The organism is Curtobacterium sp. MCLR17_040 (assembly GCF_003234735.1).
Lineage (GTDB): Bacteria > Actinomycetota > Actinomycetes > Actinomycetales > Microbacteriaceae > Curtobacterium > Curtobacterium flaccumfaciens.
Map to the genome: position 1 here is coordinate 11,996 of NZ_QKTE01000011.1, position 57,108 is coordinate 69,103.

50 protein-coding genes and 1 pseudogene (1 of these 51 running past the window's edge) are annotated in these 57,108 nt (G+C 72.0%); 13 read left to right on the forward strand and 38 right to left on the reverse strand.

Translation table 11 applies throughout. The features are described 5' to 3' along the window. Positions 1-596: pseudogene (locus tag DEJ01_RS18570) on the reverse strand (MazG family protein); the annotation flags it as partial. A 90-nt stretch (positions 597-686) separates the two neighbouring features. Here DEJ01_RS18570 and nhaA point away from each other — a divergent pair. Continuing rightward, positions 687-1,865: a Na+/H+ antiporter NhaA gene (gene nhaA / locus DEJ01_RS10960; RefSeq protein WP_111033598.1), complete on the forward strand. Its 1,179-nt coding sequence runs from the start codon at positions 687-689 to the stop codon at positions 1,863-1,865. Positions 1,866-2,024: 159 nt separating this feature from the next. On the opposite strand, the gene mfd is transcribed toward nhaA, so the two are convergent. The 15 genes from mfd to DEJ01_RS11035 form a co-directional block, all read right to left on the reverse strand. After that, a complete protein-coding gene (gene mfd, locus DEJ01_RS10965; RefSeq protein ID WP_111092989.1) occupies positions 2,025-5,633 on the reverse strand; it encodes a transcription-repair coupling factor in 3,609 nt (1,202 codons plus the stop codon). Positions 5,634-5,715: 82 nt separating this feature from the next. After that, positions 5,716-6,300, reverse strand: a complete 585-nt coding sequence (gene pth, locus DEJ01_RS10970) for an aminoacyl-tRNA hydrolase (protein WP_111054896.1) — start codon at positions 6,298-6,300, stop codon at positions 5,716-5,718. Positions 6,301-6,329: 29 nt separating this feature from the next. Further along, positions 6,330-6,953, reverse strand: a complete 624-nt coding sequence (locus tag DEJ01_RS10975; protein ID WP_071405234.1) for a 50S ribosomal protein L25/general stress protein Ctc — start codon at positions 6,951-6,953, stop codon at positions 6,330-6,332. A 328-nt stretch (positions 6,954-7,281) separates the two neighbouring features. Then, positions 7,282-8,256, reverse strand: a complete 975-nt coding sequence (locus DEJ01_RS10980; protein ID WP_111092990.1) for a hypothetical protein — start codon at positions 8,254-8,256, stop codon at positions 7,282-7,284. Between the two features lie 8 nt (positions 8,257-8,264). Continuing rightward, positions 8,265-8,921, reverse strand: coding sequence for a response regulator transcription factor (locus DEJ01_RS10985; protein WP_111092991.1), 657 nt, complete (start codon positions 8,919-8,921; stop codon positions 8,265-8,267). Further along, entirely contained in the window at positions 8,918-10,195 is a 1,278-nt protein-coding gene (locus DEJ01_RS10990; RefSeq protein WP_111092992.1) for a sensor histidine kinase, read from the reverse strand. The genes DEJ01_RS10985 and DEJ01_RS10990 overlap by 4 nt, the downstream gene beginning before the upstream one ends. 84 nt (positions 10,196-10,279) lie before the next feature. Next, positions 10,280-11,188: a hypothetical protein gene (locus DEJ01_RS10995; RefSeq protein ID WP_111092993.1), complete on the reverse strand. Its 909-nt coding sequence runs from the start codon at positions 11,186-11,188 to the stop codon at positions 10,280-10,282. Between the two features lie 31 nt (positions 11,189-11,219). Beyond that, on the reverse strand, positions 11,220-12,572 hold the full coding sequence (manD, locus tag DEJ01_RS11000; RefSeq protein WP_241660452.1) for a D-mannonate dehydratase ManD: 1,353 nt from the start codon (positions 12,570-12,572) through the stop codon (positions 11,220-11,222). Further along, positions 12,569-13,852: a mannitol dehydrogenase family protein gene (locus tag DEJ01_RS11005; RefSeq protein ID WP_111092994.1), complete on the reverse strand. Its 1,284-nt coding sequence runs from the start codon at positions 13,850-13,852 to the stop codon at positions 12,569-12,571. The genes manD and DEJ01_RS11005 overlap by 4 nt, the downstream gene beginning before the upstream one ends. Further along, positions 13,849-14,736 (reverse strand): sugar phosphate isomerase/epimerase, encoded by an 888-nt coding sequence (locus DEJ01_RS11010; RefSeq protein WP_111092995.1) that lies wholly within the window; start codon positions 14,734-14,736, stop codon positions 13,849-13,851. The genes DEJ01_RS11005 and DEJ01_RS11010 overlap by 4 nt, the downstream gene beginning before the upstream one ends. Next, the gene (locus tag DEJ01_RS11015) at positions 14,733-15,944 is read right to left on the reverse strand and encodes a Gfo/Idh/MocA family protein (protein ID WP_111092996.1); all 1,212 of its coding nucleotides are present in this window, start codon (positions 15,942-15,944) and stop codon (positions 14,733-14,735) included. Before DEJ01_RS11015 ends, DEJ01_RS11010 begins: the two co-directional genes overlap by 4 nt. Next, positions 15,941-16,777: a sugar phosphate isomerase/epimerase gene (locus DEJ01_RS11020; RefSeq protein WP_111092997.1), complete on the reverse strand. Its 837-nt coding sequence runs from the start codon at positions 16,775-16,777 to the stop codon at positions 15,941-15,943. The genes DEJ01_RS11015 and DEJ01_RS11020 overlap by 4 nt, the downstream gene beginning before the upstream one ends. A 93-nt stretch (positions 16,778-16,870) precedes the next feature. Continuing rightward, positions 16,871-17,830, reverse strand: a complete 960-nt coding sequence (locus DEJ01_RS11025) for a carbohydrate ABC transporter permease (protein WP_220038682.1) — start codon at positions 17,828-17,830, stop codon at positions 16,871-16,873. Beyond that, a complete protein-coding gene (locus tag DEJ01_RS11030) occupies positions 17,827-18,849 on the reverse strand; it encodes a carbohydrate ABC transporter permease (RefSeq protein ID WP_027464479.1) in 1,023 nt (340 codons plus the stop codon). Before DEJ01_RS11030 ends, DEJ01_RS11025 begins: the two co-directional genes overlap by 4 nt. Further along, on the reverse strand, positions 18,846-20,204 hold the full coding sequence (locus DEJ01_RS11035) for an ABC transporter substrate-binding protein (RefSeq protein WP_181438429.1): 1,359 nt from the start codon (positions 20,202-20,204) through the stop codon (positions 18,846-18,848). The genes DEJ01_RS11030 and DEJ01_RS11035 overlap by 4 nt, the downstream gene beginning before the upstream one ends. 120 nt (positions 20,205-20,324) lie before the next feature. Here DEJ01_RS11035 and DEJ01_RS11040 point away from each other — a divergent pair, with 120 nt between their 5' ends. The 3 genes from DEJ01_RS11040 to DEJ01_RS11050 all read left to right on the forward strand — a co-directional run bounded on the left by DEJ01_RS11040 (position 20,325) and on the right by DEJ01_RS11050 (position 23,697). Beyond that, positions 20,325-21,410, forward strand: a complete 1,086-nt coding sequence (locus DEJ01_RS11040; protein WP_181438430.1) for a LacI family DNA-binding transcriptional regulator — start codon at positions 20,325-20,327, stop codon at positions 21,408-21,410. Positions 21,411-21,473: 63 nt separating this feature from the next. Beyond that, on the forward strand, positions 21,474-22,970 hold the full coding sequence (uxaC, locus tag DEJ01_RS11045; protein ID WP_111092998.1) for a glucuronate isomerase: 1,497 nt from the start codon (positions 21,474-21,476) through the stop codon (positions 22,968-22,970). 118 nt (positions 22,971-23,088) lie between these two features. Beyond that, entirely contained in the window at positions 23,089-23,697 is a 609-nt protein-coding gene (locus DEJ01_RS11050) for a class I SAM-dependent methyltransferase (protein WP_111092999.1), read from the forward strand. A gap of 30 nt (positions 23,698-23,727) precedes the next feature. Here the strand turns inward: DEJ01_RS11050 and DEJ01_RS11055 are convergent, their stop codons facing one another. The 3 genes from DEJ01_RS11055 to DEJ01_RS11065 all read right to left on the reverse strand — a co-directional run bounded on the left by DEJ01_RS11055 (position 23,728) and on the right by DEJ01_RS11065 (position 25,021). Further along, the gene (locus DEJ01_RS11055; protein WP_111029614.1) at positions 23,728-24,105 is read right to left on the reverse strand and encodes a type II toxin-antitoxin system death-on-curing family toxin; all 378 of its coding nucleotides are present in this window, start codon (positions 24,103-24,105) and stop codon (positions 23,728-23,730) included. Further along, entirely contained in the window at positions 24,102-24,305 is a 204-nt protein-coding gene (locus DEJ01_RS11060) for a ribbon-helix-helix protein, CopG family (protein WP_017886769.1), read from the reverse strand. Before DEJ01_RS11060 ends, DEJ01_RS11055 begins: the two co-directional genes overlap by 4 nt. Positions 24,306-24,481: 176 nt before the next feature. Then, positions 24,482-25,021, reverse strand: a complete 540-nt coding sequence (locus DEJ01_RS11065) for a gluconokinase (RefSeq protein ID WP_111054909.1) — start codon at positions 25,019-25,021, stop codon at positions 24,482-24,484. Positions 25,022-25,133: 112 nt separating this feature from the next. Here DEJ01_RS11065 and gndA point away from each other — a divergent pair, with 112 nt between their 5' ends. Further along, positions 25,134-26,591, forward strand: a complete 1,458-nt coding sequence (gene gndA / locus DEJ01_RS11070) for an NADP-dependent phosphogluconate dehydrogenase (RefSeq protein ID WP_027464472.1) — start codon at positions 25,134-25,136, stop codon at positions 26,589-26,591. A gap of 81 nt (positions 26,592-26,672) precedes the next feature. On the opposite strand, the gene DEJ01_RS11075 is transcribed toward gndA, so the two are convergent. Then, complete coding sequence (locus tag DEJ01_RS11075) at positions 26,673-27,365, reverse strand: hypothetical protein (protein ID WP_146247597.1); 693 nt, start codon at positions 27,363-27,365, stop codon at positions 26,673-26,675. A 172-nt stretch (positions 27,366-27,537) separates the two neighbouring features. Between DEJ01_RS11075 and DEJ01_RS11080 the strand changes: the two genes are divergently transcribed. Continuing rightward, a complete protein-coding gene (locus DEJ01_RS11080) occupies positions 27,538-29,172 on the forward strand; it encodes a molybdopterin-dependent oxidoreductase (RefSeq protein ID WP_111093001.1) in 1,635 nt (544 codons plus the stop codon). A gap of 538 nt (positions 29,173-29,710) precedes the next feature. Here the strand turns inward: DEJ01_RS11080 and DEJ01_RS11085 are convergent. From DEJ01_RS11085 to DEJ01_RS11130, 10 genes are all read right to left on the reverse strand, one after another. Next, positions 29,711-30,490, reverse strand: coding sequence for a putative protein N(5)-glutamine methyltransferase (locus tag DEJ01_RS11085; protein WP_111093002.1), 780 nt, complete (start codon positions 30,488-30,490; stop codon positions 29,711-29,713). Then, positions 30,487-31,464, reverse strand: coding sequence for a ribose-phosphate diphosphokinase (locus DEJ01_RS11090; protein ID WP_027464468.1), 978 nt, complete (start codon positions 31,462-31,464; stop codon positions 30,487-30,489). Before DEJ01_RS11090 ends, DEJ01_RS11085 begins: the two co-directional genes overlap by 4 nt. 61 nt (positions 31,465-31,525) lie before the next feature. Further along, positions 31,526-32,953, reverse strand: a complete 1,428-nt coding sequence (gene glmU, locus DEJ01_RS11095) for a bifunctional UDP-N-acetylglucosamine diphosphorylase/glucosamine-1-phosphate N-acetyltransferase GlmU (RefSeq protein ID WP_071405222.1) — start codon at positions 32,951-32,953, stop codon at positions 31,526-31,528. Positions 32,954-33,103: 150 nt separating this feature from the next. Further along, a complete protein-coding gene (locus DEJ01_RS11100) occupies positions 33,104-34,486 on the reverse strand; it encodes an MFS transporter (RefSeq protein WP_111093003.1) in 1,383 nt (460 codons plus the stop codon). An 835-nt stretch (positions 34,487-35,321) separates the two neighbouring features. Continuing rightward, positions 35,322-36,353 (reverse strand): NAD(P)-dependent alcohol dehydrogenase, encoded by a 1,032-nt coding sequence (locus DEJ01_RS11105; protein ID WP_111093004.1) that lies wholly within the window; start codon positions 36,351-36,353, stop codon positions 35,322-35,324. Beyond that, the gene (locus DEJ01_RS11110) at positions 36,350-37,615 is read right to left on the reverse strand and encodes an ROK family transcriptional regulator (RefSeq protein WP_111093005.1); all 1,266 of its coding nucleotides are present in this window, start codon (positions 37,613-37,615) and stop codon (positions 36,350-36,352) included. Before DEJ01_RS11110 ends, DEJ01_RS11105 begins: the two co-directional genes overlap by 4 nt. Positions 37,616-37,662: 47 nt before the next feature. Beyond that, positions 37,663-38,712 carry a sugar phosphate isomerase/epimerase gene (locus DEJ01_RS11115; RefSeq protein ID WP_111047434.1) on the reverse strand — a complete coding sequence of 350 codons (1,050 nt, stop codon included), beginning with the start codon at positions 38,710-38,712 and terminating at the stop codon, positions 37,663-37,665. A 34-nt stretch (positions 38,713-38,746) separates the two neighbouring features. Next, a complete protein-coding gene (locus DEJ01_RS11120; RefSeq protein WP_258375690.1) occupies positions 38,747-39,847 on the reverse strand; it encodes a Gfo/Idh/MocA family protein in 1,101 nt (366 codons plus the stop codon). Then, positions 39,844-40,551: a ThuA domain-containing protein gene (locus tag DEJ01_RS11125; RefSeq protein WP_111093006.1), complete on the reverse strand. Its 708-nt coding sequence runs from the start codon at positions 40,549-40,551 to the stop codon at positions 39,844-39,846. Before DEJ01_RS11125 ends, DEJ01_RS11120 begins: the two co-directional genes overlap by 4 nt. After that, the gene (locus DEJ01_RS11130) at positions 40,548-41,744 is read right to left on the reverse strand and encodes a Gfo/Idh/MocA family protein (protein ID WP_246521439.1); all 1,197 of its coding nucleotides are present in this window, start codon (positions 41,742-41,744) and stop codon (positions 40,548-40,550) included. Before DEJ01_RS11130 ends, DEJ01_RS11125 begins: the two co-directional genes overlap by 4 nt. Positions 41,745-41,841: 97 nt before the next feature. On the opposite strand from DEJ01_RS11130, the gene xylA reads away from it, so the two are divergent. From xylA to DEJ01_RS11145, 3 genes are all read left to right on the forward strand, one after another. Continuing rightward, a complete protein-coding gene (xylA, locus tag DEJ01_RS11135) occupies positions 41,842-43,035 on the forward strand; it encodes a xylose isomerase (RefSeq protein WP_111033642.1) in 1,194 nt (397 codons plus the stop codon). 53 nt (positions 43,036-43,088) lie between these two features. Continuing rightward, a complete protein-coding gene (gene xylB, locus DEJ01_RS11140; protein ID WP_111093007.1) occupies positions 43,089-44,573 on the forward strand; it encodes a xylulokinase in 1,485 nt (494 codons plus the stop codon). A gap of 82 nt (positions 44,574-44,655) precedes the next feature. Continuing rightward, complete coding sequence (locus DEJ01_RS11145; protein WP_111047431.1) at positions 44,656-45,657, forward strand: acetylxylan esterase; 1,002 nt, start codon at positions 44,656-44,658, stop codon at positions 45,655-45,657. Here DEJ01_RS11145 and DEJ01_RS11150 read toward each other — a convergent pair. From DEJ01_RS11150 to DEJ01_RS18175, 3 genes are read right to left on the reverse strand one after another with little or no spacing between them, the layout of a single operon-like run. After that, complete coding sequence (locus DEJ01_RS11150) at positions 45,650-45,844, reverse strand: hypothetical protein (RefSeq protein ID WP_111047430.1); 195 nt, start codon at positions 45,842-45,844, stop codon at positions 45,650-45,652. The genes DEJ01_RS11145 and DEJ01_RS11150 overlap by 8 nt on opposite strands. 10 nt (positions 45,845-45,854) lie before the next feature. Further along, complete coding sequence (locus DEJ01_RS17925) at positions 45,855-46,817, reverse strand: helix-turn-helix transcriptional regulator (protein WP_146247598.1); 963 nt, start codon at positions 46,815-46,817, stop codon at positions 45,855-45,857. Beyond that, positions 46,814-46,981: a hypothetical protein gene (locus DEJ01_RS18175; protein ID WP_163343324.1), complete on the reverse strand. Its 168-nt coding sequence runs from the start codon at positions 46,979-46,981 to the stop codon at positions 46,814-46,816. The genes DEJ01_RS17925 and DEJ01_RS18175 overlap by 4 nt, the downstream gene beginning before the upstream one ends. 196 nt (positions 46,982-47,177) lie before the next feature. On the opposite strand from DEJ01_RS18175, the gene DEJ01_RS11160 reads away from it, so the two are divergent. The 3 genes from DEJ01_RS11160 (at position 47,178) to DEJ01_RS11170 (ending at position 49,501) form a co-directional block, all read left to right on the forward strand. After that, positions 47,178-47,936: a helix-turn-helix transcriptional regulator gene (locus DEJ01_RS11160; RefSeq protein WP_111047429.1), complete on the forward strand. Its 759-nt coding sequence runs from the start codon at positions 47,178-47,180 to the stop codon at positions 47,934-47,936. Positions 47,937-48,042: 106 nt separating this feature from the next. Further along, positions 48,043-48,420 (forward strand): ATP-dependent DNA ligase, encoded by a 378-nt coding sequence (locus DEJ01_RS11165; RefSeq protein ID WP_071245963.1) that lies wholly within the window; start codon positions 48,043-48,045, stop codon positions 48,418-48,420. 55 nt (positions 48,421-48,475) lie between these two features. Then, positions 48,476-49,501 (forward strand): glycosyl hydrolase family 18 protein, encoded by a 1,026-nt coding sequence (locus DEJ01_RS11170; protein ID WP_181437828.1) that lies wholly within the window; start codon positions 48,476-48,478, stop codon positions 49,499-49,501. A gap of 97 nt (positions 49,502-49,598) precedes the next feature. Here DEJ01_RS11170 and DEJ01_RS11175 read toward each other — a convergent pair whose 3' ends face one another. The 4 genes from DEJ01_RS11175 to DEJ01_RS11190 form a co-directional block, all read right to left on the reverse strand. Beyond that, a complete protein-coding gene (locus DEJ01_RS11175) occupies positions 49,599-51,968 on the reverse strand; it encodes a glycoside hydrolase family 3 N-terminal domain-containing protein (protein WP_375342383.1) in 2,370 nt (789 codons plus the stop codon). A gap of 119 nt (positions 51,969-52,087) precedes the next feature. Next, on the reverse strand, positions 52,088-52,969 hold the full coding sequence (locus DEJ01_RS11180; protein WP_017886791.1) for a carbohydrate ABC transporter permease: 882 nt from the start codon (positions 52,967-52,969) through the stop codon (positions 52,088-52,090). Beyond that, complete coding sequence (locus DEJ01_RS11185; RefSeq protein WP_027464452.1) at positions 52,969-53,991, reverse strand: carbohydrate ABC transporter permease; 1,023 nt, start codon at positions 53,989-53,991, stop codon at positions 52,969-52,971. Before DEJ01_RS11185 ends, DEJ01_RS11180 begins: the two co-directional genes overlap by 1 nt. Positions 53,992-53,993: 2 nt before the next feature. Then, complete coding sequence (locus tag DEJ01_RS11190) at positions 53,994-55,289, reverse strand: ABC transporter substrate-binding protein (protein ID WP_111093008.1); 1,296 nt, start codon at positions 55,287-55,289, stop codon at positions 53,994-53,996. Between the two features lie 146 nt (positions 55,290-55,435). Here DEJ01_RS11190 and DEJ01_RS11195 point away from each other — a divergent pair, with 146 nt between their 5' ends. After that, on the forward strand, positions 55,436-56,479 hold the full coding sequence (locus DEJ01_RS11195; RefSeq protein ID WP_181433144.1) for a LacI family DNA-binding transcriptional regulator: 1,044 nt from the start codon (positions 55,436-55,438) through the stop codon (positions 56,477-56,479). Positions 56,480-56,492: 13 nt separating this feature from the next. Here the strand turns inward: DEJ01_RS11195 and DEJ01_RS11200 are convergent, their stop codons facing one another. Continuing rightward, positions 56,493-57,108 carry the 3' portion of a helix-turn-helix domain-containing protein gene (locus tag DEJ01_RS11200; protein WP_111039977.1) on the reverse strand. Its footprint extends 368 nt past the window's final position, so 616 of the gene's 984 nt are visible here — the last part of the coding sequence; its start codon lies beyond the right edge, outside the window; its stop codon occupies positions 56,493-56,495.

Genomic DNA, 57,108 nt, shown 5'->3' on the forward strand with positions numbered 1-57,108 from the left:
TAGGTGTGTGAAAGAGACAGGGCGTCGACCGTGCCCACCCCGTCGTCCGCAGCGGGCAGGGCGGACGCACCAAGGGCCTCCGGGCCGACGCCGGAACCGGCCCCGACGACGGACGCGACGACCGCGTCGGCGTCTCCACGTTCCTCCAGGCGTTCCAGCAGCTTCACCGCGCGCTCCAGCGGCGGCATCGCCCGCGGCACCCCGTCGAACGCACTCCGCCGACTCGCCTTCTCGGCCGCCTTGGCCGCACGCCAGACCCGCACGACGTCCTCGACGGTGTCCGCCGTCTCGTCGCCGAACACGTGCGGGTGACGCCTGGTCATCTTGTCCCGGACCCCGGCGGCGACGTCCTCGAGGGTGAAGTCCCCCGCGCGGGCAGCGATCCCCGCGTGCAGGACCACCTGGTAGAGCAGGTCGCCGAGTTCCTCGCGGACGTCGTCCGGGTCGCCGTCGTCGATGGCGTCGACGAGTTCGTACGACTCCTCGACGGCGTAGCGGGCGAGCGAGGCGTGGGTCTGCGCCCGGTTCCAGACGCACCCGCCGTCCTCGGCGAGCAGGCGGTCGACGACGGTCACGAGGTCCGGTACGGCGGTCATCACGTCATCGTGCCACCCGCGTAGACTGGTCGTGGTGTGTCGGGAAGTCTGGTCGACGGACACTCACCCGACCCCTCGAGACGGAGATCCATGTCGTCCCTCGTCCGCTCCCCCCGCTTCAGCGCCATCGCGCTCCTCACCGCCGCCGTGCTCGGCCTGGTCGTGGCGAACTCCCCGATCGGCCCCGGCCTCGAACGGCTGCTCGACGCGCACCTGCCGCTCGGTGCCCTGGGCCTCGACCTGTCGATCGCGCACTGGATCAGCGACGGCCTGCTCGCGGTCTTCTTCCTGCTCGTCGCGATCGAGCTGAAGCAGGAACTCGTCGACGGCGAGCTGTCGAACCCCAAGACCGCGATCATCCCCGCCATCGCCGCGGTCGGCGGCGTGCTCGTCCCGGCCGGCATCTTCCTGCTCGTCACCGCGGGCACGCAGTACACGCACGGTTGGCCGATCCCGACGGCGACGGACATCGCGTTCGCGCTCGGGGTGCTCGCCATGTTCGGTCGCGGGCTGCCGAGCGGCATCCGGGTGTTCCTGCTCGCGCTGGCCGTGCTCGACGACCTCATCGCGATCATCATCATCGCCGTGGTGTTCGCCCACGACACCGACTTCCTGGCCCTCGCGGGCGCTGTCGTCACCCTCGCGGCGTTCTGGCTGCTCGGCCGGATGCTCCGTCCGGGGCGCAGCGGGCAGACACTCGTCATCGTGGCGATGGTCGTCGTCGGGCTCCTGACCTGGTGGCTCGTCTACCACTCCGGTGTGCACGCCACCATCGCCGGCGTCGCGCTCGGGCTCGTGCTGCCCCGCCGCCCGGGCCACACCCTGCACGAGAACGTCGAGCCGTGGTCGAACGCCATCGTCCTGCCGGTGTTCGCGTTCGCGTCGGCCGCCGTCATCATCCCCTCGGTCGGCATCAGCGAGCTCTCCCCCACGTTCTGGGCGGTCGTCCTCGCGCTGCCGGTCGGCAAGGTGATCGGCATCACGCTGTTCGGCACGATCGCCACGCGGATCTTCCGCTCGCCCGGCCGCTCGTCGCTGTCGTTCTTCTCGATCATCACCGTCGGCGTGCTCGGCGGCATCGGGTTCACGGTGTCGCTGCTCATGAACGAGCTGGCGTTCGCCCGCAACGAGGAGATCCTCGACGAGGGCGTCCTCGCCGTGCTCGTCGGCTCGGGCATCGCCATCGTCGCGTCGGCGGTCGTCGTCACCCTGCGGGCGCGGGCGTACCGCGCTCGCCGCGAGCTGTCCGAGGCCGAGGACACCGAGTAGCGGCTCGCGGGCCGGGGTTCACACCCGTTCCGCGACAGGGCACGCGTCGTTCGACGCGTGGATCGTCGCGAAGGGCGTGCGCGCTGTGGACGTGGCCACGGACGGCCTGGAGGCACGGTGCGGGCCCGCACCGTGCCTCCAGGCCGTCTCCGCTCGCGTCTACGCGGCCGGCGCCTCGGCCGGGGTCGTCGCCCCGTACACGGCGGTGAGGATGCTCTCCACCCACTGGATGAGGGCGTCGTCCGGCAGCGCCTGGTCGTGCGGACGCGGCATCGGGATGCTCGTCGCGTTCTGCTGCGGGAACCAGCGCGCACCCGGGAACATGCGCTTCAGGCGCACCTGCGACGAGTCGGCGAGCTCCTTGCCGGCGACCCGCAGGTTCGAGCCCATGACTACGACGTCGGACAGGCCGACCTGCTGCGCCATGCGACGGAGGCGGGAGACCTCGACCAGGGTCTGCACGGCCTGCGGCGGCTGCCCGTAGCGGTCGGTGAGCTCGTCGAGCACCATGTCGATCGCGTTCGGCTGGGCCGTCGGGGCCGAGGCCGCCGAGAGCTTCTGGTACGCCTCGAGCCGGAGTCGCTCGGACTCGACGTAGTCCTCGGGGATGTGCGCATCGACGGGGATCTCGAGCCGGAGCTCGGTCTGCCCCTCGGCGACGTCCCCACGGAACTGCGACACCGCCTCGCCGATCATCCGCAGGTACAGGTCGAAGCCGACGCCCGCGATGTGGCCGGACTGCTCCCCGCCGAGCAGGTTGCCGGCCCCGCGGATCTCGAGGTCCTTCATGGCGACCTGCATGCCCGCGCCGAGCTCGTTGTTCGCGGCGATCGTCTCGAGGCGGTCCTGTGCGGTCTCGGACAGCGGCTTCTCGGAGTCGTACAGGAAGTACGCGTACCCGCGCTCCCGCCCACGGCCGACACGTCCGCGCAGCTGGTGCAGCTGCGACAGGCCGTACTTGTCCGCCTTGTCGATGATGAGCGTGTTCGCGTTCGCGATGTCCAGACCGGTCTCGATGATCGTCGTCGAGACGAGGACGTCGAAGCGGCGCTCCCAGAAGTCGACCATGACCTGCTCGAGGGCGGTCTCCGACATCTGCCCGTGCGCCACGGCGATGCGCGCGTCCGGCACGATCTCGGCCAGGTGCGCGGCGACCGACTGGATGTCCTTCACGCGGTTGTGCACGTAGAACACCTGGCCCTCGCGCAGCAGCTCGCGGCGGATCGCCGCCGCCACCTGCAGGTCGGACTGCGGGCCGACGAAGGTCAGGATCGGGTGGCGGTCCTCGGGCGGGGTGGCGAGGGTCGACATCTCGCGGATGCCCGTGACCGCCATCTCGAGCGAGCGCGGGATCGGGGTCGCCGACATCGCCAGGACGTCGACGTTCGTCTTGAACTTCTTGAGCTGGTCCTTGTGCTCGACGCCGAACCGCTGTTCCTCGTCGATGATGACGAGCCCGACGTCCTTGAAGGTGATGCCCTGCGACAGGATCCGGTGGGTCGCGATGACGATGTCGACCGTGCCGTCGGCGAGCCCGGCGACGGTCTCCTTCGACTCCTTCTCGGTCTGGAACCGGCTCAGGGCGCGCAGGTGGACGGGGAACCCGGCGAAGCGCTCCTGGAACGTCTCCATGTGCTGGCGGACGAGCAGGGTCGTCGGGACGAGCATGACGACCTGCTTGCCGTCCTGCACGGCCTTGAACGCGGCACGGATCGCGACCTCGGTCTTGCCGTAGCCGACATCGCCGGACAGCAGGCGGTCCATCGGGATCGGGCGTTCCATGTCGCGCTTGATCTCGTCGATCGTGGTGAGCTGGTCGGCGGTCTCGGCGAACGGGAACGCCTCTTCCAGCTCGCGCTGCCACGGGGTGTCCGGACCGAACGCGTGCCCCTTCGACGCCATCCGCGCCGAGTACAGCTTGACCAGGTCGACGGCGATGTCGCGGACGGCCTTGCGGGCCTTCGACTTGGCGGCGGACCAGTCCGAGCCGCCCATCTTCGACAGGGTCGGGGACTCGCCACCGACGTAGCGCGACAGCTGGTCGAGCTGGTCGGTCGGCACGAAGAGCTTGTCGCCCGGGTAGTTGCGCTTCGACGGCGCGTACTCGAGCACGAGGTACTCGCGCTGCGTCTTCACGGCGTTCCGGCCACCGCTGGAGACCTCGCGGCTGACGAGCTCGACGAACTTGCCGATGCCGTGGGTCGCGTGCACGACGACGTCGCCCGGCTTGAGCTGCAGCGGGTCGACGACGTTCTTGCGTCGGCTCGCGAGCTTCTTGACGGTGCGGGCACCCTGCTGGACACTGCGGCCGTAGAACTCCGCCTCGCTCAGGACCGCGATGCGGGGGTCGGGGATGGCGAAGCCGTGCTCGACGGTCGCGGTCGTCACGACGGCGAACCCCGGCTCCGGCGGCGCGTCGACTACTGCGGCACGGGCGGCGACCCCGGCGTCAGCGAGCACCTGCACCGCCCGCTCGACGAGGCCCTGGCCCTGCGCGGTCACCACGACGGCCCACCCGTCGTCGGTCAGCGACTTGACGTGCGCGATCGCCCCGTCGGCGCTGCCGGCGAAGCTCGGGACCGCCTCGGCCCGGACGCGGATGTACTCGCCGGCCTCGGCAGCGGCCTCGGCGTCGGTGAGGACGCGCTCGGTGTCCCCTTCGTCGAGGCCGGAGTCGAACGGCGACACCGTCCACCAGGTGCGCTGCCCCCGAGTGTTCTTGAGCTGCTGCACGGTCAGGAAGTTGCCGGCGTCGAGGTCGATCGGGGCCTGGGCTCCGGCGACCGCTGCACTCCAGGCCGCCTGCAGGAACTCGGTGTTCGTCTCGGCGAGGCTGTTCGCGCGGCCGTTCACCCGCTCGGGCGAGAACACCGCGATGGTGGCGTCGTCCGGCAGGTAGGAGGTCATCGGCACGAGGTCCTGCACGAGCGCCGGGGCGAGGGACTCCATGCCCTCGACCGGGATGCCCTCGGCGATCTTCGCGAGCATCTGGGACAGGTTCGGGAACTCGTGCAGCATCTCGCGCGCCCGCTGCCGGACGTCGTCGCTGAGCAGGAGTTCGCGCGAGGCGGTCAGCTCGACCGAACCGAGGTCGTCCTCGGTCGTGCGCTGGTCGGCGACGGAGAACGCCTTGATCGCCTCGATCTCGTCGCCGAAGAAGTCGACGCGTGCCGGGTGGTCGGCCGTCGGCGGGAAGACGTCGAGGATGCCACCGCGCACCGCGAACTCACCACGGCGGGTGACGAGGTCGACACGCGAGTAGGCGAGGTCCACCAGCTGGGACGCGATCGCCGCCAGGTCGTTGCCCCGCGAGTCGGTCCGCAGCACCACGGGCGCCAGGGACGTCAGGTTGCTCGCGATCGGCTGCAGCGCGGCTCGGACGCTCGCGACCACGATGGTCTGGCGACGCTCGGCCGGGTCCGCCGCCTGCCACGCCGCGAGCTTCCGGAGCGTCGCGATGCGCGTGCCGACGGTCTGGGCACTCGGGCTGAGGCGTTCGTGCGGCAGGGTCTCCCACGCCGGGAACTCGAGCACGTCGGCATCGGGGACGTAGCTGCCGAACGCTTCGCGGACCGCCTCGGCCTCACGCCCGGTCGCCGTGATGACGAGGACGCACTGCGGGCCGTTGCGCTCGGCGAGCAGCGCGCCGAGCAGCGGCACGCGCAGGCCGTCCACGACGGAGAAGTCGGCGTCGCGCGGTGCGGCGCGCAGCACGCGATCGAAGGCGGAGGCGCGCGAGAGCGCAGGGATGATGCCCGAGATCGTCACTCAGGAGATGGTACCGGCCGCCACCGACACCGGCCGCGACGTGCGCGACGGGCGAACAGCGCCGACGCCCGGCACGGAGCGCTCAGGACGGAGCGTGCACGCGCTGCTGTGCGGCGAGCAGCCCGACCTCGGCGATCGCTTCTACCGCGTCGGCCGCGTCGGCCAGCAGGATCGGCAGCGTCTTCTTCTCGGCTGCGGAGAAGTCACGCAGCACGTAGTCGGCCGGGTCCTGCCGACCGGGCGGACGCCCGATGCCGACCCGGACGCGCATGAACTCGTTCGTGCCGGTGGCCTTGATGATGTCGCGCAGCCCGTTGTGCCCGCCGTGCCCGCCACTGCCCTTCAGGCGGACGGTGTCGAACGGCAGGTCGAGCTCGTCGTGCACGACGACGAGGTCGGCCGGGGTGGCGCTGTAGAACCCGAGCACCGAGGAGACCGGTCCGCCCGAGGTGTTCATGAACGACCCGGGCTTCGCCAGCACGAGTCGTGTGCCGCCGGGCACCAGGCGCCCCTCGGCGACCTGGTTCGGCGTCTTGTGCTTCTTGAACGTCGCTCCCATGCGGGACGCGAGTTCGTCGAGGACCATCTGGCCGACGTTGTGGCGGTTGCCGGCGTAGTCGGGCCCGGGGTTCCCGAGCCCGACCACCACGAGGATTCGATCCGTCACAGCGTCGACCAGATGTCTTCGAAGGGGTGTTACTCGGAGTCCGCGGCGCCCTCGGCACCCGACTCGGCGCCGGCCTCGGCCGAGGCCTCGTCCGCAGCGTCGTCGTCAGCGGTGCCACGCGGGGTGACGATCGCGACGACCAGCGCCTCGGGGTCGGTCTCGAGCTCGGCGCCCTCGGGGAGCTCGAGCTGCGCGGCGTGGATCTGCACGCCGTCCTCGAGGCCCTCGACGTTCACGGAGACGTGCTCCGGGATGTCGGTGGCGAGCACGAGCAGCGAGATCGTGTTGAGGTCCTGCACGTGGATGGTGCCGGAGAAGGACTCGCCCTCGATGACGACGGGCACGTCGACCGTGACCTTCTCGCCGCGGCGGAGGACCACGAGGTCGATGTGCTCGATGATCTGGCGCACCGGGTCACGCTGGACGTCCTTGACGAGGGCGAGCTGCGCAGCACCCTCGATGTCGAGGTCGACGACCGCGTTGGCCGTACGGACGAGCAGCATGGTCTCGTGACCGGGCAGCGAGATGTGCTTCGGCTCGGTGCCGTGGCCGTAGACGACCGCGGGGATCTTGTCGGCCGCGCGGAGCTTGCGAGCAGCGCCCTTGCCGAACTTGGTGCGGACTTCCGCTGCGAGCTTGGTGTAGTCGGCCATGGTGCCTCCTGGTGTCGGGGACGACGCCGGGGTGCCGGCATCGTGGGGGTCTGTGGTGTTGCAACTCGAACGCGTGCACGCGTGAGGAACGATCCCAGGGTCTTGCCGGGTATCCCACCGCGTCGATCACGGCCGCGCGTACGCAGCCCTCGCCGAAGTCAGGGACTGAGTCTAGCAGGGCTGTCCGGGCGTGTCGCGCGTCACGATCCGGACGCACACCGGGACGGACGGGAGGCCCGTGGCGGTCCTGCCACGGGCCTCCCGTCCGTCGTCCCCACGCGGCGGGCGCGGGGCGCTCCCCCCAGGACCGCTCCCCGCGACCGCCGCGTCAGTCGACGTCCGTCGGTGCCGCCGGCGCGAGCCGCGCGATCACCCGGTCGAGGCGGGCGTCCACCTGCGGCTGCCGCGTCGAACCCTTCCGGAGCACGGCCGCGTCGGTCGCGGTGACGTGCAGCAGCCGTTCCCACTCCGCCGCGTACAGCGCGCTGCGGTAGCCGGATGACTCCTGGCACGCGACGTCCCGTTCGGCGACGGCGACCTCGGCCTTCCCCGGATCGTCCGAGAACAGGACGACCTGGTCGCCGTCACGGGCGCTGACGTGCATCGAGGGGGTCGGCATGCCCTCCGGACCCTCCGGCAGGTCCGGCACACCGGACGGCGCCATGCAGGTGCGCCACCCGGCCGCGGCCGTGCGGACCGGGTCGTCCTGGCGTGCGTCCAGCGCCGCCAGGTACGTCAGGCGCTGGGCCAGTTCGGACGCGGTCTGCTCGATGCCGCGCAGTGTGGTGCCGAGCGTCTTCCGGGCTGCCTTCCAGCAGCGGGCGGCCACGTCGTCCGGGAGCGCGGCGAACGCGGCCTGGCGGTCCGGGTCGTACCCCCACTTCCGCAGGCCCTCCTGGTTCGCACCGGCGGCGGACGGCCCGTGGTAGCCGCGGGCCTCGGCGAGCACCGTGGTGAGGGGCCGGGTGGTCGCGAGTGCGGGTGAGGGGTTCGCCCGGGCGGCGGTGTCGGCCGCGTCGTCGTCGGCCTGCAGCCCGGCCGCGGTCGCCCAGGGAGCCGGGTCGTCGATGCCGGCCTTCCGCAGGCAGGGCTCGGCCACGAGGTCCTCCGCGTACGTGGTCTTCGACGAGGCCGGTGCGACGAAGGCGTCGAGCGGCATCGCCCACGCCGTGCTGTCCTGTTCGACGGTGGGTGCGACCGCGACGTCGGCGCGTTCGGGCAGCCCGTGGACGACGGCGGTGGCCAGTCCGGCGAGGACGACGACGAGGGTGCCGGTCTTCGCGACGCGGTTCGTGATCTGCATGGTTCCCCCTAGGCGCGGACGAGGCCGCGTTCGTGTGCGGTGATGACGACCTGGATCCGGTTCCGGAGTCCGAGCTTCGTCAGGACGGCGCGGACGTGGGTCTTCACGGTGGCGTCGCTCAGGAAGACCGACTCGGCGATCTCGGCGTTGCTGAGCCCCTTCGCGACGAGCAGGAAGACCTCGCGCTCGCGAGCCGTCAGCGCGTCGAGCACCTCGTCGCGCCGATCGGTCACGGCCGGGGTGCCCTGCGCGCGCAGCAGGTCCAGCGCCTCCGCTTCCGTCGGTGCAGGTCGGCCCGCGTGCACGTCGCGGATGGTCGCGGTGACGACCTCGGGCAGCGCGTCCTTCGTCAGGAACGCGGCGGCTCCGGCACGGAGTGCGGCGAGGACGGCGTCGTCGCGGCGGATGGTCGTGAGCGCGACGACCCGCGGGCGGTCCTGGGTCGAGGCGGCGAGCCGCGTCAGGGTCTCGATGCCGTTCATGACCGGCATCCGCAGGTCGAGCAGCAGCACGTCGGGGTGTTCGGCGGCGCAGAGCTCGAGGGCGGCGGCACCGTCGCCGGCGGTCCCGACGCAGGTCATGTCGTCCTGGGCGTCGACGAGCATCTGCATCCCGGTGGCGAACAGCCGCTGGTCGTCGACGACGGCGACGCGGACGGCGCTCATCGGACGTGCTCCGGCAGGACGGCCTTGGTATCGGCCTCGGAGTGGGTGCCGGTGTCGGTGTCCGCCGTCGCCGTGGTCGGCACGGCGGCGGTCGTCGGCAGCCACGCGGTGACGACCCACTCGTCCGGGGTGTCGCCGACACCGGCACGCAGCCAGCCGCCGGCCAGTCGGGCACGCTCCTGCATCCCGCTGACACCGGACCCGACACCGTCGAGCTCGACGAGGGGTTCGGTTCCCCGTGACGTCACGACGACGCCGAGCCCCGGGCCGCGCCAATCGAGCGCCACCCGGGCCGTCGCGGTCCGTCCCTGGTGCTTCAGCACGTTCGTCAGGCTCTCCTGCACGATCCGGTGCACCGCGCTGGCACTGCCCGCGGGCAGGAGTCCGGCGCCGTGCTCCTCGAACGTCGCGGTCATCCCGAGCTCCCGCATGTCCTCGACCAGGTCGGGGACGTCGAACAGCCCGTGGCGGTCGGCGTCGTCGCTCGCCTGGATGCGTTCCACCAGGGACCGGACGTCACCCAGTGCCGAGCGGCTCACGTCGGCGATGTCCTGCAGCGCCCGGGCGGCGTGTTCGTCCCGCACGGCGATGGCCGCGGCACCCTGGGCCTGGGACACGACGACGGCCAGTGAGTGGGCGAGCGAGTCGTGCACGTCGCGGGCGATCCGCGCGCGGTCCTGCTCGGCCCGGAGTTCGGTGGTGGTCACCTCGGTGCGGCGTTGCGCCTCGACCACCCGGACCCGCGCGAGGCCGATCCGCCACGCGGCACCGATGGCCACGCCGACCGCCCAGGCGACACCGCTGACCCCGACGAACGCGAAGGTGATCGTGACGAGGTCGGACCGGGTCCCGCCGGAGTTCCCCACCCAGCTGCCCCAGACGTCCTGGTCGGCAGCGGTCGGGACCGCCATCGCCCAGGCGGCTGCCGCACTCGCGAGCAGGAGCACGGGGACCGCCACGTAGCGGAGCAGGTCGGACCGACCGGCGCCGACGATGCCGACGACGATCGCGATCGCCAGGTACTCCGGCCAGGTCGTGTCGGTCGGCCGGGTGAGCAGCCGGGCCGCCTGCAGGAGCGGGATGCCGACGACCAGTCCGAGCGCAGTCGCGGGCATCCACGCGGCGAGGCCGATGGCGACGGCGAAGGCCGACACCACGACGACGTGGTCGGCGAGCCCCGCGCGTCCGGCTTCGGCGACGATCCAGAGCACGAGGTACACGGCGCCGGCGGCGGGGGCCAGCAGGTGCCGGTACCGGCGGAGGAGGGAGGTCATGACGCGAGCGTATGGGCCTCGCCGGACGGGGACCGAGCCGTGCGGCCGCTTTTCATCCGAGGTGATGAGGTCGCGCCGGACGGCTCAGCGGCCGACCTCCCGCCGGTGCTCCTGCGCGGCGTGGAGGACGTCGCGCGCCCGGTCGCTCGCTGCCTCGGCCTCGTCGCGGGCTGCCTCGAGCCGGGTGATCTCGGCCTCGGCCTGCTCGAGGGCACGCTGGAGCTCCGCGCGGCGCTCCTCCGCCTGTTCGAGATCGGCCTCGGCGGTGTCGAGTGCTGCGTCGGCGTCGCGGGACTCCGTGCGCGCGGCGGTCTCGGCCTGGCGCGCGGCCTTCCGGTCCGCGGCCGGGTCGCGCTTCGGCTCGGGTTCGGCGTCCGGCTCCGACTCCGGGGCGTCGCGCTGCGCGGGCCTGGAGGCACGGCTCGCCTTCCGCGCACCCCTCGCCTGGGAGATGGGGATGGGTGGGGCATCGCTGCCGGACCAGGCATCGGGCACCGCGTCCGGATCCGCGAGCGCCCCGTCGAGGTCGACCGCGTCGAACCCCACGCTCTCGAGCGCCGTCACGAGCAGCCCCGACCGGACGGCCGCGCCGGCGTGCGGGTCCGCCATCGCCGCCTCGATCGTCGACCGGACCTGCTCGAGCACCGCCGGGGTGACGGGGTGCCCGGCGTCGGACGCCAGGTCCGCACCGGCCTGCGCGAGGGCGTCGACGACCTCGGCGCGCTGCCGACGGAGCGTCCGGATCGCGTCGGGGTCGGCGTCGGCCTGCGCCTTGCGGAGCGCCGGTCCGAGGTCGACGGCGTCGTCGAGGGCACCGTCGTGGGCGAGCAGGTCGATCACCCATGCGGCCGGGGCGGGCTTCCGGAGCTTCCCGACCGCCGTGGCGAGGGCACGGTCGTCCTTCCGCACCGCGCGCTGCCGTGCGGTGCGCTCGGCGACGAAGTCCTGCGGCGCGACGAGCAACAGCTCCCTGGCGACGTCGGCGAACTCCATGCGACCACTGTGCCAGCCAGGATGCCAGGGACTACCAGTCGTGGACGGTGCCGTCGGCCAGGCGGTTGAACGGCAGGTACGCCTGCTCGTAGGGGTACTTGCCGGCTTCGTCGACGTCGAGGCTGACCCCGAGGCCCGGCTCGTCCCCCGGGTGCAGGTAGCCGTCGGTGAACGTGAACGTCTGGTGGAACACCTGGTTGGTCTGCGGTCCGTGCTGCATGTACTCCTGGATGCCGAAGTTGTGGATCGCGAGACCGAGGTGCATCTGCGCGGCAAGGCCCACCGGGGAGATGTCGGTCGGCCCGTGGAAGCCGGACTTGACCTGGTACAGCGCCGCGTACTCCATCGTCTTCTTGAGCGGCGTGACGCCGCCCATGTGCGTGACGGCACCGCGGACGTAGTCGATGAGCTGGTCGCGGATGATGTCCTTGAAGTCCCAGATGGTGTTGAAGACCTCGCCGATCGCCAGCGGCGTCGTGGTGTGCTGCCGGACGAGCTTCAGGGCCTCCTGGTTCTCGGCGGGGGTGCAGTCCTCGAGCCAGAACAGGTCGTAGGGCTCGAGCGACTTGCCGAGCTTGGCGGCCTGCAGCGGGGTCATCCGGTGGTGGCCGTCGTGCAGCAGCGGCAGTTCGGGGCCGAACTCGTTGCGGACGGCCTCGAACACGGTGGGCACGTGGCGCAGGTAGGCGCGGGTGTCCCAGTCCTCCATCGCCGGGTACGCACCGCGCTGGGCGGGCTCGAAGTCGTAGCGGACGCCGGCGTTGCCCTCGGTGGTCCTGTTCGAGGCGATGCCGTAGATGGACTCGAGGCCGGGGACACCGGTCTGCACCCGGATGGAGCGGTAGCCCTCTTCCTGGTGCTCGCGGATGGAGTCGAACAGCTCGGGCAGCTCCTTGCCCGAGGCGTGGCCGTACGCCATGAGCCCGGTGCGCGATGCCCCGCCGAGCAGCTGGTACAGCGGCATCCCGGCGACCTTCGCCTTGATGTCCCAGAGGGCCATGTCGACGGCCGCGATCGCGGCCATGGTGACCGGACCACGGCGCCAGTACGACGACCGGTAGAGGAACTGCCAGGCGTCCTCGATGCGGCTGGCGTCACGGCCGACGAGCAGCGGGACGACGTGCTCGGACAGGTACGCGGAGACCGCGAGCTCGCGGCCGTTCAGGGTGGCGTCGCCGAGCCCGGTGACGCCGTCGGCCGTGGTGAGCTTGAGCGTCACGAAGTTCCGGTTCGGGCTGGTCACGATGACCTCGGCCCGCTCGATCAGTTGGCCGCGGTCCGCCGAGGCCCAGGTGTCCGGACGGCCGGCGGTGGTCTCGGCCGGCCCGCTGTCGGTGGCGCCGGGGACCGGGGCCGCGGGGTTCGTGGTGGTCGTGTCGGTCATGCGTGGACTCCTCCGTTGGAGCGTTCGCGGGCGCGTGCCGCGGCGGTGCGGATGCGGTCGGCCGCCGCCGTCACGGCGGCGACCACGGGGGTGGTGTCGAGTTCGGGCGCGACGACGGCCAGGACGTCGTGCACGTCCGAGTCTGGCCCGGGGGCACCGGGGTCGTCCACCAGGTCAGATTGCTCGGTGACGTGCAACCACCATGCGGCGAGGGCGGTGGCCGCTCCGGTGCCGATGCCGGCCGAGGGGTCGCGGGCGAGCCGGTGCCGCACGACGTCGACGACACGGACGGGCAGCTTCTGCGAGCCGCCGGACGCGATCTGCCGCAGGGTGTGCCGGATGCGCGGGTTGGCGAACCGTTCGACCAGGGCCGTACGGGCGTCTTTGACCTCGGCCTCGGGCAGCGGGAGTTCGAGCGCGGCTTCGTCCCAGAGCTGCTCGACGGCGGTGCGGCAGACCGGGTCGTCCATCGCCTCGGCCACGGTGTCGTGGCCGAGCTGCAGCCCCAGGTAGGCGAGGAGCGAGTGCGAGCCGTTCAGCAGCCAGAGCTTCCGCTGCTCGTACGGGGTGACGTCGTCGACGATCCGGACGCCGGCCGTCTGCCAGGCGGGCCGGTCGGTGCCCGCGAAGGCGTCCTCGAGCACCCACTCGGCGAACGGCTCGGTGACGACGGGGACCCGGTCTCCGGCGAGCGCACCCGGCAGTTCCGACAGGCGCGCGACGTCGTCGTCGGTGGTGGCCGGGGTGATCCGGTCGACCATCGAGCTCGGGAACGTGACGTACGCCTCGATCCAGTCGCGCAGGGCGTCGTCGGTGACGGCGTCGAGCACGGCGTCCCGCAGGACCGCCCCGTTGTGCGTCAGGTTGTCGAGACTGACCAGCGCGATGCGCCCGGAGCCGGCGGCACGGCGGGCGTCGAGCCCCGTGACCAGCCGCGCCGGCACGTCGGAACCGGACCGGTAGCCCTGCTCGGTGACCGTCAGCGTGACGATGGTCGTCTCCGGGGACGCGACCACGTGCCTCCAGGCCGTGTCGTCGCTGCCCGGGTGGGCGGCCACGATCGTGTCGACCACCTCGGCTCCGTCGCCGGACGCGGCTCGGGTGACGAGCGTGTACCGGCAGTCCTGCGCGGTCAACGCGTCCGCGGCGGCGGGCGAGCGGCCGGTGAAGGCGGTGATCCCCCACGGCTCCCCCGTGGTGTGGGCGGTGTACCAGGCGAGGTGGGCACGAGCAAAGGCCCCCACCCCCAGGTGGACGATGCCCGGACGCCGATCGGTCATGCCGACACCGGTACGAGGGAGCGGAGGTACGCCAGGTTGTCGGCGGTGCGGGCCTCGAGCGGGAGGTCGGTGGAGAAGTCCTCGATGGTGACCCATCCGTCGTACCCGACCTGGCGGAGCGCGTCGAGGTACTCGGACACCGACGCCTGGCCGGTGCGCAGGGGTGCCCACTCGTGCTGCCAGATCGAGCTGCCGTCGGCACGGGTGTCGCCGGTGTCGACCCAGCGGGCGTTCTTCACGTGGGCGTGCGCCAGGTACGGCCCGAGCAGTTCGAACGCGGCGAGGTGGTCCTCGTACCCCTCGATCACGAGGTTGCCGAGGTCGTGGATGACGCCGACGTGTGCGGGGTCGAGACCGTCGATCAGTCGCAGTGCCGCGGAGGCCGACGGCGTGATCGTCATGTGGTGCAGCTCGACGAGTGCCTTCACGCCGAGCTCCGACGCACGCGACGCGACCCACTCGAGGTCGGCGCGGGTGCGGTCGAAGAGCTGCGGGTAGGTCTCGCCGGTGCGTTCCTGCTCGGCACGGTAGTGCGGCATCGTGACGCGGACCTGCCGGGCGCCGAGTTCGCTGGTCACGCGCAGCATCGTCTCGACGCCGTCGTGGTCGGCGGCCGGCTGGTAGCCGCCGATGCCCGAGTACTCGAGCCCGGCGGCGTCGGTGACCCGGGCGATCTCGCCGACCCGGTCGCGGATGCCGGTGTACTGCCAGGTCGAGTTGTTGCCCGCCCAGAACGACCGCTCGGCGGGGACCTCGGTGCCGTCGGCCGGGCGGTCGTCGACGATGCGCCACTCGATGCCGTCCCAGCCCTGTGCGGCCAGGGTCTCGGCGGCTTCGGACGGGGTCCAGTCGGGGGTGGAGGCGGTGAACACGGAGAACTTCATCGGGTGGCTCCTTCGGTCGCGCTGGCGGTGGCGGGTGTGCCGACGACGGGCACCACATCGTCGTACTTCCCCTCGATCACGTCGTCGATGCGCACGGGGTGTCCGAGCGTCGCGCTGACGTAGAGCCCGCGGACGGTGGCGAGCGACACGAGGGCCGCATCGACGGTGACACCCGGTTCGCGGCCCTGCCGGATCGCGTCGACGATGTCCGTGTACTGCCGAGCGTGGCCCGCGGCGAAGTGGTCGGGTTCGACCGGGCCGCCGATGACGTGCTCGGGCGGGACCACCTGGTCCTTCTGGTCGACCGCTCCGGCGACCGCGGTGGCGTTCGACGTGGTGGACGCGGACTCGAGCGTGGCGGTGTCCGGGGCGATGTGGAAGTACGCGAGCCGGTCGTCGTCGACGATGGCGGAGCCGTGCGTGCCGTACACGGCGTAGCGGGCGGAGAGCCCCGGGTACGCGGCGGTCGTGCAGTGGACGACCCCGAGCGCCCCGCCGGCGAACCGGACGGTGGCGACGGCGGTGTCCTCGACCTCGATCCGGTCGTGCGCGAGCAGGCCGGTCTGCGCGGAGATCTCGACCGGACGACCGAGCGCCCAGACGAGCAGGTCGACGGTGTGCACGCCCTGGTTCATCACCGCGCCGCCGCCGTCGAGCGCCCAGGTGCCGCGCCAGTCACCGGAGTCGTAGTACCCCTGCGACCGGTACCACGCGACGCTCGCGAGCCCCGAGGTCACGGTGCCGAACCCGCCGTCGTGCGCGGCCCGGGCGACGGCTGCCGACGCCGGGTCGAAGCGGTGCTGGCTGATGACGCTCGTGACGAGCCCGCGGTCACGAGCGGCTGCGGCGAGCGCCGCGATCTGCCGGGCCCGGGGCATCGTGGTGTCGAGCGGCTTCTCGATGACGACGTGCTTGCCGGCGGCCAGGGCGGCCTCGGCGAGCTGCACGTGCATGCCGGACGGCGAGCAGATCGCGACGACGTCGATGTCGGTCTGGTCGATCGCCTCCTCGATGGTGGACGTCGTGATCGGGCGGGCGACGCCCATCGCCTCGATTGCGTCGGCTGCGCTCGTGGCGGCTTCCGGCACGGCGTCGACGAGGGCGACGACCTGCAGGTCGGGGTGGTGGACGGCGACGGTGGCGTGGTGGCGTCCGATGACACCGGCGCCGACGACGGCCAGGCGGAGCGGGTTGGTGGGTTCGGTCATCGCAGGGTGACTCCGATCTGGTCGGTGAGGGTGCGGAAGGCCCGGCCGGCACGACCGAAGGCCGCGGGACCGGAGAACCCGCCGAGGGAGGTGAAGTCGCTGAGGTGCGGCTCGAGCGAGGCGTACCCGGAGTAGCCGGCGTCGCGGAGCGCGGTGAGGGTCTGGAGCAGTTCGCCGTCACCCTCGCCCGCGGGGACCACCGACGAGTCGGCGGCGAGGGCGTCCTTGACCTGCAGGTAGTCGACGTACGGGGCGAGCTGCTCCCAGCCGTCGGTGAAGGGCCGGACGCCGCACTGCACGTAGTTCGCGTTGTCCCAGGCAAGCCGGAGCGCCGGGGACCCGACGCTCTCGACGATGTCGAGCACCCGCGCGGGGACGTCGCCGTAGATGTCCTTCTCGTTCTCGTGCAGCAGCGTCACGCCTTCGCGCTCGGCGAGGTCGGCCAGCGCCCGCATCCGGACGAGGACGTCGTCGCGGACGTCGTCGGGGCTGCGGCCCTCGAAGTAGAACGAGAAGATCCGGATGTTCGTGGTGCCGAGGGCGTGCGCGGCACGGATCGCACGGGCGAGCCGTGACACCTCGTGCTCGACGGGTTCGTAGACGGGCACCTTGCCGATCGGGGAGGCGATCGCGGACACGGTCTGCCCGCGCTCGTCGAGCAGCCGGTGGAGTCCGGCGAGCTGGTCCTCGTCGAGGTCGACGACGTTGACGCCCCAGGCGCTGCGGACCTCGATGGCGCTCGCGCCGAGCGCCTGGAGGACCGCGACCTGGACGACCGGATCGGCGTCGATCTCGTCGCCGAAACCGGAGAGTTCCCAACTGGGCTGGGTCATTGCATTCCCTTCATGCGACCAGACTGGAGGCGCGGGGCGGGCTGGCACCGCGCCTCCAGGCAGTCTGTGGACAAGTCGGCAGACTGCACAGCGCTACTTGACGGAGCCGGCGGTGAGCCCGCCGACCAGGTAGCGCTGGAAGATCAGGTACAGGGCGACGACGGGGACGGCGCAGACGATCGAGGCGGCCATCATCTGGCCGTAGATCGGGACGGCGCCGCCCTCCTGGGTGGTGCCGAGCACCTGCAGGACCACGGCGACCGTCCGGGTGTTCGGGGTCGTCATGATCGTGGAGAACAGGACGTCGTTCCAGCCGAGCAGGAAGGCGAAGATCGCGGACACGACGATGCCGGGCCACGACAGCGGGAGGACGATCTTCGTCAGGATCTTCGTCGAGCTGGCGCCGTCGATGCGCGCCGCTTCCTCGAGTTCCTTCGGCAGGCCGCGCAGGTACGTGACCATCACCCACGTCGAGAACGGCAGGGCGAAGGTCAGGTAGGTGACGAACAGGCCCCACCGGGTGCCGATGATCTGCACGCCGGTGGCGCTGGCGATGTTCGAGAACACCACGAAGACCGGCAGGAGCAGGAGCGTGCCGGGGATCGACTGCAGGGCGAGGAGCCCACGCAGGATCGTCAGCCGCCCGAGGAACCGGAACCGGACGAGCACGTAGGCCGTGGACACGGCGAGCGCGGCACTCGCGACGGCGACGGCACCGGCGGTGAGCATCGAGTTCACCAGTCCCTCACCGAGGGCGACCGTCGACCAGATCTCGACGTAGCTCGACAGGGTGAACTCGGACGGGAAGTACTCGCCGCGAGCGACCGCGACGTCGGAGTTGACCGAGCCGAACAGGATGTAGAGCACCGGGACGGCGATGAACGCGATGATCACCGCGATGACGGTGACGAGCAGCCAGCGCGGCAGCAACCGGGTGACGTCGGTGTCGTAGGGACGCTTGCTCCGTCGGCCGCCGCTGCCGGTCGTGATGCTCTCGGTGAGCGTCGCGGTGGGGCGGGTGCGGGTACTGAAGGACGTGCTCGGGGTGGTCATGCGCGTGCTCCGTCGATGTCGGCGGCGGTCGGGGCGGCGGCGAGCGTGGCGCGGTCGGCGCGACGCTGCTTCCGGTTGGGGCCGGCGTCGTCGCCGGTGTCGAGCTTGACCGCCCGCAGGTAGACGAACAGCGGGATCGCCACGATCACGAGCGAGCAGATCGCCATCGCCGCGGACAGACCGAAGCGGAACGACTGGAAGCTCGCGATGTACGTCAGGACGGGCATCACCTCGACGCTGGACGGCAGCGGGATCCCGAACAGCACGAACGGCAGCGTGAAGTTGTTGATGTTGTGCAGGATCGAGATGATCACCGCGAGGCTGAGGGGTCCGCGCAGGTACGGGAAGATGATGTACCGCAGCTTCGCCCACCAGGTCACCCCGTCGAGCGCTGCGGCCTCGTGCACCTCGTTGTCCACGGCCTGCAGTCCGGCCAGGGACAGCAGGTAGACGAAGGGCCAGCTCGTCCAGATCATCACGCCGGCGAGCGCCCAGTACGACGCCGAGCCGTTCAGCCACAGCACGTCGGTGTGCAGGATCGAGTTCACGACCCCCTGCGGCTGGAGCATCGTGCGGAAGAACGTGCCGACGACGAACGCGGGGAGCACGTACGGGATCAGGTAGATCGATCGGACGAGCCCGCGACCGGGGAACCGGTTCTGGGTCGAGATCGCGGCGGCGACCCCGATCGGCACGGTCACGGCCGTGACGAGCACCGACAGCGACACCGAGATCCAGATGGAGTGCAGCAGCGGCGAGTTCGTGAACGCCTCGGTGAAGTTCGCGAACCCGACGAACGGGGCGCTGAACCACTGGCGGAGCGTGTACTGGTCGAGGTCGAGCATCGCGATCCAGAAGCCCACCAGGAGCGGCACCACGATCACGGCGAGCATGAGGACCCCGCCGGGCAGGAGCATCCACAGCGGGCGCTCGCGTTTGTAGAGGGGCGTCTTGCCGGCCGGGCGGACCGGCCGGGGCGGCGCCGCGTCGGTGCGGGGCCTGGTCTGCGTGCTGGTCATCCCAGACCTCCGTTCTTCTGACGGTCGAGGGTGGCCTGGGCGTCCTTCTGGGCGTCCTGCAGTCGCTTGCGGAGCTGGTCGTCGGTGACCTCGCCGGACTTCAGCGACGGGATCGACTGCACGACCACGTCGACCAGGGCGAGCTGGATGTCGGACCAGGCGCCGGTGAACGCGGTCGGCTTGGACAGGCGGCCGGCGTCGATGATCGGCTTGAGCTGCGGGTTGTCGGCTGCAAGGTCGGCGGCGGCCGAGGCGTTGGTCGGCAGGTTGCCGAACAGGTCGTAGTACTCGAGCTGGGCCTTCGGGGCGCTGAGCTGCTTGACGAACGCGAACGACAGCTCCTGCTTGCTGCCGTAGTCGGCGACGACCCAGTTGTCGCCGGACAGGATGCTGGCGGCCTCGATCCCGTCGGACGGCCGCTCGGACGCCCCCGGCGGGACGGTCGGCAGCAGGGCGAACTCGTACTTGCCGTCGACCTTGGTGTCCTTGAAGGAGTTGATGGCGGTGGTGGTCGTCATCGGGAAGAACGCGGCCTTGCCCTCGGTGAACTGCGCGAGGGCCTGGGCGTTGTTCCAACCGATCGCGGCCGGGTCGACGACGCCGTCCTTCGTGACCCAGTCGAAGTAGGTGCGGTAGGCGTTCTCGACGGCCTCGCTGTCGATCTCGGCCTTCGAACCGTCGACGATCGTGTTGCCGGCGTTCTGGGCCATCCCCCACACGAACTTCCAGGGGTCGAAGCCGTCGGCGTAGGCGATCGCCATCCCGTGGCGTCCGTCACCCGTGGTGGCCTTCGCGTCGGCGGTGAGCTCGTCCCACGTGGTCGGCATGTCGGTGATCCCCGCCTTGGCGAGCAGGTCCTTGTTCACCGCCATCACGAACGGACGGCTGGCGAACGGGATCCCGATCTGCTTCGACGCACTCGGACCGGAGATGCCGAACGACGCGGGGTCGAACTGGTCCTTGCCGCCGATCGCGTCCCACTCCTTCGTGCCCATCTCGACGAAGGCACCGGTGGCGTACGCGGTCGGGGTGAAGGTGGTGCCGATCGCGTAGACGTCGGGGCCCTGCCCGGAGATGACGCTCGTCTGGATCGCGGTCAGTTCCTCCTGCGCGGACGAGTAGGTCTCCCACTGGATGTCCGCACCGGTCGTGCGCTTGAACTCGGCGGCGGTCTCCCGCTGCCACTGCTTGCGTTCCTTGGGGTAGGTGGTGTCCGCGCCCATCATCACGCGGAGGGTGTTCGGGTCGTCGCCGCTGCCGTTCACCACGGCGCATCCCTGCAGGGACAGTGCGGTGAGGGCGACCACGGCGACGGCACCGACGAGGGTGCGGACTTGCAGTCTTCGCGTCTTCACGGGGGTTTCCTCCTCGAGACCTCCTCCGAGCGGCGCTGCTCGGTGGCACCACTGTTCCGCCGTTGGCAACATGCGGCAACCGGTTGCCACTTGTTGCCAGACGCGAATACGTTCGGCCTCGTGAAGGACCTCTCGACGGACGGCGGCGGGCGCACGGGCGGTGCCGCGGGCACCGCCGCTGGTGCCGCGCGTCGCGTCACCATCCGCGACATCGCTGACGCCACCGGGGTCGCCGCGTCCACCGTCTCCCGCGCCCTGTCCCTGCCCGACCGGGTCAACCCCCTCACCCAGGAGCGCATCCAGCGGGCGGCCCGCGAGCTCGGCTACGTCGCCAACTCGCAGGCCCGGGCGCTGACCTCCGGCCGCACCCGCGCCGTCGCGGTGCTCGTGTCCGACATCACGAACCCGTTCTACTTCGACGTCATCCGGGGCACGCAGCACCAGCTCGCCGGGGCCGGCTGGACGCAGCTGCTCGTCGACACCGAGGAGTCCGCCGACGCCGAGATGGCCGCACTCACCGCCGTGGGGGCGAAGGCCGACGGGGTCGTGCTCACGGCGTCACGACTGTCCGACGCGCAGATCGCACGGTTCGCCGAACGGATCCCCCTGGTCGTCGTGAACCGTCGGCCCACCGGCGTGCCCTCGGTGCTCATCGACACCCCCGGCGGGGTGGAGCAGGCGGTGCAGCACCTGGTGTCACTGGGACACCGGGAGATCCTGTACGTCGCCGGGCCGGACAGCTCGTGGTCGAACGAGCGTCGGTGGCGCGCGCTCGTGCAGGTCGCCAAGCGCCTGGGGATCCGCGTCGCCCGAGTGGGGCCGCACGCACCCTTCGTCGACTCCGGCGCCGCGGCCGCCGACGCCGCCGTGCACGCCGGTGCGACCGCGTGCATCGCCTTCAACGACCTGATCGCCATCGGGATGCTCGCCCGGCTGCGGGAGCGCGGGGTCCGCGTCCCCGAGGACATGAGCATCGTGGGCTGCGACGACATCTTCGGCGCCGACTTCTGCAACCCGCCGCTCACCACGATGACCTCGCCGATCGAGCGGGCCGGCCGGGTCGCGATCCGGATGCTGCTCGGACGGCTCGGCGCCCTGCCCGCCGACGAGCTGCCCGGGGAGCACATGTCCGGCGCAGTCGCCCTGCCCACCCACCTGACCGTGCGCGAGTCGACCGGACCGGCGCCCCGTGCCGGAACCGCCTGATCCGGAAATCCCGCCGCCCCACACTCGCACCACCCGAACTCGCCGTCCCCGAAGGAGTCGATGATGACCCGCACCAGCACCCCCACCCGGCTCGCACCGCACCCCGACCGGCTGTTCCCCGCCGACCCCGGAGCGCGAGCCGTGGCACGCACCGTGTACGAGGCGGTCAAGGACGCCCCGATCATCTCGCCGCACGGGCACGTCGACGCGGCGCTGATCGCCTCGGACCAGCCGTTCAGCGACCCCGCCTCGCTGCTCATCACGCCCGACCACTACGTGCTCCGCCTGCTGCACGCGAACGGGGTGGACCTGGCCGCGCTGGGACGCGCGGACCTGTCGGGGCCCCGCCCGGGCTCGCAGGCTCGCCCGGCGGCGTCGGCGCATCGCTGGCGCGATGCCGCTGAGCCGACGCCGCCAGGCCGTGCCATCTGGCGGCAGCTGGCGGAGCACTGGGACGACTTCCTCGGAACCCCTGTGCGCTACTGGTTCGAGACGGAGCTGCACGACGTGTTCGGGCTCGACCAGGCGCCGTCCGCGGCGAACGCGGACGACCAGTACGACCACATCGCCGGCCTGCTGGCGTCGCCCGCCTTCCGGCCACGCGCGCTCTTCGACGCCTTCGGCATCGAGGTCCTCGCCACCACGGACGGCCCGGCGGACGACCTCGCTGCGCACGCGCAGCTCGCGGCGGACCCCGGCTTCACCGGCCGGGTGCTCCCCACGTTCCGCGCGGACGCCGTGTTCGACCCGACGCGGTCGGACTGGAGGCCCGTGGTCGCGTCGATCGGCGAGGCCGCCGGCATCGACACGGGCACCCACGCAGGGCTGTTGGCGGCTCTCCGCGCACGTCGCCACTACTTCATCGAGCACGGTGCGACCGCCACGGACACCGGGGTGCTCGACGCGGGCTCCGCTCCCCTGCCGTCGAGCGAGCGGGAACGCATCCACGCCGCGGCGCTGCGCGACGCGTCGTCGGTCACCGAGGCCGAGGCGACGGCGTACCGGCACGACATGCTCTACCGCTGGGCGGAGATGAGCGTGGAGGACGGCCTCGTCATGCAGCTGCACCCCGGGGTGATCCGGAACCACCACACCCCGACGCTCGAGCGCTTCGGGCCGGACACCGGGCACGACCTGCCGGCCGTCGGGTCCTTCACCGAGCCGCTCCGGCCGCTGCTCGAGTCCTTCGGCACCGTTCCCGGGTTCCATCTGGTGCTGTTCACCGTCGACGAGACCGTCTTCTCGCGCGAGATCGGGCCGCTGGCGGGCTTCTACCCCGCCGTGTACGCGGGCGCACCGTGGTGGTTCATCGACACCCCGGCGGCCATCGGGCGCTACCGGTCGGCCGTCACCGACTCGGCGTCGTTCACCAAGACCTCCGGGTTCATCGACGACACCCGCGCGTACTGCTCCATCCCCGCGAGGCACGACATGGCGCGGCGGGCAGACGCGGCGTACCTGGCGTCGCTCGTGGTCACGCACCAGGTCTCCGAGGAGGACGCCGTCCGCACCGCCCGCCGCATCGTGTCCGACATCCCTCGGGCGACGTTCAAGCTCTGACGCTGGCGGCGCCGCACTGCCGCGTGGTGCGAGGTTCCGTGCCTGGTGCGAGGGGTGCCGGGTCGCACGGAACACGGAACCTCGCACGGTTCGGCGCTGCGGCGGTACGGTCGGGCGCATGACGGAGCGGGTGACGGCGGCGTACGGCGCTCGGGCCGACGAGTACGCGGCACTGCTCGGGTCGATGGACACCGTCCACCCCGACGACCGAGCCCTCGTCGACGCCTGGGCAGCCGGTCGAAGCGGTCCCCTGGTCGACGCCGGGTGCGGCCCCGGTCACTGGACGGCGCACCTCGCACGGCAGGGGCACCGTGTCAGCGGCATCGACGCGGCGCCTGAGTTCGTCGAGCACGCACGACGGACGCACGGCGCCGTGGACGCGGACATCGACTTCCGGGTCGCGTCGCTCGACGCGCTCCCGCTCGTGGACGGCAGCGTCGACGGGGTCCTGGCCTGGTACTCGGTGATCCACCACGAACCGTCGCAGATCGGTGGGGCACTCGCCGAGTTCCGTCGGGTGCTCGCCCCCTGCGGTGGGCTGCTGCTCGGGTTCTTCGAGGGCGCCGCGGTCGAGGCCTTCGACCACGCCGTCGTCACCGCCTACCGCTGGCCGGTCGCGTCCCTGGCGGCGCTGCTGGACGAAGCGGGCTTCGACGTCGTGGACGTCCACACCCGCACGGACCCGGGGGCCCGGCCGCACGGGGCGATCAGTGCGGTGCGCCGCTGATCGCTGACCGCTGTCCGTTCCAGCGGCCGGTCAGGCGTCCGAGACCATCGCGGTCAGAGCAGCAGCGATCTCCGGCACGGCATCGAGTTCCCCCTCGGCGATCGCGACGATGAAGTCGTACGCCTGATCGTTCGAGGCGTGGAGCCGGACGCCGTTCACGCCGAGGAAGACCACGAGCAGCATCAGCCCGAGGCGCTTGTTGCCGTCGACCAGGGCGTGGTTCCGGACGGCGGAGTGGACGAGCGCCGCCGCCTTCTCGACCAGCGTCGGGTAGGCGTCGTTCCCGCCCACCGACGCGGCGGGTCGCGCGACCGCCGCCTCGAGCAGTCCGACGTCGCGGATCGCGTAGTCAGCTCCCAGGGTCCGACGAGCGACGTGCAACGCCTCGTCGGTCGTGAGGTGGATCACTTGCCGAGTCGTTCGAGCGCCTCGGCGTAGCGCGGGAGTTCTCGGTCGAGGATGCCGTCGATCAGATCGCTGCGGCTGTGCTGCTCGACGTACTCGCGGATGGCGGCGCGCGCGACGTCCTGCATCGAGCGCTCCTCGAGGTCAGCACGCTTGCGCAACGCCGCTGCCTCGGCGTCGTCGAGTCGGAGGGTCATGGCCATGGGGTCGATGGTATCAACAGTGGTATCTGGACGGGCGGCAGTGATCGTGGTCATGGAGCGACGGTACGAGCGTCCCCCTCGACGCGGACGGGACCGGGGATCGGTTGGGGATGGCGACGGCCGCGCTGCGCCCTGTGGAGGAACTGCCCGGATCCGTCGCGGGTCGTCGACGCTCGTCAGGCGGTGGTGACCGCGAGCGCGGCGAGGATCTCCCGCACGGTGTCGTCGACCGATCCGTCGATCGACACCGCGACGGCGGCCTCGTCGGGCTGCGGCCGCTCGAGGGTCGCGAACTGCGAGTCGAGCAGCGTCGTCGGCATGTACTCGTGCTGGCGGTGGGACTGCCGTTCGGCGATCAGGTCGCGCGACCCGTCGAGGAAGGCGATGACGAGACCCGGCGCGGACTCGCGCAGCCGGTCCCGGTAGGCACGCTTGAGCGCCGAGTTCGCCATCACGCACCGGGAGCCGTCCGATTCGACCGCGGCGATCCGCTCGGCGCAGGCGTCGAGCCACGGCCAGCGGTCCTCGTCGGTGAGCGGGATCCCCTGCCGCATCTTCTCCTTGTTGGCGACCGGGTGCAGGTCGTCGGCGTCGACGAAGACGCACGGTTCGCCCTGCGCGACCAGGGCGTCGGTGAGCGCCTGGCCGATGGTGGACTTGCCGGAGCCGGAGACCCCCATCACGAGGACGGGCGGGTGGACAGCGAGCTCGCTCATCCCTCCACAGTATTGATCCGGTGAACTCTGGTCCCCAGTTCCCGCAACACCTGTGCGATCCCAGACCGCCGGTCGTAGGTTGGGCGCCAACGTCAGGACAAAGGAGGCCCTCGTGGCAGACAACAACGGTCAGGCGAACATCGGAGTCGTCGGACTCGCAGTGATGGGCTCGAACCTCGCCCGCAACCTCGCATCGCGCGAAGGCAACACGGTGGCGGTCTACAACCGCACGTACGCCCGCACCGAGGAGCTGCTCCAGGAGCACGGCGACGCCGGGTTCATCGCGTCCGAGGACATCGACGGGTTCGTCGCCTCGCTGTCGAAGCCCCGGACCGCCATCATCATGGTGCAGGCCGGCAAGGGCACCGACGCCGTGATCGGACAGCTCGCCGAACGCTTCGAACCGGGCGACATCATCGTCGACGGCGGCAACGCGAACTTCCACGACACCATCCGACGTGAGCACGACCTGCGCGAGAAGGGCCTGAACTTCGTCGGCACCGGCATCTCCGGCGGCGAAGAGGGCGCCCTCAAGGGCCCGTCGATCATGCCCGGTGGCTCGAAGGAGGCCTGGGAGACGCTCGGGCCGATCCTGAAGTCGATCGCCGCGGTCGCCGAAGGTGAACCGTGCGTGACCCACATCGGCACCGACGGCGCCGGGCACTTCGTCAAGATGGTGCACAACGGCATCGAGTACGCCGACATGCAGCTCATCGCCGAGTCGTACGACCTGCTCCGTCGCGTCGGCGGGCTCTCGGTGGAGGACCTGGTGCAGGTCTTCGACGAGTGGAACAAGGGCGACCTCGAGTCCTACCTGATCGAGATCACCGGTGAGGTCCTCAAGCAGCGCGACGCCGACACCGGCAAGCCGCTCGTCGACGTCATCCGTGACGCGGCCGGCTCGAAGGGCACCGGCGTCTGGACCGTGCAGAACGCCGTGGGCCTGGGCATCCCCGTCTCGGGCATCGGCGAAGCCGTGTTCGCCCGCGCGGTGTCGTCGAAGCCGACGCAGCGTGCCGCCGTGCAGCAGTCGGTCAAGAACCGTCCGCAGATCGCCGAGGTGCCGGACACCTTCGCCGACGACGTGCGTGCGGCGCTGTACGCCTCGAAGGTCGTCGCCTATGCGCAGGGCTTCGACCTCATCATCGCCGGGGCGAAGGAGTACGGCTGGGACATCGACCTCGGCAACGTCGCGAAGATCTGGCGGGGCGGCTGCATCATCCGTGCCCAGTTCCTGAACCGCATCGTCGAGGCGTACGCCGAGAACCCGAAGCTCGAGTCGCTGCTGGTCGACCCGTACTTCGCGAACGCGGTGGCCGAGGGCGAAGCCGCCTGGCGCCGCATCGTCGGCATCGCGGCTGCGTCAGGCGTCCCCGCGCCGGGCTTCTCGTCCGCGCTGTCGTACTTCGACTCGCTCGCGTCCGACCGTCTGCCCGCGTCGCTGATCCAGGGCCAGCGCGACTTCTTCGGCGCACACACCTACCAGCGCATCGACAAGGACGGCACCTTCCACACGCTGTGGTCCGACGACGACCGCCGCGAGGTCGAGCAGGAGCCGTCCACGCACTGACGACAGCACCCGCTGCCGACCACGGAGGTCGGTGCGGGTTCTGCAAGGAGGGCCTCGCTGACCACGGGGCCCTCCGTTGCGTCAGGCGACGATGCGTTCCCGTGCCAGGTCGGCGACGAGCCGGTCAAGCCGTGGACCGCGCCCGAGCAGCCGACGCGAACCGGGGGCGGTCCGCACGAAGAACGTCGCCACCGCGGGGGTGTCGTCCGGTCGCACGTGGTGGATCGCCACCGCACACGCGCGGCGAGCGCCAGCGGAACGGCCAGGGCGCTCGGAGCCACCGTCTCGCCCCGAGCCGTCCGAGCCGTCGACGCCGTCCGCCACGTCTTCCAGTCCGACGTGCACGACACGACTCCACCGGATCACGAGCAGCCGGGTCGCCCGCCGTTCGTCGAGTTCCCACAGGGAGGCCTCGGTGGCGCCGAAGGCCCAGGTCACGCGCGAACCGAGGTGGGTGTCCGGACGGACTTCATCGACGATGCCACGGAGTTCCGGTGTCGGCGCCGCCGGGACGAGCCACACCGTCGGGTCGATCCGCCGGATGGCGAGCGCGAGGGCCTCGTCCGCCTGCCGCCGCCGTGCCGTCGCGGTCCGCACGACGGCGACCACGATGACCACGACGCCGAGCGCGATCGCGCCGAACTCGACGATGCCGTACCAGGAGAGGTCGACGCCCGGCGCCGTCGAGACAACGATGATCCGGGTGATCAGGAGGACCAGCCAGACGGCGACGATGACCCAGCGCAGGGTGGCGAGTCGACGTGCTGGAGACATCGGTGTCCGCCGTGCACCGCGGGCACGACCGGACCGCGGGACACCATCCGGACGCTGCAGCACGGTCCGATCCTCCCACGAGCCGCGCGCCACCTGCTGGCCGAACCCGATGAACGCGCGGGGAAGCGCGCACACACAGCCCACGAGCGGCCGGGCGACCTACGCTCGGGCGGTGACCACCGAGACGACGGACGAACCGATCGGTCGACCGACGGCGGGTCCGTCGGACGGCCCGGGCGGGCCCGATGCCCCTTCGACCCGACGTTGGACGCTGATCGCCGCGATCGTCGGCGTCGTGGCCGCCGCCGCGTTCCTCGGTGTCGCCGAGTTCGGCGCGCTGCTGCTCGGCGGAGCGGGCAGCCCCCTGGTCGCCGTCGGATCCGCCGTCATCGACCTCGCTCCCCCGGGTGCGAAGGACTTCATGGTCGCCGTGTTCGGCACCGGGGACAAGGTCGCCCTGTTCGTGCTCATGACGGTGATCGTCATCGCGATCAGCGCCGGTGCCGGTGTCCTCGAACGTGCACGACCGCCCTTCGGTGCCCTCGTGTTCGCCGCCGGTGGTGTGCTGGCGCTGCTTGCCGTCAGCACCCGCTCGGGCAGCGGGACCCTCGACGGCGCCCCGACGGTCCTCGGCATCGCGGCAGCGGTGGTCGTCCTGCGCCTGCTGCTCCAGCGGCTGCGCCGGTGGGAGGCCGCGGCGACCGTGCCGACGGCGGCACCGCGACCCGCGTCGACGGAGCGCCGGACGTTCCTGGTCTGGGGCGTCGCGACGGCGACCGTCGCGGTCGTGGTGGGCACCGCCTCCCGGCTGGGGTCGTCCGCGATGCAGGCGGCCGCTGCTGCCAGGCGGGCCATCCGGCTGCCCGCCGCGGCGACCCCTGCACCGGCGGTCCCCGCGGGTGCGTCGCTCGACGTCGACGGCATCACCCCGTACATCACGTCGAACGCCGACTTCTACCGGATCGACACGGCCCTGCGGGTACCGCAGGTCGACCCCGCCGACTGGTCGCTCCGCATCCACGGCGCGGTCGAGAACGAGATCACGCTGACGTGGGACGAACTGCTCGCGCTGCCCCTCGAGGAGCACGTGGCCACCCTGAGCTGCGTGTCGAACGAGGTCGGCGGTGACCTCATCGGCACGGCCCGCTGGCTGGGCTACCCCATCCGGGAGCTCCTCGCCCGGGCACGTCCGACGGGCGATGCCGACATGGTGCTCTCACGGAGCATCGACGGATTCTCCGCCGGCACCCCGCTCGACGTGCTGCAGGACGACGGCACCGCGGCGCTGCTCGCGGTCGGGATGAACGGCGAGCCCCTGCCGACCGAGCACGGGTTCCCGGTGCGGATGGTCGTGCCGGGCCTGTTCGGGTACGTCTCGGCGACGAAGTGGGTCACCGAACTCGAGGTCACCCGGTTCGCCGACGCGCAGGGCTACTGGACCCCGCGTGGCTGGTCGGAGCGTGGCCCGGTCAAGCTCGAGTCCCGCATCGACACCCCGCGGAACGGGTCGACCGTGAGCGCGGGCAAGCCAGTGGCGATCGCGGGGGTCGCGTGGCAGCCGCACAAGGGCGTGAAGGCCGTCGAGGTCCGCGTCGGAGGCGGCGACTGGCAGCGCGCCGAACTCGCCGACTCGGTCTCCGCGGACACCTGGCGGCAGTGGGTGGTGCGGTGGACGCCGACCGCCGGCTCGCACCGCATCGAGGTGCGCGCGACCAGTGCGGACGGCGAGGTGCAGACGAGCGTGGACCGGCCGCCGGCGCCGAACGGTGCGACGGGCTGGCACACGGTGACGGTCGACGCGCGCTGACTGCCCGGGAGCGGTCTGCGACACGCCCGCTGACTGCCGTCGATGTGGCAGAAAGCGTCGGTTCGCGGGCGCGCAGGCGACACTTCGTGCCGCCTCGGTGGACCTGAGCGGCATGTCGTGACCGCTCGGCGGCGACGCGCTCCGGTCACCAGACGGCCTGGAGGCCCGGTGACAGCCCGCCCCGCCCCTCGCCCTGGCCGCGCGACACGCCACGTGCGTCGCGCCGGGGGTGCAGAAAGTGTCGGTTCGCGGGCGCGCAGGCGACACTTCGTGCCGCCTCGGCGAACCTGAGCGGCATGTCGTGACCGCTCGGCGGCGGCGCGCTCCGGTCACCCGACGGCCTGGAGGCCCGGTGCCGGCCCGCCCCGCCCCTCGCCCCGGTCGCGCGACACGCCACGTGCGTCGCGCCGAGGGTGCAGAAACTGTCGGTTCGCGGGCGCGCAGGCGACACTTCGTGCCGCCTCGGCGAACCTGAGCGGCATGTCGTGACCGCTCGGCGCCACGGCCAGGCAGACCAGGGTCAGGCGGGCAGAACTGGTCAGGCGGGCAGGGTCGCGACGACGCAGGTGCCGTCGACCTCGGCGTCCCGCTCGACCACGGCGGAGAAGCCGGCGGCCGTGAACGCAGCGGCGGATGCCTCGGCCTGGGCCTCGGACACCTCGATGACGACGGCACCACCGGGACGGAGCCACTCCCCCGCACCCGCTGCGATCCGGCGGTGCAGGTCGAGGCCGTCCGCACCTCCGTCGAGGGCGACGCGGTGTTCGTGCTCGCGGGCCTCGCTCGGCATGAGTTCGATCGAGTCCGTCGGCACGTAGGGGGCGTTCACCGCGATGACCGTCACGGCCCCGCGGAACCGATCGGGCAGCGGCGCGAACAGGTCTCCGGCGACGACGATGCCGCGGTCGCCGATGTTCTCGGCTGCGACGTCGACGGCGTCCGGGTCGATGTCGGTGGCGACGAGGTCGAGCGCGCCGACGCGGCCGAACAGGGCGACCGAGATCGCGCCGGCACCGCAGCACAGGTCGACCACGCGGTCGTAGCGCTGCAGCCGACGCGCAGCCTGCTCGACGACGACGGTGGTGCGGGCTCGCGGCACGAAGACCCCGGGGGTCACCCGGATGCGATGCCCGTCGAAGGCAGCCCAGCCGAGCACGTACTCGAGCGGCTCACCGGCCAGCCGACGCTGCACGAGGCTCCGGAGTCGCACCGGCTCACCGTCACCGGCCTCGAGCAACAGGTCGGCTTCGTCCTCGGCGAAGACGCTCCCCGCGGCCCGGAGCCGGGCCGCGAGGGCGTCACGCGCGGGATGTGTCAAGCGGCGCCGTCGAACATCGACGTCACGGAACCGTCGTCGAAGACCTCGTGGATGGCACGGGCGATGAGCGGGGCGATCGGCAGGACCTCGAGGCGGTCCCAGCGCTTGTCCATCGGCAGGGGCAGGGTGTCCGTCACGACCACGCGGTCGATGAACTCGCTCTGCAGCAGCTCGGTGGCCGGGTCGGAGAACACGGCGTGGGTCGCGGCGACGACGACTCCCGTGGCGCCGGCGTTCTTGAGCGCCTCGGCGGCCTTGGCGATCGTGCGGCCGGTGTCGATGAGGTCGTCGACGAGCAGGCACACGCGGCCGCTGACGTCTCCGACGATCTCGTGCACCGAGACCTGGTTCGGCACGAGCGGGTCGCGGCGCTTGTGGATGATGGCGAGCGGGGCGCCGAGCTTCTCGGACCAGATGTCGGCGACACGGACGCGGCCCATGTCGGGCGACACGACGGTGAGCGTCTTCGGGTCGAGGATCTGGCGGAAGCGCTCGAGCAGCACCGGCATGGCGAACAGGTGGTCGACGGGGCCGTCGAAGAAGCCCTGGATCTGCGCGGCGTGCAGGTCGACGCTCATGATGCGGTGTGCGCCGGCGGCCTTGAACAGGTCGGCGACGAGGCGGGCCGAGATGGGCTCGCGGCCGCGGCCCTTCTTGTCCTGACGGGCGTACGGGTAGAACGGCGCCACGACCGTGATGCGCTTCGCCGAGGCACGCTTCAGCGCGTCGACCATGATGAGCTGCTCCATGAGCCACTCGTTGATCGGCGCGGTGTGCGACTGGATGACGAAGGCGTCGCAGCCACGGACCGACTCGTCGAAGCGGGCGTAGAGCTCACCGTTCGCGAAGGTCCGGGCATCGGTCGGCACGAGGTCGACCCCGAGCTCCTCCGCGATCTCGGCAGAGAGCGCCGGGTGTGCTCGCCCCGAGACGAGGACGAGTCGTTTCTGGCCGGTTGTCTTGATTCCGGACAAGTGCGGTGCTCACTCCCTGACCCACGAGGGGTCGATGTCGGCGACGGGTGGTCGCCGGGATCTATTCGCCGTTCGCGAGCCGAGCAGCCTCGGCCGCCGGTGTGCCGGGTCGGTGTTCCTCGACCCATCCGTCGGTGTTGCGCTGTGGGGCGTAGCTGATCGCGAGCGATCCTGCCGGAACGTCCTTGCGGACGGTGGTCCCGGCACCGGTGTACGCACCGTCACCAATCCTAACGGGGGCGACGAACACGTTGTGCGAGCCTGTACGGACGTTCGAGCCGACCTCGGTGCGGTGCTTGTGCACGCCGTCGTAGTTCGCGGTGATGGTGTTCGCGCCGATGTTCGAGTCCTCGCCCACCTCGGCGTCGCCGATGTAGGACAGGTGCGGGACCTTGCTGCCCCGGCCGATCCGGGCGTTCTTCGTCTCGACGAAGGTGCCGATCTTGCCGTCGTCACCGAGGATCGTGCCCGGCCGCAGGTAGGCGAACGGGCCGACCGAGGCGCCGTCCCCGATCACGGCGAGGGTGGCGTCGACGCGGTTCACGGTGGCGCGGGCCCCGACCTCGGTGTCGCGGAGCGTGGTGTCCGGTCCGACGACGGCACCGGCGGCGATCGCGGTGGCACCGATGAGCTGGGTGCCGGGCAGGACTTCGGCGTCGGGCTCGATGGTGACGTCGAGGTCGATCCAGGTGGACGCGGGGTCCTGCACGGTGACGCCGGCGAGCTGGTGGCGGCGGACGATGCGGGCGTTGAGTTCCCGCGCGGCGTCGGAGAGCTGGGCACGGTCGTTGATGCCGGCGACGAGCCACGGGTCGGTCAGGGTGACCACGTCGATGCGCCCGCCGCGCTCGCTGATCAGCGCCGGAGCGTCGGTGATGTACTTCTCGCCCTGGGCGTTCGCCGTGGTGAGCGACGGCAGGGCGGCGCGGAGTCGTGCCACGTCGAACGCGTAGATGCCCGCGTTCGCCTCGGTGATGGTCAGCTGCTCGGCGGTCGCGTCCTTGTGCTCGACGACGCTGACGAAGGCGCCGGACGCGTCGCGCACGATCCGTCCGAGGCCGGTCGGGTCCGGGGCGATGGCGCTCACGAAGGTCGCGCCGTTGCCGCCGCCGACGTGGGCGTCGACGAGGAGCCGGAGCGATGCGGCGTCGAGCAGCGGGACGTCGCCGGACAGCACCACGACGGCGCCGTCGAAGTCGGCGGGCAGTGCTTCGACCGCCACCTCGACCGCACGGCCGGTGCCGGGGACGTCGTCCTGGTCGACGACGATCGCGTCGGGGGCACGCTCGACGACCTCGGCCGCGACGAGGTCCCGCTCGTGCCGCACGACGACGGCGACGTGCTCGGGGCTGAGCGACGACGCGGTGCGCAGGACGTGCCCGATGAGCGGCAGTCCGGCGAGCCGGTGCAGCACCTTGGGCGTGGACGACTTCATGCGCGTGCCCTGCCCGGCGGCGAGGACGACGACGGCGATGCGCTGGTCGGTCATGCACCCATCCTGGCGCACCGCGACCCGGGTCGCCCGACGCGACCACGGTCCTGTGCGGAACCGTGCGCACAACCGCAGCCTGTGGACGGACGGGAACCGCGCCTCCAGGCCGCCTGACGGGGAGCTCTGGCAGACCCCGCACGCCGAGGATCAGGCCCGTGCGCCCTGCGGTTCCCGCTTGACGAACGCCATCAGCACCAGCCCGGCGATGAGCACGACGACCACGCCGAGGATCCCGAACCGGGTCGACCCACCGACGGTCACCGCCACGCCGAACAGCGCCGGCGCGAGGAACGACGCGGCCCGGCCGGTGGTGGCGTAGAGGCCGAAGAGCTCGCCCTCGCGGCCGGGGGTCGCCAGCCGCGCCAGGTAGGCGCGGGACGATGACTGCACCGGGCCGACGAACACGGCGAGGGTCAGCCCGAGCACCCAGAACCACTGCGTCTCGTTGCCGGCGGCGAAGACCCCGACCCCGCACACGGCGAGGCCGACGAGCGAGACCATGATGAGCGCACGCGACCCGAACCGGTCGTCGAGGCGTCCGGAGACGAACGTCGCGATGCCGGCAACGACGTTCGCGGCGATGGCGAACAGGATGACCTGCGACGGCGTGAACCCGAACACCTGCGCGGCGACGATCCCGCCGAACGTGAAGACGGCCCCGACACCGTCGCGGAACACCGCGCTGGCGAGCAGGAACGCGAGGACGTTGCGGCGCTCGCGCCACAGCCGCGCGATGTCGCGGCCGAGGTCCGCGTAGGCACTGAACACGCCGCCGCCGCGGGTGCGGTCGGGCACCGCCTCGGGCACGGTGAGGAACAGCGGGATCGAACTGACGGCCAGCCAGACGGCGGCGATGCCGATCGCGACGCGGACGTCCCACTGCCCGGTGGCGACCGTCGCCGGCAACTGCAGGAGCCCGCCGACGACCCCGTCGCCCCGGAAGTCCTGGATGCAGAGCACGAGCAGCAGGACGAGCAGCACGATCCCGCCGAAGTACCCGGCCGCCCACCCGATGGCGGAGACGCGGCCGGTGCGTTCCCCGGAGGCGACCTGCCCGATCATGGCGTTGTAGCCGACGCTCGCGATCTCGTAGGCGACGGTGCCGATGCCGAGCAGTGCAGCTCCGAGCAGCAGGTACGGCTGGCTCGGCGCGACGAAGACCATGCCCCCGATCGACAGCGCGACGCCGATGGTGGCGATGAGGACCGACCGGCGGCGGTGTCCGGACGAGTCCGCGAGCCGCCCCATGGCCGGTGCCACCAGGGCCACGACGATCCCCGCGATGGTCAGAGCGGTGGACACGACGGCCGCGTTGTGCGCGAGCTCGGGCTCCACGATCGCCTTGCCGGCCGCGGACGTGTCGCCGACGAGCGCCGGGTCCACGAACGCCCGGCTGGCCAGGTACGTGCTGAACACGAAGGTGGTGACGACCGCGTTGAACGCGGCGGAACCCCAGTCCCAGAGCGCCCAGGAGACGAGCGCGCGCCGGTCGGTGCGCTGCGGCACGACGGCGGCCGGTGAAGCGGTCATGCGCGAACCGTAGCGCGTCCCGGTGACGCGGCGGTGGCCCCGTTCCGTGTCACGTGCCGGACGGGAGGCGCGGGGCGGCCTGGCCCCGCGCCTCCCGTCCGCGCCGTGCGTGCGTCGTCACCCGGTGCGAGCTTCCACGCACCGTGCCCGGCTGCAACGCCGCACCACGCGCGCAACGCGGCCCGGGCCGGCGAAAGCCGCACCGTCTGACAGACCGCGCACCGTGCGGGACGGGAGGCACGGGGCGGCCTGGCCCCGCGCCTCCCGTCCGCACCGTGCGTGCATCGCCAACCCGTGCGAGCTTCCACGCACCGTGCCCGGCTGCAACGCCGCACCAGGCGGCCGACACCGCACCATCCGACAGGCCGCGCACCGTGCGGGACGGGAGGCGCGGGGCGGCCTGGCCCCGCGCCTCCCGTCCGCACCGTGCGTGCGTCGTCACCCGGTGCGCGCTTCCACGCACCGTGCCCGGCGGCAACGCCGCACCATGCGGCCAACACCGCACCGTCCGACAGACCGCGCACCGTGCCGGACGGGAGGCGCGGGGCGGCCCGGCCCCGCGCCTCCCGCCCGCACCGTGCGTGCGTCCTCACCCGGTGCGAGCTTCCGCGCACCGTGCCCGGCTGCAACGCCGCACCAGGCGGCCGACACCGCACCGTCCGACAGGCCGCGCACCGTGCCGGACGGGAGGCGCGGGGCAGCCCGGCCCCGCGCCCCCAGTCCGCACCGTGCGTGCGTCGCCACCCGGTGCGCGCTTCCACGCACCGTGCCCGGCTGCAACGCCGCACCAGGCGCGCAACGCGGCCCGGGCCGGCGAAGCCCGCACCGTGCCCGCTCAGGCGGGGACGCCGCCGGGGTAGACGACGGACTTGAGCGACTCCGGGTCGGCGTCGCTCTCGAGGGCTTCGCGGACGTCGTCGAGCCCGAAGCGACCGGTGACGAGCGAGTCGAGGTCGACCTGCCCGGATGCGACCAGCTCGATGGCGACCGGCCACGTGTTCGTGTACCGGAAGATCCCGGTGACCGTGACCTCGAGGTTCTGGATGTGCTCGACCGGCAGTGTCATCTCGGAGTTGCCGAGCCCGACCAGCACCGCGGCACCCGCCGGACCGACCGCCTTGATGCCGTCCGACACCGCTCGGGGTGCACCGCTGGCGTCGATGAACGCGTCGACGGGGACGATGTCGGAGGCGACGGACACGGCGGTGGGGTCGACGACCTCGGTGGCGCCGTACTCCAGGGCCCGCGCACGACGCTCCGGCACCAGGTCGCTGACGACGATGCGCGACGCACCGAAGGCCTTCGCGACCTGGGCGCAGATGATGCCGATCGGACCGGCGCCGGCGATGAGCACCGACGAACCGGGCACGATGCCCGCCTTGCGGACGGCGGCGATGCCGACGGACAGGGGCTCCAGGAGCGCGCCGGCCTCGAACGAGACGGCGTCGGGCAGGACGTGCGCGAACTCGGCCTCGATGGTGACGAACTCGGTGAAGGCCCCGTCGACCGGCGGCGTCGCGTAGAAGCGCATGTGCGGGCAGAGGTTGTAGCGGCCGGCCAGGCACTGCGCGCAGCGGTGGCAGGGGCGCTGCGGCTCGATGGCCACGCGCTCCCCCACGCGGGACGGGTCGACGCCCGCGCCGACGGCCTCGATCGTGCCGGAGAGCTCGTGCCCGAGGACGAGGGGCTCCTCGACGACGAAGTCGCCGATGCGGCCGTGGCGGTAGTAGTGCACGTCGGAGCCGCAGACACCCACGGCGGCGACCCGGACGAGCACGTCGCCGGGGTCGACGGCGGGGACGAGGCGGTCCTCGACGGTGAGGTCCTGGGTGCCGAGCAGGACGCTGGTGCGCTGGGTGGAGGTCATGCGGTTCTCGCTTCCTCGGTCGCGTCGTCGCGGCCGGACGTGTGGGTGGTGGAGGGGGCGGCGGACGCCGCGGGCGTGGTCGCTGTCGCTGGTGCCGGTGTGGCCGGCATCGTGGCGTCGCGCAGCAGCTCCGCGAAGCCGATCTCGGCGGCGCCACGGACCAGGACGTCGCGGCCGAGTGCCGCCGGGACGATCCGGAGCCGATCGGTCATGGCGGCCATCGTCTGCGCCCGGACGTCGGTCTCGACCCGGTCGCCGACGTGTCCGAGCAGCGCACCGAGGAACCCGCCGAGCACGACGACCTCGGGGTCGACGGTGTGGATGGCGTTCCGCAGTGCGGTCGCGAGTGCGGTGACCTGTCGGTCGACGACCCGCTCGACCTCGGGGCGGCCCTCGGCGAGCGCCGCGGCGAGCGCATCGAGGTCGTCCGGCGGGGTCCCGGTGACGGCGGTGAGGGCGGAGCGTGAGGCCTCGGTCTCCAGGCAGCCGACCGCACCGCAGTGGCAGCGGATCCCGTTCGCCGCGACGAAGGTGTGCCCGAGCTCGCCCGCGTACCCGTCGGCGCCGCTGAAGGGTCGGCCGGCGCTGACGATCCCGCCGCCGATGCCGCTCGCGCCGCCGTTCAGGTACACGAGGTCGTCGACGCCGCGGGCGCTGCCGTACAGCCGTTCCGCCCAGGCACCGAGGTTGGCGTCGTTCGCGGCCCGGACCGGCAGCCCCAGGCGTTCCGCGAGCGGTGCGGCGAGGGGTTCGTCACGCCATCCGAGGTGCGGGGCGTCGCGCACGGTGCCGTCCTCGACCCGGACGATGCCGGGCACGGCGACGCCGACCCCGACGATCCGGGCCGCCGGTCCGGTGCGGGCGAGGAGTGCTGCGAGGACCCGGGCGACGGCGTCGATGGCCTGCGCCGCGGTCGGCACGGTGGTCTGCGGCTCGACCAGCCGGTCGCGGACGGTGCCGTCGAGGCCGACGAGGGCGACCCCGACGGCGTCGATCTCGACCGTGACCGCGGCGGCGAGGACGTCGGCGGACGCCCGGACGACCCCGCTCGGCCGTCCGACACCGGCACCGGGGGTCCCCGCGGCCGGCGTCTCCTCGTGCACGAGCCCGGCGTCGACGAGTTCCCCGACGAGCGCGAGGATCGTCGAGCGGTTCAGGCCGGTGCGCCGGGTGAGCTCGGCACGGGTGACGGGGCCGTCCTCGTGGACGAGCCGGAGGACGCGCGCGGCGTTGCCCGGCGTCGCCGTGGGCTGCCGTGCCATGGGTCCTCCTCGGTGGTGGGTGGGGTCCTGCGGTCGTGGTCGGCCGGTCAGCGCGACTGCGAGAACGCGGCGTCGAACGAAGCGTCCGGCGGCGCGATGGTACCGAGCTGCCGGACGAACGCCAGCGCCTCGGGCCCGCCGATGAGCCGGTCCATGCCGGCGTCCTCCCACTCGACGCTGGTCGGTCCGGTGTACCCGATGTGGTTCAGCACGCGGAACACCCGCTCCCACGGCACGTCCCCGTGGCCGGCGGTGACGAAGTCCCACCCGCGCCGGGGGTCGCCCCACGGCAGGTGGGAGGACAGCCGCCCGTTGCGCCCGTCGAGCTGCTTCACCGACTCCTTGCAGTGCACGTGGTACACCCGGTCGGCGAAGTCGAGCAGGAACGCCGCGGGGTCGAGGTCCTGCCAGACGAAGTGCGACGGGTCGAAGTTGAACCCGAACGCCGGCCGGTCGCGGAACACCTCGAGGGTCCGCGCAGCGGTCCAGTAGTCGTAGGCGATCTCGGACGGGTGCACCTCGAGCGCGAACCGGACCCCGACCTCCTCGAAGACGTCGAGGATCGGTGACCAGCGGTCGTGGAAGTCCTGGTACCCGGCGTCGATCATCCCCGGGGGCACGGGCGGGAACCCGGCGACGGTCTTCCAGATCGACGAGCCGGAGAAGCCGGTGACGGTGTCGACGCCGAGCGCCGCAGCGGCACGGGCGGTCCACTGCAGCTCCTCGGCCGCACGCTGCCGCACGCCCTCGGGGTCGCCGTCGCCCCACACGTGCGGCGGGACGATGTCCTCGTGCCGCTGGTCGATGGGGTCGTCGCACACGGCCTGGCCGACCAGGTGGTTGGCGATCGTCCAGACCTGCAGCCCGTTGCGTTCCAGGATCGCCTTGCGCTCGGCAACGTACGAGGGGTCGGTCGCGGCGCGCCGGACGTCCAGGTGGTCACCCCAGCAGGCGATCTCCAGCCCGTCGTACCCCCACTCGCCGGCGAGCCGGGCGACCTCTTCGAAGGGCAGGTCGGCCCACTGTCCGGTGAACAGGGTGACCGGCCTGGAGGCCCGGGTCGTCTCCGTCGTGTCGCTCGCGTCCGTCGTCGTCATCGTCGTCGTCCTTCTTCGCGGTGGTCGGGTTCCGTCACCAGGATCCGGGTGCGGACCCGGCGGGGACGGTGGCGGGTCGCTCGACGCGCGAGTGCACGTCGACGACCGAGTGGTCTCGGGCGGCGGCGGAGACCGCCTCCATGACCTCGAGCACGTGGAACGCGAGGTCTCCGGAGGCTCGGTGCGGCCGGTCCGTCGCGATCGCGTGGGCCATGTCGGCGAGACCGTAGCCGCGGCCGGCGTCGGTGTACCCGGCGGCCACCGGCAGGTCCCGCCACGAGCGGTCGTCGGCGGTGGCGATCGACACGGTGTCCGAGAACCGGTTCGGGTCCGGGACGCCGAGGGTGCCGGCGGTGCCGTACACCTCGAACAGCGGGGCGCGGGTGGCCCACACCTCGAACGAGACGGTCACGGTGGAGACCACGCCGTCCTCGTGCTCGAGGATCGCGACGACGTGGGTGTCGATGTCGACCGGGATCGACGTGCCGGCGTTCGGCCCAGTGGCGATCGTCCGTGCACGGGTGGAGCGGGTGGCGCTGCCGCTGACCCGGACGACCGGCCCGAAGAACGTGACGAGGCTGGTCAGGTAGTACGGCCCCATGTCGAGGAGCGGTCCGCCGCCCGGCTGGTAGTAGAACGCCGGCGCGGGGTGCCAGAGCTCGTGCCCGGGGGCGCTCCAGGCGACGGCGGCACCGACCGGGGTGCCGATCGCGCCGTCGTCGAGAGCGGCCCGTGCGGTCTGGATGCCGGTACCGAGGACGGTGTCCGGGGCACTGCCGACGCGCAGGCCGGCGGCGCGGGCTGCTTCGAGCACCGGTGCGGCCTCGGCGGTGGACATCGCGAGCGGCTTCTCGCCGTAGACGTGCTTGCCGGCGGCGAGCGCGCGGGTGGCGATGTCGGCGTGCGCGGCCGGGATCGTCAGGTTGAGCACCACGTCGACGTTGTCGGCGGCGAGCAGGTCGTCCACGGTGGTGCCGCGAACGCCCTGTGCCGCACCGACCTGCTGGGCACGGGCGACGTCGAGGTCGGCGACCGCCACGAGCGACAGCCCGGGCAGCGCCGGGAAGTGCTCGAAGTACTGCTGGCTGATCACGCCCACGCCGACGACGCCGACCCGCAGCGCTCGTTCGTTCACCGTGCTGCCCACAGGAGTCCCCGTTCGATGATGGTGCGGAGTGGCTGCGACTCGACGACCTCGAGGCGGTGCCCTGGTGCGGAGACGAACACGCGGCCCTCGCCCCACTGCCGTGTCCAGATCGCCGGTGCGGTGACCGGTCGGTTCCAGGCGTCGAAGTCGCGCGCGTCCTGGGTGGTGGTCGCGAGGACGTCGTTGTACTCGTCGGACAGCACCCAGTACTGCTCGGTGACGAGGTCGAAGTCCTCGATGCCCTGCGTGATCGGGTGTTCGTGCCCGAGGTCGGTGAGGTGCACCGTGTAGGGGATGTAGTTGTCCGACTGCTCCCCGACCCGTTCGTCGGGGTGCTTGCCGGCGTGGTGGGCGAACTGCCCGCCGATCATGTGCAGGTAGTCGGCGGTGTTCCGGAATGCGTCCGCGATGCCGCCGTGCCAGCCGGCCAGTCCGGCGCCGCCCAGGACCGCGCGCTGCAGCCCGGCGAACTCGTCGTCGGCGATGGTCGACATCGTGACGACCTGCACGATCAGGTCGACCTCGTCCATGACGGTGGCGTCGGCGTAGACGGCCGTCGAGTCCGACACCCGGACCTCGAACCCGTTCTCGCGCAGGAACGGGATGAACAGGTCGGTGGTCTCGACGGGCTGGTGGCCGTCCCACCCGCCGCGGACGACGAGCGCCTGGCGGGTCTGCTCGGCGGCGCTCACGAGGTCGCCGTCCAGGTGCTGCCGGCGGCGGCGCTGCGTTCGACCGCGTCGAGGACCCGCTGCACGTGCAGGCCGTCGGCGAACGACGGCGACGGGTCGGTGCCGGCGACGATCGCGTCGACGAAGTCCTTCACCTGGTGGCTGAAGGTGTGCTCGTACCCGATGAGGTGCCCGGTCGGCCACCACGCGGCCATGTAGGGGTGCTCGGGTTCGGTGACGAGGATGCGGCGGAACCCCTGCTCCCCCGCCGGGGCGTTCGACTCGTACAGCCGGAGCTCGTTCATCGCCTCGAGGTCGAACTGGATCGCGCCCTCGGACCCGCTGATCTCGAGCGTCAGACCGTTCTTCCGCCCGGTCGCGTAGCGCGTGGCCTCGAACGTGCCGATCGCACCGTCGGCCGCGCCGCCACCCAGGCGGGCGGTGAAGAACGCGGCGTCGTCGACGGTGACCTGCCCGCGCTCGCTCGACGCGGTGCCGGAGAGCCCGACCCCCTCGGCCATCAGCGGACGCTCCGTCACGAAGGTCTCGAGCGTGCCGGAGACGGTGGCGAGCGACGCGCCCGTGACGTGCTCGACGAGGTCGATGGCGTGCGCGCCGATGTCACCGAGCGCACCGGAGCCGGCGAGCGACTTGTCGAGGCGCCAGGTCATCGGGCCGTCCTCGTCCGCCAACCAGTCCTGCAGGTAGAGCGCGCGGACCTGGCGCACGGTGCCGATCCGGCCGTCCTGCACCAGCTGCCGCGCGAACGCGATGGCCGGCACCCGGCGGTAGCTGAACCCGACCATCGCCCGGACACCCTGCGCACGGGCGGCGTCGGCGGCGGCGGTCATCGCCTCGGCCTCGGCGACGGTGTTCGCGAGCGGCTTCTCGCACAGGACGTGCTTGCCGGCCTGGAGCGCGGCGATCGCGATCTCGACGTGCGAGGACCCCGGGGACACGACGTCGACCACGTCGATGTCCGGATCGGCGACGACGGCACGCCAGTCGGTGGAGGCCGCCTGCCAGCCGTACTGCTGCCGGGCGGCCTCGGTGCGTTCGGGATCACGCCCGACGATCACCGCCATCTCGGGCTCGGCTCCGAGGTCGAAGAACCTGGGGGCGGTCCGCCACGCCTGTGAGTGTGCGGCTCCCATGAAGCCGTGCCCCACCATCGCGACCCGCAGTCGTTGCTGCACCGTCGACTCACTTGCCATCCGCTCGCTCCTTTGCGATCACGTGCTTGCCACAGCCAACACTACCGCTTATGTTGGGCGCGGCAACATTTTGTTTCGACGACGAACGGTGACCACCATGGCAACGACGCCCACCCGTGCAGACAAGTTCTCCTTCGGTCTCTGGACCATCGGCTACAACGGCTCCGACCCCTTCGGCGGGCCGACCCGACCCGCCCTCGACGTGGTCGAGGCGGTCGAGAAGCTCGACGAGCTCGGGGCCTACGGCCTGACCTTCCACGACGACGACCTGTTCGCGTTCGGTTCCACCGACGCCGAACGCCAGACCCAGATCGACCGCCTCAAGGGCGCGCTCGAGTCGACCGGGCTCGTCGTGCCGATGGTCACGACGAACCTGTTCTCCGCCCCGGTCTTCAAGGACGGCGGCTTCACCTCGAACGACCGCCAGGTCCGCCGCTTCGCGCTCCGCAAGGTGCTCCGCAACATCGACCTCGCCGCCGAGCTCGGCGCGTCGACGTTTGTGATGTGGGGTGGCCGCGAAGGCTCCGAGTACGACAGCGCCAAGGACGTGCAGGCAGCGCTCGAGCGGTACCGCGAGGCCGTCAACCTGCTCGCCCAGTACGTCACCGACAAGGGCTACGGCATCCGGTTCGCCATCGAGCCGAAGCCGAACGAGCCCCGCGGCGACATCCTCCTGCCGACCCTCGGCCACGCGATCGCCTTCACCGAGACGCTCGAGCGCCCGGAGCTGTTCGGCATCAACCCCGAGGTCGGCCACGAGCAGATGGCGGGCCTGAACTTCACCGCCGGCATCGCCCAGGCGCTCTACCAGGGCAAGCTCTTCCACATCGACCTCAACGGCCAGCGCGGCATCAAGTACGACCAGGACCTGGTGTTCGGTCACGGCGACCTGCAGAACGCGTTCTCGCTCGTCGACCTGCTCGAGCACGGCGCCCCGCAGGGCGGCCCGGCGTACGACGGCCCGCGCCACTTCGACTACAAGCCGAGCCGCACCGAGGACATCACCGGCGTCTGGGACTCCGCGTCGGCCAACATGCGCATGTACCTGCTCCTCAAGGAGCGTGCGCAGGCGTTCCGTGCCGACCCCGAGGTGCAGGCAGCGCTCGAGGCCTCCAAGGTCGGCGAGCTGTCGACGCCGACGCTGAACGACGGCGAGTCGTACGACACGTTCCTCGCCGACCGTTCCGCCTACGAGGACTTCGACGCCGACGCCTACTTCGGCGGCAAGGGCTTCGGCTTCGTCCGCCTGCAGCAGCTCGCGATGGAGCACTTGATGGGCGCGCGGAATTGACGGCAGACGCGCCAGCGGCTGCATCCCGCGCGCTGAGGCGGCCTGCCGCCGAAGTGGCTGAGAACACGGACGAGCGCCAGCTCGTCGCCGGGGTCGACTCGTCGACCCAGTCCTGCAAGGTCACCATCCGTGACGCCGCGACCGGTGCGGTCGTCCGCGAGGGACGCGCGTCCCACCCGGACGGCACCGCCGTCGACCCCCGTCACTGGTGGGACGCCCTCGGTGCCGCCGTCGCGGATGCCGGTGGCCTCGACGACGTCGGTGCCGTCGCCATCGCCGGGCAGCAGCACGGCATGGTGGCGCTCGACGCCGACGGCCGCGTGGTCCGCGACGCCCTGCTCTGGAACGACGTCCGCAGTGCGGACGCGGCCGCGCAGATGGTCGACGAGCTCGGCCAGGAGGCATGGGTCGCCCGGACGGGGCTGGTGCCGGTCGCGTCGTTCACCGGTACCAAGCTGCGGTGGCTCCGCGACGCGGAGCCCGAGAACGCGGCCCGCGTCGCGGCCGTGGCGCTCCCCCACGACTGGCTGTCGTGGCGGCTCCGCGGGTACGGACCGGCGGACGAGAGCCCGCTCGGCCCCGACCTCGACGCCCTGGCGACGGATGCGTCCGACGCCAGCGGCACGGCGTACTGGGACCCGGTGCGCCGCGAGTACGACCCGGAGCTGTTCGAGCTCGCGCTCGGGCGACCGATGCGTCCGGCGTCGATGGGTGACGACGACGCCGTGGTCGTGCCCCGCGTGGTCGCTCCCGACGAGGCGATGGGCACCCTGTCCACCGACGTCGAGCTGCCCGGCGGCGCGGTCGCCCGGTCCGGCCTCGTCGTCGGCGCCGGACTCGGCGACAACGCCGGGGCAGCGCTCGGCCTGGGTCTCGGCCCGGGTGACGTCGCGGTGTCCCTCGGCACGAGCGGCACGGTCTTCGGGGTCAGCGACGCCGAGGTGCGTGACCCGAGCGGGACCGTGGCGGGCTTCGCCGACGGGACCGGGTCGCGCCTCCCGATCGTCACGACGCTCAACGCGGCCCGCGTGCTCGAGGTGATCGGCGGCCTGCTCGGCGTCGACCACGACGCACTCGGCGAGCTGGCGCTGCAGGCGCCGGCCGGGGCCGACGGCCTCGTGCTGGTGCCGTACTTCGTCGGCGAGCGCACGCCCAACCGGCCGGACGCGACCGCATCGCTGCTCGGCATGACGCCGGCGACCACCGACCGGGCGCACCTGGCCCGGGCGGCCGTCGAGGGGATGCTCTGCGCCCTCGCCGACGGACTGGCCGCGGTGCAGGACACCGGGGTGACCGTCGAGCGGCTGCTGCTCATCGGCGGCGCTGCGCGGAACCCGGCGGTCCGCGCCGTCGCCGCACAGGTGTTCGGCCGTGACGTCCTGGTGCCGGAGCCCGGCGAGTACGTCGCCGCGGGTGCTGCGAAGCAGGCCGCGTGGGCGCTCACCGGCGCCCTGCCGACGTGGGACACCGCGACGACCACCGTGCCGTCCGACCCGCACCCCGAGGTGCTCGAGCAGTACCGCGCCGCGGCGCGCTGACCGACGCACCGGATCCGACACTCCCCGCCCCCGGCGCCCTCCACCAGGGCGCCGGGGGCATCATCGTCCCCGGAGGACACCCATGCCACTGACCGACCTGCCCCTCGACGCGCTCCGCGCCCACCACTCGGACGTCCGTCGTCCCGCTGACTTCGACGCCTTCTGGGCGGACACGATCGCCGCCGCCCGGACCGCGGGCGAGGGGTTCGAGACGACCCTCGTGCCGGCCGAGACCCCGGTGACCGGGCTCGTCGTCGAGGACCTGACGTTCCCCGGGTTCGCCGGTGACCCGGTGCGGGCGTGGGTCAACCGTCCCGTGACCGACGACCCGGGCGCGCTGCCGGTCGTCGTCGAGTTCCTCGGCTACGGCGGTGGCCGTGGTCGCCCGGGCGAGCGCGTGCACTGGGCCCTCGCCGGGTACGTGCACGTGGTGATGGACACCCGCGGCCAGGGCTCCGGGTGGGCCGGCGGCGACACCCCGGACCCGCACGGCTCCGCACCGCACGCCAGCGGCTGGATGACGAGCGGCATCGGCTCGCCCGCCGACCACTACTACCGCCGCGTCTACACCGACGCCGTGCGGCTCGTCGAGGCGGTGCGCACGCTGCCCGGGATCGACCCCGAGCGCATCGCCCTGACCGGTGGCAGCCAGGGCGGCGGCATCACGATCGCCGCAGCGGCCCTGGTCGAGGCACACGTCGGACCGCTCGTCGCGGTGCTGCCCGACGTGGCGTTCCTGGCCGACTGGCGGAACGGCACCGACGTCGCGGTCGGCGGGCCGTACGTGGAGCTCGCGCAGTACCTCGCCGTCCACCGCGACGCGGCCGGCACCGTGTGGGCGACCGCCGCGTACCTGGACGGGGTCAACCACGCCGCCGGCATCACCGCCCCGGCGCTGTTCTCGGTCGCGCTGATGGACGACGTCGTGCCGCCGCGCACGACCTTCGCCGCGTTCAACGCCCTCGGCTCCACCGACCGCGAGATCGTCGTGTACCCGTACAACGGGCACGAGGGCGGCGGCTTCCGGCACTGGGAGCGTCAGGCGGCGTTCCTGGCGGACCGGCTGCAGCGCTCCGTCAGATGAAGTAGTGGTGCCGGTGGTGGGGGCCGGCGCTCCCGCCACCGACGTCGTAGTGCACGGTGAGGGTCTGCTCCCAGTCGCGTCCGCGGTGGTCGCCCCACTCGAACAGAATGCTGTCCGGCACGACGTCCGGCTGGTGGAGCAGGGCCCGCTCCGCCAGCCCGATCAGCCGCTGGTGTCGGGTACGCACGGATCGGCGCTCAGGTGCTCGTCTGGAGCGTCTTCTTCGGGTACTCGTCGAAGCGCTGGAAGTACGTGCTCGAGAACCGCCCCATGTGGCGGAACCCCCACCGGTGCGCGACCTCGGCCACCGTCGTCTGCGCACAGTCGGCGAGCTGGAGCGCGATCCGGACCCGGTCGAGGCGGACCTGCAGCAGGTACGTCATGGGGCTCACGCCGACGTGCTGCACGAAGTTCTCCTGCAGCGTGCGGGAGCTGACCCCGACGGCCCCGCAGACATCCGCGAGCTGGAGCGGCCGGTCGCAGTGCTCCGCGAGCCAGGCCTGTGCGAGCTGCACGGTGTTCACCGTCCGGCGGACCGGCGATGCGTCGGGTTCGGCGTCCGTCCCGCCGAAGGCCCGCAGCACGGACTCGGCCAGCAGCACCTGTGCCGACAGGTGCCCGCCCGGGTTGCGGTCGGGGTGCAGCGCGTTGACGGCGACCGCATCGATGCGGGCGAGCAGGTGGGACACCTCGGCCTCGGCCGGGCGGGATCGCAGTCGGCCGGCGAAGCGGTGGTCGAACACGACCCCGTTCACGGCGTCGAGGAAGCCGCGGTCGACCCGCAGGACCTGGACGGTCCCCGCCGGCACGAGCAGCGTGAACGGCCGGTCCGTCGGCAGGAGCACCGGCACACCGGGCCGGGTGGGCGCGTCGTCGTCGACCCGCAGGCACCCCGCGGTCGACCACGCCAGCACCGGTGTGCCGTCCGGCGTGAACGAGGCGGCGGTGGTCGTCGACACCGCCGATGACAGCAGTGCGACGTTGTGGTGGCGCACCGTCCGGTGGCGGAACGCGAACCGGTCGGTGGGCGCGAACCGGACGTCGCGACCGTCGTACACGGCACGCACCGTCCGGACGGCGTCCGCGGTGGTCCGGCCGCACCGCTCGGCGGTCCGGGGCGCGTTGCCGACGGCGACCCGCGGGACGGTGTCGCTGCTCACTGGCCCGACCCTCGCCGGGCGCGGAGGTCCGCGAAGGTGAACCGCTCGCGGTCGACGTCGTCCTCGGACTGCACGATCCACCCGCGTCGGGCAGCGCGTGCCCGAGCCCGGTAGGAGGTGATGTGGACCGGGGCGACCCCCGGTGCACGCTCGTAACCACTCATCAGATCCTCCGATCTGTCCCCGTGCCTCCGACCCTGTTCGGAGGGGGACAGTTTGAGTACCTCTTGGACGATAAGCGCCCTCACCGGGGTCCACAATGACCCCCGAACGGGTGCGATCCACATCCGCGCACGCCGGATAACGGCGGCGTCGTGGCGTCGGAGGCCGATCGGCCCGACCGACTCGTACTCTCCACGTATGGACCAGGCACCGACCACGGCGAGTGGTCCCGAGCACGGCGGAGCACGGCTGTCCCGCACCGTGCACGAGGCGCTGCGGTTCGTGCACGCCCACGCCCGCGAAGCGATCTCCGTACCGGACATCGCCGCCGCCGCACACCTGTCGACCCGCGGCCTGCAGAGCGCGTTCCGGCGGGAGCTGCAGACCTCACCCGCGTCGTACCTGCGCGGGGTGCGGCTCGAGGGCGTCCGCCGGGACCTGCTGTCCATGACACCCGCCGACCGTCGCACCATCGCGGACGTCGCCAGGCACTGGCACTTCAGCAACGCCGGCCGGATGGCGGCCGAGTACCGCGCCGCGTTCGGCACCGCACCGTCGGCGGCGCTCCGGTCGTTCGACCCGGAGGACCCGGACCCCCGCGCCACGTCGGACCTCGCCGGGTCCCCGGGCGAAGGATCACGCTTCCGGATCGTGCTCGACTGCGAGGTGGAGGTCGACGACGCCGACGCGACGTTCGCCAGCGCCCTGCGTCGTGCCCAGGGCGACGACCGCCCCTGGCACGGCTACGACCCCGACGGCAGCACGGCCGACGTCGTCGCGTTCCTGCTGGCGAGCGCCGTCCGCGGGGTCGCCGGAGAGACCTCCGGCATCCGGCTGCGTGCGGTCAACCCGATGATGCGGGCGCCGGACGAGCACGGCGGGTACCCGTCCGCCGAGCTCCCGCCGTGGTCGGCACCGGCCGTCCCGCCGCCGGGCATCGGCCCGGAACGGGACTGATCACGCCGTCGATGGACGGAATGCGCCACACTTCGTGGATCCGCGGGAGGATGGACCCCGCGGGCCCGGCACGTGCGGCGGGCCCCGGCAAACGGAAGGCAGCGCCATGGGCCAGCTCATCTACGACTCGCAACCCCTCGAACTCCGCCTCGACGACCGTGCCCTCACGCACCTGCAGATCGTCATCGTGAACCTCATCCGCCGCGGGGAGAGCTTCGTGTTCTCGTGGAAGGACGACCCCGCCGTCGGGGGCGGCCGCAGCAGCATCTGGATCCACCCGTACTGTGGGCTGCACTTCAAGTTCGCCGGCGGCAAGTCCCCGAGCGTGAACCGCTCGTGGCTCGACGAGCTCTACGCCAGCGCGGCGAGCGGCTCCGGCCTCGTCCTGAGCCCGGAACCGACGGACGCCGAGGGGCCGGTCTCCGCCGACGACGTCGCCGGCGCCCCACCGGCACGACCCACCACGACCATCAGCGCCTCCTGACCGGAGCGCTGACGACGCGCCCCGACCGGGCACGAACGACAGGATGCCCCTCCCCGTGACCACCACCCCGCGTCGACGCCGCTCCGCGCTGCTCGCCGCCGCGCTCACCGCAGGACTCGCACTCGCCGGCTGCACGGCCCCGACCGCCGCCCACGCTGATGGGTTCGACGTGACCGGCTTCCAGCCCGAGAACGCCGACACCGCCCTGGTGGACGCGAACGCCGCCGCGATGGACGTGGTCGGCGTCGACGGGCTGCTGGTGAACCGCACGGGCACGAAGGTCACCGCCCCGTCGCGCGCCGCCAAGGCCCAGCGCAACCGGGCGCACGCCAACGGGCTCACCGCGCAGCTGCTCGTCAGCAACTACTCCGAGGCCGACGGGGACTTCAGCGAGCCGATCGCCCGGAAGCTGCTCACCTCGCCCGCGAACCGCGCCCGGGTCGTCAGGTCGCTCGCCGCCGACGTGGCCATGGGCGGCTGGGAATCGGTCATGATCGACCTCGAGGCGCTGACCCCGGCCGAGAAGCCCGGTCTCACCGCCTTCGCCCGGGAGCTCCGGGCCGCCGTCGGCGACGACGTCCGGCTCGACATCGCCCTGTCCGCGTCGACCACCGCCGCCGGGTACGCCCGCCTCGGCTACGACGTCCGCGCCCTCCGCGCCCCGCTCGACCACCTGACGCTCATGGCCTACGACCAGCACGGCCCCTGGGAGCCGGACGCACCCGGCCCGGTCGGATCGCTCGCGTGGTCGTCGAAGGCCGCCCGTGCACTCGCGACCCTCGCTCCCGCCGACCAGATCGTGCTCGGTGTGGCCGGGTACGGCTACCACTGGAAGGGCACGCGCCCGGCCGGTCAGCTGTCCGACGCCCAGGCCCGGCTCCGGGTCCGGAAGGCGGGCGCGACCGCCCGGTGGGACGCGACGGTCGGCGAGTGGACCGCGACCCTGCCGAGCGGTGAGGTGCTCTGGTGGTCCGACGCACGCTCGCTGCGCGAACGGGTCGCCCTGGCACAGCGGCTCGGCCTGACGGGCGTCGCCGTCTGGTCGCTGGACCTGTCCGACCGGATCGAACCGGTCGGGTGATCCCGACCCGCTGACGGACAGGAGGCGCGGTGCGAGCTCGCACCGCGCCTCCTGTCCGTCACCCGGTCACGCCCAGCGCGCGTGGCCCGTCACCAGGTCAGACGAGCGACCACTCCACCAGACGGGGGTCGTCGAGGGCGACCTCGTGCACCGCGCCCGTCACCGCGACGGTGGCGCGCTCCGTGGCGGTGCCGGGGACGGGGTGTCGGACCGGCCCGTCGCCCGAGGCGACGATCCCACCCGCTGCCACCGGGCCTCCCGGCCGGGACGCCGCCGCGTGCGACGCGACCCAGACCTGCACGTCGCCGGGTTCGACCACCTTGCGCATCCGACGGTCGGTGAACGCGAAGCGCTGCACCGGGACGCGGAAGCGGACCCGCGCGGACTCCCCCGCGGCGAGCGCGACCCGCGCGTAGCCGAGGAGCTGCACCTCGGGCCTGGTGACGCTGCCGTGCACGTCGTGCCCGTAGAGCTGCACGACGTCCTCGCCGGCACGGGACCCGGTGTTCCGGACCGTCACCGACGCGGTGAAGACGCCGTCGGAGCGGACGTCCGGGTCGACGACGAGCTCCTCGTAGGCGAAGTCGGTGTAGCCGAGGCCGAAGCCGAACGGCCGCACCGGCGTCGAGTCGGCGGCCGTGACGTCGGACGGACCGCCGAGCCGCGGGTGCAGGTACGTGAACGGCTGCGCACCGGCGGACCGGGGCAGGGACAGCGGCAGGCGGCCCGAGGGCGAGGCCGCGCCGGTCAGCAGGTCGGCGATCGCCAAACCGCCGCCCTCGCCAGGGAAGAACGCCTGCACGACCGCGGCCGGACGCGGCTGGTCGCCGTCGAGCGCCCAGCCGATCGCGTACGGCCGGCCGGTCAGCAGCACCATCACGGTGGGGGTGCCGGTCGCGACGACGGCCTCGACCAGCTCGCGCTGCACGCCGGGCAGGTCGAGCGACTCGGTGTCGTTGCCCTCGCCGACCGTGCCGCGGCCGAAGAGTCCGGCCTGGTCGCCGACGACGACCACCGCGACGTCCGAGTTGACGGCCACGGCGACCGCGTCGGCGAAGCCGGCCCGGTCGTCGCCCGTGACGGCGCAGCCCGCGGCGAAGCGGACCGCCGACGGGCCGAGGGCCAGGGCGACGGCCTCGCGGACGGTCGGGATCGCGAAGCCGAGCGGCAGGTCGGGGTGCGAGGCGAGCACGTGGTTGGCGAACGAGTAGCAGCCCTGCAGGGCCTCGGCGCGGTCGGCGTTCGGGCCGATGACCGCGACGGAGGCCCCCGGTGCGAGCGGGAGGACGGGGGTGCCGCGAGCGATGCCGCTGTCGGCGCTGCCGCTGTCGGCGCTGCCGCTGTCGTTCGACAGCAGCACGAGCGACTTCGCCGCCAGCTGGCGTGCGAGTGCCTGGTGGAGCGGGGTGTCGAGGTCGATCCCGGTGGGGGCGTCCTCGGCGAACGCGTCCGGTTCGAGCAGGCCGAGCCGCTCCTTCTGCCGGAGCACCCGGAGCACGGCGCGGTCGACGAGTGCCTCGTCCACCTGCCCGCTGCGGACCCGCTCGACCAGCGGCGCGAGGTACGCGTCACCGGTCGGGAGCTCGACGTCGATGCCGGCCTCGAGCGCGAGCGCCGCGGCCTCGCCACGGTCGGCGGCGATGCCGTGCATGACCTCGAGGAACGCCACCGAGAAGTAGTCCGCGACGACGGTCCCGTCGAAGCCGAGCCGGTCGCGGAGCAGGTCGGTGAGCAGCTCGCCGTTCGCCGCGACGGGCACGCCGTCGATCTCGGCGTACGAGTTCATGACGCTCCGGGCGCCGCCGTCGCGCAGCGCCATCTCGAACGGCGGCAGGTACACGTCGGCGACCTCGCGGGCCCCGGCGTGCACGGGGGCGTGGTTGCGCCCCGCCTGCGACGCCGAGTACCCGAGGAAGTGCTTCAGGGTCGCGTCGACCCCGGCCGACTGCAGCCCACGCACGTACGCGGTGCCGACCGTGCCGACCAGGTACGGGTCCTCGGCGATGCACTCGTCGACCCGCCCCCAACGCGGGTCGCGGATCACGTCGAGCACCGGTGCGAGCCCCTGGTGGACGCCGAGCTGGCGCATGGATGCACCGATCGCGGCGCCGACCTGCTCGACGAGTTCCGGGTCGAACGACGCGCCCCACGCCAGCGGAGTCGGGAACGTCGCGGCCTTCCACGCGGCGAGTCCGGTCAGGCACTCCTCGTGGACGAGCGCCGGGATCCCGAGCCGGGTCTCGCGCTGCAGGCGGCGCTGTTCGGCCCAGAGCCAGGCGGCACGCTCGTCGGGTTCGACGGGGCGGGTGCCGTAGACGCGGGTGAACTGCCCGATGCCGTCGCGGGTGATGTCCGCCAGGGTGCTGCCCTGCTGCACGGCCGCCATCTCGCCCTGCATGGGGGCGACGACGCCGTTCTGGTCGAGCCAGTACCCGACGAGCTGCGCGACCTTCTCGTCGAGGGTCATCACGGCGAGCAGGGCGTCGGCGCGGGGTCCGGCGGTGGTCGCGGTCTGCGTCGCGTCCGTCGCGCTGTCGGTCTGGAGGCGCGGGTCGCGTCCGGCGGTCTGCGTCGCGTCCGTCGCGGTCACCCCTTCACCGCCCCGGTCAGGCCGCCGACGATGCGGCGCTGGAAGATCGTGAAGAACACGAGCGCCGGGATCATCGACATCGAGGTGAACGCGAGCACCTTGGCGGTGTCGACGGAGTACTGCGACGAGAACGACTGGACCCCGAGCGGCAGCGTGTACGCGGCCTCGTTGTTCAGGATGAACAGCGGCAGGATGTAGCTGTTCCAGCTGGCGATGAACGCCAGGATGCCGACCGTGACGACGCCGGGCAGCGACAGCGGCACGACCATCCGGAAGAAGAACCCGAGACGGCTCGCTCCGTCGATCGACGCCGCCTCCTCGAGCTCGTCGGGGATCGCCCGCAGGAACGGCACCAGGATGATGACGGTGGTCGGCAGCGCGAACGCGATCTGCGGCAGGATCACGCCGGCCAGGCTGTTCGTCAGACCGAGGTCCTTGACGAGCAGGTACAGCGGGGTGATCGCGACGGTGATCGGGAACATCAGACCCGCGGCGAACAGGGCGTAGAGCGCCCCGCGGCCGGCGAACCGGTAGCGGGCGAGCACGAAGCTCACCATCAGCCCGAGCACGACGACCCCGAGGGTGGTCGTGACGGCGCTGATCGTGGAGTTGCCGAGCTGCTGCCAGAAGATGCCGCTGGACAGCACGGACCCGTAGTTGCCGAACTCGAACGGTGCCGGCAGTCCGGCGGGGCTCGTGGTGATCTGCGAGTTGGTCCGGAAGCCGCCCAGCACGATGTACAGCACGGGTGCCAGGTTGGCGGCGACGAACAGGATCGCGACGACGTAGGTCAGCGGGTTCGCGCGTCCGATCGCGGCACTGGACCGGCGCTCCCGCACGGCCCGGCGCCCGGGGGCGACGATGCTCGTGGTGGCCATCAGTTCTTCCTCTCGGTGAGTGCACCCGCGGTGTCGCGGCGGAGCACGAAGCGCTGGTAGATCAGGGCGACCACGAGCGAGATCACGAACATCACGACCGCGACGGCGCTGCCGAAGCCGAAGTTGCCCGAGGTCCGGCCGTTGGCGACCATGTACGTCGCCATCGTCGAGGTGCCCGCGGTCGACGCGATGTACTGCCCCCAGATGATGTAGACGAGGTCGAACAGCTGCAGCGAGCCGATGATCGACAGGAACGCCCAGATGCGGATCGTCGGACCGAGCAGCGGCAGCGTGATGCGCCGCTGGATCTGCCAGTAGCCGGCGCCGTCGATGGCGGCGGCCTCGAACAGTTCCTCGGGGATGCTCTGCAGGCCTGCGAGGAACAGGATCACCGCGAAGCCGATGTACTTCCACGAGATGATCACGAGCAGCGTCCAGATGGCGATGTCGGGGTTCGACAGCCAGTCCGCACGGAGTCCGCCCAGGCCGATGCTCTGGAACAGGTCGTTCACGGCGCCGTTCGACTGGAGCATCAGGCTCCACCCGGTGCCGACGATCACCTCGGAGATGACGTACGGCACGAAGACGAGCACGCGGACGAGTCCGCGGCCGTGCATCTTCTGGTTGAGCAGCAGTGCGAGCACGATCGCGATCGGCCCCTGCAGCACCAGCGAGAGCACGACGATGAAGCCGTTGTGCATCAGGACCGCGTGGAACGCCTTGTCCTGGAAGATGATCAGGTAGTTCTGCAGCCCGACGAAGTCGGTGGGCGGGCCGTAGCCCTGCCACTTGAAGAACCCGTAGTAGGCGGCGAGCGCCACGGGCAGGATCACGAACGTGACGAAGACGATGACCGCGGGTCCGGCGAGGACCGCGATCTCGACGCGCTTCCGCCAGTCCGCGATGCGGCGCTTGGTCCGCCGACCGGCGGGGAGCGGCGAACCGCTCCCCGCCGGGGACGTCCCCGCGGCCGTGTCCGACCCGGTGGTCGGAGTCGTACCGAGCGAGGTGTCGAGGGTCATGCTCAGCCCTTGGCCGCAGCCTGGTTGGTGGTCTCGACGATGTCCTTCGCGTCACCCTTGCCGGCGAGCAGGTCGACGACGCTGGTGTTCAGCGCGTTGCCGACGTTCTGGCCGTACAGGGTGTCGAGGTACTGCGAGACGAACGGGGCGTCCTGGTAGGCGGCCAGGGCCGACTTCAGGTAGTCCGAGTCGACGACCGACTGGGCGTCCTTGTTCACCGGGATGGCGTTGAAGGCCTTGTAGTACGCCTCCTGGTTGTCCTTCTGCACGATGAAGTTCAGGAAGTCGGTGCACGCCTTCTTCGGGGCCTGTGCGGAGCAGGAGTTGCCGTCGACACCACCCATCATCGACTTCGGGTCACCCTTGCCACCGTCGGTCGCGGGGAACGGGAACCAGCCGAGGTCGGGCAGCGGCTTGGCGTCCGGCGTCAGCGACGCGATCACGCCCGGGTCCCACGCACCCATGAGCTCCATGGCGGCCTTGTGGTTGGCGAGGAGACCGGCGGAGCTGCCGGCGCCTTGCTGTGCGGCGGTGGTCAGGAAGCCGTTGTTGAAGGGCTTGGTGGCGTTGAAGTCCTCGAGCTGCTCGCCGGCCTTCGTCCAGCAGGCGTTGTCGAACTTCAGGGACTTCGCCGTGTCCTCGAGGGTCTTCTGGCTGCACTCGCGGAGCGCGAAGTTGTAGTACCAGTGAGCGGCCGGCCAGGCGTCCTTCGCGCCGACGGCGACCGGGTCGATGTCCTTGGCCTTGAGCTTCGTGATCGCGTCGTTCAGCTCGTCCATGGTCGTGGGCGTGCCCTCGATGCCGGCTTCCTTGAACAGGTCCTTCGAGTACCAGATGCCCTCGGGGAGCACCGCGCCCGGCATGGCGTAGGTCTTGCCGTCCTTCTCGTACCCGGCGAACGTGCCCGCGCTGATGGACTTCTTCGCGTCGGCGCTGATGGAGTCGGAGATGTCCATGAGCTGCCCGGCAGCGATCATCGCGTCCATCTTGCCGCCGCCGCGCTGCAGGAACACGTCGGGGGCGTCGCCGGAGTTGAGGGCGGTCTGGAGCTTGCCGTCCAGGTCCTCGTTCTGGATCGCCTGGGTCTTGATGGTGACGTTCGGGTACTTCTCCTCGAACGCCTTGACCGTCGAGGCCCAGTAGGCCTTGCCCGGTCCGGTGGTCGAGTTGTGCCAGAAGGTCATCGTGACCTTCCCGCCGTCCTCGGAGGCATCGCTGCCCGCCGAGCACCCACTGGCCACCAGTGCTGTGGCCCCGATCAGCGCGATGGCTGCCGCGGCACGGATCTTCCTCGTCATCGTGGAACTCCTGAAGTGTCGTCGTTGACATGCGCGACATCGACTGCCGCTGCGGAGAGCATGCCTGCTGCTCCAGGTCCATGTCAATCGATATCGATAACGTTTTCTTTACCGATGACATGGTGCCGCAGCGGTACGGTGTGCACATGGACTCGGCACTCGGCGCGCGTCCCGGTGCCGGCCGGGTGACGATCGGCGACGTGGCGCGGGTGGCCGGGGTCTCGATCCCGACGGTGTCCAAGGTGATCAACCAGCGGGACGGGGTCGCACCCGCCACGATGCTCCGCGTGCAGCAGGTGGTCGACGACCTGGGGTACGAGACGTCGCTGGTCGCCCGGAGCCTGCGGAGTTCGCGGACCGGGGTCGTCGGCATCCTGGTGCCCGAGTTCGAGCCGTTCTCGACCGAGCTGCTCCGCGGCATCTCGCGGGCGGCCACCGGCACCGGCTACGAGCTCCTCGCCTACGCCGGCCTGATGACCGGCGCCGACCGACCCGGGTGGGAGCGCCGGTCGCTGTCCCGCCTGTCCGGCACCCTGATCGACGGCGCGATCGTCGTCACCCCGACCACGGCACTGTCGAGCTCGTCGATCCCCGTCGTGGCGATCGACCCGCACACCGGGCCGGAGGGGCACGCCACCGTCGACGCGGACAACGAGGCCGGCGCGGTGCAGGCCGTCGAACACCTGCTGTCCCTCGGGCACACCCGCATCGCGCACCTGCAGGGACGCGCCGACCTGGCCTCCGCCCAGCTGCGCGCGGCCGGGTACCGCTCGGCCCTGACCGCCGCGGGCATCACGGTCGACGAGTGCCTGCTGCGTGACGGCGGCTACCAGGAGGACCAGTCCGCGGCCGTCGCCCGCGAGCTCCTGACCCTCGCCGACCGCCCCACCGCGGTGTTCGCCGCGAACGACTCGTCGGCGATCGGTGTTCTCCGCGCCGCGGCCGAGGTCGGGCTCCGCGTCCCCCAGGACCTGTCCGTCGTGGGCTTCGACGACGTGCCGCAAGCGTCCACCACGACCCCGCCGCTCACCACGGTGTCGCAGCCGCTCGCCGAACTCGGGTCGCACGCCGTGCAGATGCTCCTGACGATGCTCCGTGGCGAACCGACCACGGACCACGTCCGGCTCCCCACGACCCTGCGGGTTCGGGCAAGCACGGGCCCCGCGCCGAGGCCGACGCCCGGCCGCTGAGCACCCGCCGCCGTCAGCGGCGCAGGGTCTGCTTCGGGTACTCGCCGAACCGGGCCGCGTAGGCCGCCGAGAACCGGCCGAGGTGGGCGAACCCCCAGCGGCGGGCGACGTCGCCGACGACCCCGGCCTGCGGGTCAAGCTCGAGCAGTTCGCCGCGTACGCGGTCGAGCCGGACCTCGCGCAGGTACGTCAGCGGCGACACGTCGAAGACCCGGCGGAACGACTCCTGCACAGACCGCACGCTCAGGCCGGCGACCTCGGACAGCTCCTGGACCGTGACCGGCTCGGCAGCGTGCGCGTGGATGTACTCCACCGCTGCCCGCAGCCGGGCGTTCCGGGGCAGGCCGAGCACCGCAGGCAGGTCGTCGGCCTGCGGCGGGAAGGTGTCCAGGAACGCGGTGGCGGCCGACCGCTTGGCCGCGTGCCACGCGTCCGAGTCGGGGCCCTCGGCGCGAAGTGCCCGGGACAACGCCACGAGCGCCCCCTGCCAGCGCTCGGCGGTCTCCGGTTCCGGCATGCGGGTCGGGTCGAACCGCAGCGGTGCCGCTTCGACCTCCAGGTGCTCGAACGCGACGCGGTGCACGTACTCCCGCCCGAAGTGCACCAGGCGCTGGTCGTGATCCTCGGCC

What these genes read in the sequence shown, in the direction of transcription:
- manD (WP_241660452.1), bottom strand. Translation starts at nt 12,572, where the DNA reads ATGACCGACACGACCACCACGAACCCCGCGGCCCCGGTCCCCGGCGCC.
- DEJ01_RS11050 (WP_111092999.1), top strand. Translation starts at nt 23,089, where the DNA reads ATGACGGAGCGGGTGACGGCGGCGTACGGCGCTCGGGCCGACGAGTAC.
- DEJ01_RS11190 (WP_111093008.1), bottom strand. Translation starts at nt 55,289, where the DNA reads ATGACGAGGAAGATCCGTGCCGCGGCAGCCATCGCGCTGATCGGGGCC.
- DEJ01_RS11165 (WP_071245963.1), top strand. Translation starts at nt 48,043, where the DNA reads ATGGGCCAGCTCATCTACGACTCGCAACCCCTCGAACTCCGCCTCGAC.
- DEJ01_RS11030 (WP_027464479.1), bottom strand. Translation starts at nt 18,849, where the DNA reads ATGACCAGCACGCAGACCAGGCCCCGCACCGACGCGGCGCCGCCCCGG.
- DEJ01_RS11180 (WP_017886791.1), bottom strand. Translation starts at nt 52,969, where the DNA reads ATGGCCACCACGAGCATCGTCGCCCCCGGGCGCCGGGCCGTGCGGGAG.
- DEJ01_RS11160 (WP_111047429.1), top strand. Translation starts at nt 47,178, where the DNA reads ATGGACCAGGCACCGACCACGGCGAGTGGTCCCGAGCACGGCGGAGCA.
- DEJ01_RS10995 (WP_111092993.1), bottom strand. Translation starts at nt 11,188, where the DNA reads ATGGAGTTCGCCGACGTCGCCAGGGAGCTGTTGCTCGTCGCGCCGCAG.
- DEJ01_RS11110 (WP_111093005.1), bottom strand. Translation starts at nt 37,615, where the DNA reads ATGGCACGGCAGCCCACGGCGACGCCGGGCAACGCCGCGCGCGTCCTC.
- xylA (WP_111033642.1), top strand. Translation starts at nt 41,842, where the DNA reads ATGGCAACGACGCCCACCCGTGCAGACAAGTTCTCCTTCGGTCTCTGG.
- DEJ01_RS11065 (WP_111054909.1), bottom strand. Translation starts at nt 25,021, where the DNA reads ATGAGCGAGCTCGCTGTCCACCCGCCCGTCCTCGTGATGGGGGTCTCC.
- DEJ01_RS11175 (WP_375342383.1), bottom strand. Translation starts at nt 51,968, where the DNA reads ATGACCCTCGACGAGAAGGTCGCGCAGCTCGTCGGGTACTGGCTCGAC.
- DEJ01_RS11100 (WP_111093003.1), bottom strand. Translation starts at nt 34,486, where the DNA reads ATGACCGCTTCACCGGCCGCCGTCGTGCCGCAGCGCACCGACCGGCGC.
- DEJ01_RS11195 (WP_181433144.1), top strand. Translation starts at nt 55,436, where the DNA reads ATGGACTCGGCACTCGGCGCGCGTCCCGGTGCCGGCCGGGTGACGATC.
- DEJ01_RS11020 (WP_111092997.1), bottom strand. Translation starts at nt 16,777, where the DNA reads ATGACCCAGCCCAGTTGGGAACTCTCCGGTTTCGGCGACGAGATCGAC.
- DEJ01_RS11115 (WP_111047434.1), bottom strand. Translation starts at nt 38,712, where the DNA reads ATGACGACGACGGACGCGAGCGACACGACGGAGACGACCCGGGCCTCC.
- DEJ01_RS11145 (WP_111047431.1), top strand. Translation starts at nt 44,656, where the DNA reads ATGCCACTGACCGACCTGCCCCTCGACGCGCTCCGCGCCCACCACTCG.
- DEJ01_RS10980 (WP_111092990.1), bottom strand. Translation starts at nt 8,256, where the DNA reads ATGCAGATCACGAACCGCGTCGCGAAGACCGGCACCCTCGTCGTCGTC.
- nhaA (WP_111033598.1), top strand. Translation starts at nt 687, where the DNA reads ATGTCGTCCCTCGTCCGCTCCCCCCGCTTCAGCGCCATCGCGCTCCTC.
- DEJ01_RS11015 (WP_111092996.1), bottom strand. Translation starts at nt 15,944, where the DNA reads ATGACCGAACCCACCAACCCGCTCCGCCTGGCCGTCGTCGGCGCCGGT.
- DEJ01_RS10975 (WP_071405234.1), bottom strand. Translation starts at nt 6,953, where the DNA reads ATGGCCGACTACACCAAGCTCGCAGCGGAAGTCCGCACCAAGTTCGGC.
- DEJ01_RS11025 (WP_220038682.1), bottom strand. Translation starts at nt 17,830, where the DNA reads ATGACCACCCCGAGCACGTCCTTCAGTACCCGCACCCGCCCCACCGCG.
- DEJ01_RS11010 (WP_111092995.1), bottom strand. Translation starts at nt 14,736, where the DNA reads ATGAAGTTCTCCGTGTTCACCGCCTCCACCCCCGACTGGACCCCGTCC.
- DEJ01_RS11105 (WP_111093004.1), bottom strand. Translation starts at nt 36,353, where the DNA reads ATGACCTCCACCCAGCGCACCAGCGTCCTGCTCGGCACCCAGGACCTC.
- DEJ01_RS11005 (WP_111092994.1), bottom strand. Translation starts at nt 13,852, where the DNA reads ATGACCGATCGGCGTCCGGGCATCGTCCACCTGGGGGTGGGGGCCTTT.
- DEJ01_RS11130 (WP_246521439.1), bottom strand. Translation starts at nt 41,744, where the DNA reads ATGGCAAGTGAGTCGACGGTGCAGCAACGACTGCGGGTCGCGATGGTG.
- uxaC (WP_111092998.1), top strand. Translation starts at nt 21,474, where the DNA reads ATGACCCGCACCAGCACCCCCACCCGGCTCGCACCGCACCCCGACCGG.
- DEJ01_RS18175 (WP_163343324.1), bottom strand. Translation starts at nt 46,981, where the DNA reads ATGAGTGGTTACGAGCGTGCACCGGGGGTCGCCCCGGTCCACATCACC.
- DEJ01_RS11075 (WP_146247597.1), bottom strand. Translation starts at nt 27,365, where the DNA reads ATGTCTCCAGCACGTCGACTCGCCACCCTGCGCTGGGTCATCGTCGCC.
- DEJ01_RS11060 (WP_017886769.1), bottom strand. Translation starts at nt 24,305, where the DNA reads ATGGCCATGACCCTCCGACTCGACGACGCCGAGGCAGCGGCGTTGCGC.
- DEJ01_RS10990 (WP_111092992.1), bottom strand. Translation starts at nt 10,195, where the DNA reads ATGACCTCCCTCCTCCGCCGGTACCGGCACCTGCTGGCCCCCGCCGCC.
- glmU (WP_071405222.1), bottom strand. Translation starts at nt 32,953, where the DNA reads ATGACCGACCAGCGCATCGCCGTCGTCGTCCTCGCCGCCGGGCAGGGC.
- DEJ01_RS11185 (WP_027464452.1), bottom strand. Translation starts at nt 53,991, where the DNA reads ATGACCCTCGACACCTCGCTCGGTACGACTCCGACCACCGGGTCGGAC.
- DEJ01_RS10985 (WP_111092991.1), bottom strand. Translation starts at nt 8,921, where the DNA reads ATGAGCGCCGTCCGCGTCGCCGTCGTCGACGACCAGCGGCTGTTCGCC.